The sequence below is a fragment of the Methylobacterium sp. D48H genome, assembly GCF_053345715.1.
Genome location: NZ_JBKFAP010000001.1, coordinates 719140 through 774868, shown reverse-complemented (window position 1 = coordinate 774868; position 55729 = coordinate 719140). Strand labels below are relative to the sequence as shown.

Annotated in this window: 53 protein-coding genes and 1 tRNA gene (2 of these 54 running past the window's edge); 31 read left to right on the top strand and 23 right to left on the bottom strand. The window is 70.6% G+C overall.

Features of this window, described 5'->3' with window-relative positions:
• The 7 genes from ACLBX8_RS03835 to coxB form a co-directional block, all read right to left on the bottom strand.
• A protein-coding gene (locus ACLBX8_RS03835) for a DUF983 domain-containing protein (RefSeq protein ID WP_026604660.1) crosses the window boundary here: on the bottom strand, window positions 1-3 show its start. Its footprint begins 372 nt before the window's first position; 3 of the gene's 375 nt are visible here — the first part of the coding sequence; its start codon is at window positions 1-3; its stop codon lies beyond the left edge, outside the window.
• A gap of 150 nt (window positions 4-153) precedes the next feature.
• Window positions 154-1017 carry a cytochrome c oxidase subunit 3 gene (locus ACLBX8_RS03830; protein WP_427507563.1) on the bottom strand — a complete coding sequence of 288 codons (864 nt, stop codon included), beginning with the start codon at window positions 1015-1017 and terminating at the stop codon, window positions 154-156.
• A gap of 147 nt (window positions 1018-1164) precedes the next feature.
• Window positions 1165-1776: a cytochrome c oxidase assembly protein gene (locus tag ACLBX8_RS03825; RefSeq protein WP_447714627.1), complete on the bottom strand. Its 612-nt coding sequence runs from the start codon at window positions 1774-1776 to the stop codon at window positions 1165-1167.
• Between the two features lie 10 nt (window positions 1777-1786).
• Window positions 1787-1951, bottom strand: a complete 165-nt coding sequence (locus ACLBX8_RS03820) for a hypothetical protein (RefSeq protein ID WP_056522038.1) — start codon at window positions 1949-1951, stop codon at window positions 1787-1789.
• A gap of 5 nt (window positions 1952-1956) precedes the next feature.
• Window positions 1957-2907, bottom strand: coding sequence for a heme o synthase (locus ACLBX8_RS03815; RefSeq protein WP_020091410.1), 951 nt, complete (start codon window positions 2905-2907; stop codon window positions 1957-1959).
• Between the two features lie 215 nt (window positions 2908-3122).
• A complete protein-coding gene (gene ctaD, locus ACLBX8_RS03810) occupies window positions 3123-4751 on the bottom strand; it encodes a cytochrome c oxidase subunit I (RefSeq protein WP_020091411.1) in 1629 nt (542 codons plus the stop codon).
• 50 nt (window positions 4752-4801) lie between these two features.
• On the bottom strand, window positions 4802-5641 hold the full coding sequence (gene coxB / locus ACLBX8_RS03805; RefSeq protein WP_056522032.1) for a cytochrome c oxidase subunit II: 840 nt from the start codon (window positions 5639-5641) through the stop codon (window positions 4802-4804).
• A 370-nt stretch (window positions 5642-6011) separates the two neighbouring features.
• Here coxB and fdhD point away from each other — a divergent pair, with 370 nt between their 5' ends.
• Window positions 6012-6785 carry a formate dehydrogenase accessory sulfurtransferase FdhD gene (gene fdhD / locus ACLBX8_RS03800; RefSeq protein ID WP_447698145.1) on the top strand — a complete coding sequence of 258 codons (774 nt, stop codon included), beginning with the start codon at window positions 6012-6014 and terminating at the stop codon, window positions 6783-6785.
• A gap of 23 nt (window positions 6786-6808) precedes the next feature.
• Here the strand turns inward: fdhD and ACLBX8_RS03795 are convergent, their stop codons facing one another.
• Entirely contained in the window at window positions 6809-7588 is a 780-nt protein-coding gene (locus ACLBX8_RS03795) for a hypothetical protein (protein WP_447697965.1), read from the bottom strand.
• A 630-nt stretch (window positions 7589-8218) separates the two neighbouring features.
• Between ACLBX8_RS03795 and gltB the strand changes: the two genes are divergently transcribed.
• Both gltB and ACLBX8_RS03785 read left to right on the top strand, forming a co-directional pair.
• Window positions 8219-12934, top strand: coding sequence for a glutamate synthase large subunit (gene gltB / locus ACLBX8_RS03790; RefSeq protein ID WP_447697964.1), 4716 nt, complete (start codon window positions 8219-8221; stop codon window positions 12932-12934).
• 102 nt (window positions 12935-13036) lie between these two features.
• Entirely contained in the window at window positions 13037-14470 is a 1434-nt protein-coding gene (locus ACLBX8_RS03785) for a glutamate synthase subunit beta (protein WP_020091416.1), read from the top strand.
• Window positions 14471-14505: 35 nt separating this feature from the next.
• Here the strand turns inward: ACLBX8_RS03785 and ACLBX8_RS03780 are convergent, their stop codons facing one another.
• The 3 genes from ACLBX8_RS03780 to galE form a co-directional block, all read right to left on the bottom strand.
• Window positions 14506-15936, bottom strand: coding sequence for an SGNH/GDSL hydrolase family protein (locus tag ACLBX8_RS03780; RefSeq protein ID WP_447697963.1), 1431 nt, complete (start codon window positions 15934-15936; stop codon window positions 14506-14508).
• 93 nt (window positions 15937-16029) lie between these two features.
• Window positions 16030-17217, bottom strand: coding sequence for a lytic murein transglycosylase (locus tag ACLBX8_RS03775; protein ID WP_447714626.1), 1188 nt, complete (start codon window positions 17215-17217; stop codon window positions 16030-16032).
• 4 nt (window positions 17218-17221) lie between these two features.
• Window positions 17222-18214, bottom strand: coding sequence for a UDP-glucose 4-epimerase GalE (galE, locus tag ACLBX8_RS03770; protein WP_447697961.1), 993 nt, complete (start codon window positions 18212-18214; stop codon window positions 17222-17224).
• A gap of 171 nt (window positions 18215-18385) precedes the next feature.
• Here galE and galU point away from each other — a divergent pair, with 171 nt between their 5' ends.
• A complete protein-coding gene (galU, locus tag ACLBX8_RS03765) occupies window positions 18386-19255 on the top strand; it encodes a UTP--glucose-1-phosphate uridylyltransferase GalU (RefSeq protein ID WP_447697960.1) in 870 nt (289 codons plus the stop codon).
• Window positions 19256-19596: 341 nt separating this feature from the next.
• Here the strand turns inward: galU and ACLBX8_RS03760 are convergent, their stop codons facing one another.
• Window positions 19597-20499: an N-formylglutamate amidohydrolase gene (locus tag ACLBX8_RS03760; RefSeq protein ID WP_447697959.1), complete on the bottom strand. Its 903-nt coding sequence runs from the start codon at window positions 20497-20499 to the stop codon at window positions 19597-19599.
• A 206-nt stretch (window positions 20500-20705) separates the two neighbouring features.
• Between ACLBX8_RS03760 and cpdR the strand changes: the two genes are divergently transcribed.
• From cpdR to ACLBX8_RS03740, 4 genes are all read left to right on the top strand, one after another.
• On the top strand, window positions 20706-21062 hold the full coding sequence (cpdR, locus tag ACLBX8_RS03755) for a cell cycle two-component system response regulator CpdR (RefSeq protein ID WP_003603128.1): 357 nt from the start codon (window positions 20706-20708) through the stop codon (window positions 21060-21062).
• A 116-nt stretch (window positions 21063-21178) separates the two neighbouring features.
• Window positions 21179-21448: a glutaredoxin 3 gene (gene grxC / locus ACLBX8_RS03750; RefSeq protein ID WP_056522015.1), complete on the top strand. Its 270-nt coding sequence runs from the start codon at window positions 21179-21181 to the stop codon at window positions 21446-21448.
• Window positions 21441-22298, top strand: coding sequence for a carbon-nitrogen hydrolase family protein (locus ACLBX8_RS03745; RefSeq protein WP_447697958.1), 858 nt, complete (start codon window positions 21441-21443; stop codon window positions 22296-22298). The genes grxC and ACLBX8_RS03745 overlap by 8 nt, the downstream gene beginning before the upstream one ends.
• 20 nt (window positions 22299-22318) lie before the next feature.
• The gene (locus tag ACLBX8_RS03740; protein ID WP_447697957.1) at window positions 22319-22771 is read left to right on the top strand and encodes a DUF1178 family protein; all 453 of its coding nucleotides are present in this window, start codon (window positions 22319-22321) and stop codon (window positions 22769-22771) included.
• Between the two features lie 23 nt (window positions 22772-22794).
• Here ACLBX8_RS03740 and ACLBX8_RS03735 read toward each other — a convergent pair whose 3' ends face one another.
• Window positions 22795-23283: a disulfide bond formation protein B gene (locus ACLBX8_RS03735; RefSeq protein WP_447697956.1), complete on the bottom strand. Its 489-nt coding sequence runs from the start codon at window positions 23281-23283 to the stop codon at window positions 22795-22797.
• 2 nt (window positions 23284-23285) lie between these two features.
• On the bottom strand, window positions 23286-23867 hold the full coding sequence (locus tag ACLBX8_RS03730; protein WP_447714625.1) for a YqaA family protein: 582 nt from the start codon (window positions 23865-23867) through the stop codon (window positions 23286-23288).
• A gap of 124 nt (window positions 23868-23991) precedes the next feature.
• Between ACLBX8_RS03730 and ACLBX8_RS03725 the strand changes: the two genes are divergently transcribed.
• From ACLBX8_RS03725 to ACLBX8_RS03705, 5 genes are all read left to right on the top strand, one after another.
• Window positions 23992-24076, top strand: a tRNA-Leu gene (locus tag ACLBX8_RS03725).
• A gap of 172 nt (window positions 24077-24248) precedes the next feature.
• A complete protein-coding gene (locus ACLBX8_RS03720; RefSeq protein ID WP_447697955.1) occupies window positions 24249-25190 on the top strand; it encodes an NAD(P)/FAD-dependent oxidoreductase in 942 nt (313 codons plus the stop codon).
• Window positions 25187-26107 (top strand): histone deacetylase family protein, encoded by a 921-nt coding sequence (locus ACLBX8_RS03715; protein WP_447697954.1) that lies wholly within the window; start codon window positions 25187-25189, stop codon window positions 26105-26107. The genes ACLBX8_RS03720 and ACLBX8_RS03715 overlap by 4 nt, the downstream gene beginning before the upstream one ends.
• A gap of 185 nt (window positions 26108-26292) precedes the next feature.
• Window positions 26293-26466 (top strand): hypothetical protein, encoded by a 174-nt coding sequence (locus tag ACLBX8_RS03710; protein ID WP_447697953.1) that lies wholly within the window; start codon window positions 26293-26295, stop codon window positions 26464-26466.
• A 143-nt stretch (window positions 26467-26609) separates the two neighbouring features.
• Window positions 26610-26852, top strand: a complete 243-nt coding sequence (locus tag ACLBX8_RS03705) for a hypothetical protein (RefSeq protein ID WP_020091430.1) — start codon at window positions 26610-26612, stop codon at window positions 26850-26852.
• Window positions 26853-27062: 210 nt separating this feature from the next.
• Here ACLBX8_RS03705 and ACLBX8_RS03700 read toward each other — a convergent pair whose 3' ends face one another.
• The gene (locus ACLBX8_RS03700; RefSeq protein WP_447697952.1) at window positions 27063-27698 is read right to left on the bottom strand and encodes a 2-dehydro-3-deoxy-6-phosphogalactonate aldolase; all 636 of its coding nucleotides are present in this window, start codon (window positions 27696-27698) and stop codon (window positions 27063-27065) included.
• Window positions 27695-28573, bottom strand: coding sequence for a 2-dehydro-3-deoxygalactonokinase (locus tag ACLBX8_RS03695; protein WP_447714624.1), 879 nt, complete (start codon window positions 28571-28573; stop codon window positions 27695-27697). The genes ACLBX8_RS03700 and ACLBX8_RS03695 overlap by 4 nt, the downstream gene beginning before the upstream one ends.
• 211 nt (window positions 28574-28784) lie before the next feature.
• On the opposite strand from ACLBX8_RS03695, the gene ACLBX8_RS03690 reads away from it, so the two are divergent.
• The 8 genes from ACLBX8_RS03690 (at window position 28785) to ACLBX8_RS03655 (ending at window position 36994) form a co-directional block, all read left to right on the top strand.
• Window positions 28785-29543, top strand: a complete 759-nt coding sequence (locus ACLBX8_RS03690) for an ABC transporter ATP-binding protein (protein WP_026604669.1) — start codon at window positions 28785-28787, stop codon at window positions 29541-29543.
• The gene (locus ACLBX8_RS03685; RefSeq protein ID WP_042674624.1) at window positions 29536-30276 is read left to right on the top strand and encodes an ABC transporter ATP-binding protein; all 741 of its coding nucleotides are present in this window, start codon (window positions 29536-29538) and stop codon (window positions 30274-30276) included. The genes ACLBX8_RS03690 and ACLBX8_RS03685 overlap by 8 nt, the downstream gene beginning before the upstream one ends.
• Window positions 30277-30370: 94 nt before the next feature.
• Window positions 30371-31588 carry an ABC transporter substrate-binding protein gene (locus tag ACLBX8_RS03680; RefSeq protein WP_020091435.1) on the top strand — a complete coding sequence of 406 codons (1218 nt, stop codon included), beginning with the start codon at window positions 30371-30373 and terminating at the stop codon, window positions 31586-31588.
• A gap of 28 nt (window positions 31589-31616) precedes the next feature.
• Window positions 31617-32504: a branched-chain amino acid ABC transporter permease gene (locus tag ACLBX8_RS03675; RefSeq protein WP_043380394.1), complete on the top strand. Its 888-nt coding sequence runs from the start codon at window positions 31617-31619 to the stop codon at window positions 32502-32504.
• Window positions 32505-32524: 20 nt separating this feature from the next.
• Complete coding sequence (locus tag ACLBX8_RS03670) at window positions 32525-33511, top strand: branched-chain amino acid ABC transporter permease (protein WP_020091437.1); 987 nt, start codon at window positions 32525-32527, stop codon at window positions 33509-33511.
• A 144-nt stretch (window positions 33512-33655) separates the two neighbouring features.
• Window positions 33656-34009: a hypothetical protein gene (locus tag ACLBX8_RS03665; RefSeq protein ID WP_020091438.1), complete on the top strand. Its 354-nt coding sequence runs from the start codon at window positions 33656-33658 to the stop codon at window positions 34007-34009.
• A 58-nt stretch (window positions 34010-34067) separates the two neighbouring features.
• Complete coding sequence (gene mutL, locus ACLBX8_RS03660; RefSeq protein WP_447697950.1) at window positions 34068-36014, top strand: DNA mismatch repair endonuclease MutL; 1947 nt, start codon at window positions 34068-34070, stop codon at window positions 36012-36014.
• Between the two features lie 212 nt (window positions 36015-36226).
• On the top strand, window positions 36227-36994 hold the full coding sequence (locus tag ACLBX8_RS03655) for an SDR family NAD(P)-dependent oxidoreductase (protein ID WP_447697949.1): 768 nt from the start codon (window positions 36227-36229) through the stop codon (window positions 36992-36994).
• Window positions 36995-37033: 39 nt separating this feature from the next.
• Here ACLBX8_RS03655 and ACLBX8_RS03650 read toward each other — a convergent pair whose 3' ends face one another.
• Complete coding sequence (locus tag ACLBX8_RS03650) at window positions 37034-38686, bottom strand: AMP-binding protein (RefSeq protein WP_447697948.1); 1653 nt, start codon at window positions 38684-38686, stop codon at window positions 37034-37036.
• Window positions 38687-38906: 220 nt separating this feature from the next.
• Between ACLBX8_RS03650 and ACLBX8_RS03645 the strand changes: the two genes are divergently transcribed.
• The 4 genes from ACLBX8_RS03645 (at window position 38907) to ACLBX8_RS03630 (ending at window position 41650) form a co-directional block, all read left to right on the top strand.
• Window positions 38907-39446 carry a phasin family protein gene (locus ACLBX8_RS03645; protein ID WP_447697947.1) on the top strand — a complete coding sequence of 180 codons (540 nt, stop codon included), beginning with the start codon at window positions 38907-38909 and terminating at the stop codon, window positions 39444-39446.
• The gene (locus ACLBX8_RS03640; RefSeq protein ID WP_056521972.1) at window positions 39443-40381 is read left to right on the top strand and encodes an alpha/beta fold hydrolase; all 939 of its coding nucleotides are present in this window, start codon (window positions 39443-39445) and stop codon (window positions 40379-40381) included. The genes ACLBX8_RS03645 and ACLBX8_RS03640 overlap by 4 nt, the downstream gene beginning before the upstream one ends.
• A 397-nt stretch (window positions 40382-40778) precedes the next feature.
• Window positions 40779-41219 (top strand): helix-turn-helix domain-containing protein, encoded by a 441-nt coding sequence (locus ACLBX8_RS03635; protein WP_056521969.1) that lies wholly within the window; start codon window positions 40779-40781, stop codon window positions 41217-41219.
• 56 nt (window positions 41220-41275) lie between these two features.
• A complete protein-coding gene (locus ACLBX8_RS03630) occupies window positions 41276-41650 on the top strand; it encodes a cupin domain-containing protein (RefSeq protein WP_447697946.1) in 375 nt (124 codons plus the stop codon).
• A gap of 7 nt (window positions 41651-41657) precedes the next feature.
• Here the strand turns inward: ACLBX8_RS03630 and rsmD are convergent, their stop codons facing one another.
• From rsmD to ACLBX8_RS03610, 4 genes are all read right to left on the bottom strand, one after another.
• On the bottom strand, window positions 41658-42215 hold the full coding sequence (gene rsmD, locus ACLBX8_RS03625) for a 16S rRNA (guanine(966)-N(2))-methyltransferase RsmD (protein WP_091978370.1): 558 nt from the start codon (window positions 42213-42215) through the stop codon (window positions 41658-41660).
• On the bottom strand, window positions 42212-44041 hold the full coding sequence (locus tag ACLBX8_RS03620; protein WP_447697945.1) for a pseudouridine synthase: 1830 nt from the start codon (window positions 44039-44041) through the stop codon (window positions 42212-42214). Before ACLBX8_RS03620 ends, rsmD begins: the two co-directional genes overlap by 4 nt.
• A 132-nt stretch (window positions 44042-44173) precedes the next feature.
• Window positions 44174-44350, bottom strand: coding sequence for a DUF1328 domain-containing protein (locus tag ACLBX8_RS03615; RefSeq protein WP_012317097.1), 177 nt, complete (start codon window positions 44348-44350; stop codon window positions 44174-44176).
• A 77-nt stretch (window positions 44351-44427) separates the two neighbouring features.
• A complete protein-coding gene (locus ACLBX8_RS03610) occupies window positions 44428-44619 on the bottom strand; it encodes a CsbD family protein (protein ID WP_020091448.1) in 192 nt (63 codons plus the stop codon).
• 146 nt (window positions 44620-44765) lie between these two features.
• Here ACLBX8_RS03610 and ACLBX8_RS03605 point away from each other — a divergent pair, with 146 nt between their 5' ends.
• Both ACLBX8_RS03605 and ACLBX8_RS03600 read left to right on the top strand, forming a co-directional pair.
• Entirely contained in the window at window positions 44766-45254 is a 489-nt protein-coding gene (locus ACLBX8_RS03605; protein ID WP_447697944.1) for a nucleoside deaminase, read from the top strand.
• A gap of 58 nt (window positions 45255-45312) precedes the next feature.
• Complete coding sequence (locus ACLBX8_RS03600; protein ID WP_447697943.1) at window positions 45313-46017, top strand: SDR family NAD(P)-dependent oxidoreductase; 705 nt, start codon at window positions 45313-45315, stop codon at window positions 46015-46017.
• Window positions 46018-46024: 7 nt separating this feature from the next.
• On the opposite strand, the gene ACLBX8_RS03595 is transcribed toward ACLBX8_RS03600, so the two are convergent.
• The gene (locus tag ACLBX8_RS03595; RefSeq protein WP_447714623.1) at window positions 46025-47803 is read right to left on the bottom strand and encodes an outer membrane beta-barrel protein; all 1779 of its coding nucleotides are present in this window, start codon (window positions 47801-47803) and stop codon (window positions 46025-46027) included.
• A gap of 326 nt (window positions 47804-48129) precedes the next feature.
• Here ACLBX8_RS03595 and ACLBX8_RS03590 point away from each other — a divergent pair, with 326 nt between their 5' ends.
• Window positions 48130-48630, top strand: a complete 501-nt coding sequence (locus ACLBX8_RS03590; RefSeq protein ID WP_091678299.1) for a MucR family transcriptional regulator — start codon at window positions 48130-48132, stop codon at window positions 48628-48630.
• A gap of 153 nt (window positions 48631-48783) precedes the next feature.
• Window positions 48784-49959 carry an MFS transporter gene (locus ACLBX8_RS03585; protein WP_020091453.1) on the top strand — a complete coding sequence of 392 codons (1176 nt, stop codon included), beginning with the start codon at window positions 48784-48786 and terminating at the stop codon, window positions 49957-49959.
• A 4-nt stretch (window positions 49960-49963) separates the two neighbouring features.
• Here ACLBX8_RS03585 and ACLBX8_RS03580 read toward each other — a convergent pair whose 3' ends face one another.
• The gene (locus ACLBX8_RS03580) at window positions 49964-54808 is read right to left on the bottom strand and encodes an NAD-glutamate dehydrogenase (RefSeq protein ID WP_447714622.1); all 4845 of its coding nucleotides are present in this window, start codon (window positions 54806-54808) and stop codon (window positions 49964-49966) included.
• Window positions 54809-54967: 159 nt separating this feature from the next.
• On the opposite strand from ACLBX8_RS03580, the gene ACLBX8_RS03575 reads away from it, so the two are divergent.
• Together ACLBX8_RS03575 and ACLBX8_RS03570 are read left to right on the top strand one after the other, a co-directional pair.
• On the top strand, window positions 54968-55384 hold the full coding sequence (locus ACLBX8_RS03575) for a MarR family winged helix-turn-helix transcriptional regulator (RefSeq protein WP_447697940.1): 417 nt from the start codon (window positions 54968-54970) through the stop codon (window positions 55382-55384).
• Between the two features lie 29 nt (window positions 55385-55413).
• Window positions 55414-55729, top strand: the 5' end (the start) of a protein-coding gene (locus tag ACLBX8_RS03570; protein WP_447697939.1) for an MFS transporter. The gene runs 971 nt beyond the window's last position; the window shows 316 of its 1287 coding nt (coding positions 1-316); the start codon lies at window positions 55414-55416; its stop codon lies beyond the right edge, outside the window.

Genomic DNA, 55729 nt, shown 5'->3' with positions numbered 1-55729 from the left:
CACGGGCACACTCCAGACCTGTTCCGTGCGGGACCCATCGACCCGCGCGCGGGCCGCTCTCGTCGATACGGGGTTCGCGCGGCGTCGGAAACGCAGAAGGGCGGCCTGAGCCGCCCTTCGCAGATCCGCCATGCGGCGACGGGATGGTTCCGCTCAGTGAGCGCCACCGCCGTGGAAGACCCCCGAACCCCACACGTAGATGGCGGCGAACAGGAACAGCCACACGACATCCACGAAGTGCCAGTACCAAGCGGCGAACTCGAAGCCGAGGTGCTGACGCGGGGTGAACTGGCCCGCGTAGACGCGGAACAGGCACACCGCCAGGAAGATGGTGCCGATGATGACGTGGGCGCCGTGGAAGCCCGTCGCCATGAAGAAGGTCGACGAGTAGATGCTGCCCGAGAAGCCGAACTCGGCGTGGCTGTACTCGTAGGCCTGGCAGGCGGTGAACAGAACGCCGAGGATGATCGTCAGCCACAGGCCGTACTTCAGGCCCTTGCGGTCGCCCTCGATCAGCGCGTGGTGCGCCCAGGTGACGGTGGTGCCCGAGGTCAGCAGGATCAGCGTGTTCAGGAGCGGCAGGTGCCAGGGATCGAACGCCTCGATGCCCTTCGGCGGCCAGACACCGCCGGTGAACTCCACGCGCGAGACCTGGATCGGGTCGGCGGTGTAGAGGGCGGCCTCGAAGTAGGCCCAGAACCACGCGACGAAGAACATCACCTCGGAGGCGATGAACATCATCATGCCGTAGCGGTGGTGAAGCTGGACCACGCGGGTATGGTCGCCGGAATTGGCCTCGTGCGCGACGTCCTTCCACCACGAGTACATGGTGTAGAGAACGCCGATCGTGCCGGCCCCGAAGATGTAGGGACCGGGGGCCAGGGTGCCGATCGTGAGGCTCTTCATCCAGAACACGGCGCCGAACGCCATGAGGAAGCCCGAGAAAGCCCCGATCAACGGCCACGGGCTCGGATTCAGGATGTGGTAGTCGTGATTCTTGGCGTGCGCCTCGGCCATCGTCCCGTCGCTCCTCACCCTCGCGCCCTGCGCCGTTCCCGGCCTTACGCTGTTCGTTGCCTGCCCTAGGCCGGGCGCGGCACGCACCACGCCCAAGCTTGCTGGCAGCTTTAGTCGCTGCGGCCCCGTGTTGTCACGGGTCCGCGATCAGAAATCGCCCTTCGTTCCCGAGGAAGACGATTTCGCCACCGCCGCCTTCACGGGTTCACCGTTCTTGGAGGCGAAGTAGGTGTAGGACAGCGTCATCTCCGAGAGATGCGCGGTGTTGGAGTCGTCGCGAACGGCCGGATCGACGTAGAACACCACCGGCACGTCCAGCGTCTCGCCCGGCTGGAGCGTCTGCTCGTTGAAGCAGAAGCACGCGATCTTGACGAAGTAGCCGCCCATCAGACCCGGCTGGACGTTGAAGGTCGCCACACCCGCGGAGGGCGCGCTGCCGGTGTTCTGCACGCGGAAGAAGACCGTCTTCGTTTCGCCGAGCTTCGCCTCGACGCTGCGCACTTCCGGGATGAACTTCCAGGGCAGCCCAGGCGCGACGTTCGTGTCGAAATGGACGATCATGCTGTCGTCGGTCCGCGCCGCGGAGGCCGAGAGCGCCGGTCCCTGCCGGGGCGTGCCGTCGTAGCCGGTCGCCTTGCAGAAGGCGTCGTAGAGCGGCACCGACGCGAAGGCGAGGCCGATCATGCCTACGGCGAGACCCGCGCAGGCGAGGGCGGTGCGCGTCGCGGCCCGGTTCGATCCTGATGGAGGAACGGTCATCGCAGGCGCCTCAGAGCGGCCGGGTCAGGATCTGAGGGCCGAGCTTGACGATCGTCAGCACGAAGAACAGCAGGACCCAGGCTCCCAGCGCCAGCGCGATCGCGATCGAGCGCTTGCGGCGGCGCGCCTCCTGCTCGGGCGTGAGCGGCGGGTACTGGATCTCGGGATCCGCCATGGCGCTCAACCCAGGACCGGGCGGAACAGGCCGAAGCTCTGCTCGGCCAGGAGCGCCGAGAACAGCGCGAACAGGTAGAGGATCGAGAAGCCGAACATGCCCATGGCGGCGCGCCGCTCGGCATCGCCCTCGCGGTTCCGCAGCACGCGGATGCTGAAGGCCACCATGCCCAGGCCGCCGACGAGGCCGACCACAGCGTAGACGAGGCCACCGAAGCCGAGAGCCACCGGGACGAGGCCGAGGGGGGCGAGCAGCAGCGAGTACCACACGATCTGGCGGCGGGTGGAGGCGGGGCCGGCGACGTTCGGCATCATCGGGATGCCGGCGCGGGCGTACTCGTCGGCCTTGATCAGGGCCAGCGCCCAGAAGTGCGGCGGGGTCCAGATGAAGATGATGGCGAACAGGATCAGCGACTCGACGCCGACCGACCCGGTCACCACCGCCTGCCCGATGACAGGCGGCAGGGCTCCGGCGGCGCCGCCGATGACGATGTTCTGCGCGGTCGCCCGCTTCAGCCACATCGAGTAAACCACGGCGTAGAACACGATGGTGAAGGCGAGGAGCGCGGCCGCCAGGAGATTGGCGGCGAGCCCGAGCACCACCACGGAGGCGACCGAGAGGAACAGTCCGAAGCCCAGTGCCTCCTGGGAGGTGATCCGGCCCGACGGGATCGGCCGGGTGGCGGTCCGACTCATGACCGCGTCGATGTCGGCGTCCCACCACATGTTGAGGCAGCCGGACGCACCGGCGCCGACCGCGATGGCGAGGAGCGAGATCGCGCCGATGGCCGGCTGCACGTGGCCCTGCGAGACCACCATTCCGACCAGTGCGGTGAAGATCACGAGGACCATCACCCGCGGCTTCAGCAGGGCGAAGTAGTCCGGAACGTCGCCGCCGGCGGTCGTGAGGGCCGGGGCCGGAACGTCCGGTCCGATCGTGTTCGTCAGGCTCGTCATCGCGTCTGCCGCTGCTGTGTCGGCGCCCGGCCGCGCGCGTCACGGCCGAGTCGTGTCTCGAATTCGACGTGTTCCAAGGATCGGCGTGAGCGGGGCCCGGGACTTCTCCCTCGGCCCGTGCGGATCGCCCTCATCGCTCGCCCTTGCCGGGAGGTCGGCCGACCGGCCTCCGGGGAAGGGCGAGGGCCGCGGACGCGGCCCTCGCGGGGTGTCTATCAGTGCGCGCCCGGCTCGTCGACGATGCGGGGCAGCGTCTCGAACTGGTGGAACGGGGGCGGGGAGGAGAGCGTCCACTCGAGGGTGGTGGCGCCTTCGCCCCACGGGTTGTCCGCGGCCCGCTCCTTCGAGCGGAAGGCGAGGATGACGCCGATCACGAACACGAACATGCCGAGCGCGAAGATGTGGCCGCCGTAGGTCGACACCTTGTGCCACTGGGCGAACGCGTCCGGGTAGTCGGCGTAGCGGCGCGGCATGCCGGCGAGGCCCAGGAAGTGCATCGGGAAGAACAGGACGTTCGCGCCGATGAAGGCCAGCCAGAAGTGCAGCTTGCCGGCCCACTCGGGGATGATGTGACCGGTCATCTTCGGGAACCAGTAGTAGACACCGGCGAAGATGATGAACACGGCCCCGAGGGACAGCACGTAGTGGAAGTGCGCGACCACGTAGTAGGTGTCGTGCAGGTACTTATCGACCGCCGAGTTGGCCAGCACGACGCCGGTGACGCCGCCGACCGTGAACAGGAAGATGAAGCCCACCGCCCAGTGCATGGCGGCGGTGAAGCGGATGGAGCCGCCCCACATGGTGGCGATCCACGAGAAGATCTTCACGCCGGTCGGGACCGCGATCACCATCGTGGCGAACACGAAGTAGGACTGCGTCTGCAGCGACAGGCCGACCGTGTACATGTGGTGCGCCCACACGACGAAGCCGACGACGCCGATCGCCACCATGGCGTAGGCCATCGCGAGGTAGCCGAAGACGGGCTTGCGCGAGAACGTGGCGATGATGTGCGACACGATGCCGAAGGCCGGCAGGATCATGATGTACACTTCGGGGTGACCGAAGAACCAGAATAGGTGCTGGTACAGGATCGGGTCACCGCCGCCGGCCGGGTCGAAGAAGGTCGTGCCGAAGTTGCGGTCGGTCAGCAGCATCGTGATGGCGCCCGCGAGCACCGGCAGCGAGAGCAGCAGCAGGAACGCGGTGACCAGCTCGGCCCAGGCGAAGAGCGGCATCTTGTGCAGCGTCATGCCCGGGGCGCGCATGTTCAGGATCGTGGTGATGAAGTTGATCGCGCCGAGGATGGAGCCCGCGCCCGACAGGTGCAGCGCGAAGATCGCGAAGTCGACGGCCGGGCCGGGATGGCCGGCGGTGGAGAGCGGCGGGTAGACGGTCCAGCCGGTGCCGGCGCCGGACGCGCCGGGCGCGCCCTCGACGAACAGCGAGCAGAGCAGGGAGCAGAAGCCCGCCACCGTCAGCCAGAACGAGATGTTGTTCATGCGCGGGAACGCCATGTCGGGCGCGCCGATCATGAGGGGCACGAACCAGTTGCCGAAGCCGCCGATCAGCGCCGGCATCACCATGAAGAACACCATGATGAGCCCGTGGCCCGTGACGAACACGTTGTAGGTCGCGGGGTTCGAGAAATACTGCAGGCCGGGCGCCTCCATCTCCATCCGGATGCCGAAGGAGAGGAACGCGCCGATGATTCCGGCGCAGAAGGCGAACAGCAGGTAGAGGGTGCCGATGTCCTTGTGGTTCGTCGACAGGAACCAGCGGGCGAAGAACGACGGCTTGTGGTCGTGGACCTCATGGGCCCCGGCATGGGCTGCGGCTGTAGCCATGGATTCGAATGCCTTGTGGATCTGATGGGGTCTGTTCGATCAGCCGGGGCTCAGCGGGCCTCGGCGAAGCTCGTGCCGTTGTCGATGCGGGCGTACTTGGTCTTCGCCTCCTTCAGCCAGTCGGCGTAGGCCTGCTCGCTGACCACGCGGACCACGATGGGCATGTAGGCGTGGCGCTGGCCGCACAGCTCGGAGCACTGGCCGTGGAAGGTGCCCTCCTTGTCGGCCTTGAACCACATCTGGTTCAGGCGGCCGGGGACGGCGTCGATCTTGAAGCCGAAGGCCGGCATCGCCCAGGAATGCAGCACGTCGGCGGCGGTGACCTGGATCTTCACGATCTTGTTGACCGGAACGACCATCTCGTTGTCGGTCTGCAGCAGGCGCGGCTGCTTGTCCTCGTCGATGTTGGCATCGAACGTGAAGCCGCCGCCGGCCTCGGTCTGCGGGTACTCGTAGGACCAGTACCAGGCGTGGCCGACGACCTTGACGATCATGTCGGCCTTCGGGTCCGAAAGCTGCGTGCGCAGCAGGCGGAAGGACGGGATCGCCACGGCGACCAGGATCAGCACCGGCACGATCGTCCAGGCGACCTCGATGGCGGTGTTGTGCGTGGTTCGGGACGGGGTCGGGTTCCGCTTCTCGCCGAAGCGGTAGACGCACCACAGGATGAGCCCGAGGACGAACACCGAGATGGCGAGGGACAGCCAGTGCAGGCCGATCTCGAAGTTCAGGATGTCGCGCGCGTTCTCGGTGACCGGGATCTGCCGGTCCATCTCCCACGGCACGGGCTGACCGAAGCCCGCGGCCTGCGCGCCGGATATCGGGAAGAGCAGGGCGCCGAGAGCGGCGAGGCTCCAGAGTGACCGGTTGATCGTCCGCACCGTCCGCATCTGCCTCTCGTGGCTCCCCTGAAACTGTCTGGCTGCCGCCGGACCTCCCCGTCTTGAACGCGTGCGGGATTGTACCGACGTGACGGAGTACCGGTTGTGTCACCCGGCATTATCCGACCGGCGCTTCAGACCACAAGGGCCGGCCACGTGCAACCGCACAAGCGTCGCATCGCGCGCTTTCCCGCCAGTTGACGGCGCCTCGTGGCGTCGGCGCACTAGGGGCCGGCGAAATCGTTCCCCGTCGCGTCGCGCCGGGGATGAAGCGTCGCGACGCGTTCGTGCCACGCCTGCGGAGTTCGAGATGTCCACCCAAACCGGCAGCCCCACCTCCGGTCCTCTCCCCTGCGCAGTGCCGGCGCCGATGCAGGTGATGACCTATATGGGCTCGGCGCCGAGGCCGGACACGCGGGCGCTGGCCGTCGAGGCGCCGGTCAACCTCGTCTACGGCAGCGTGCCGCACGCCGTGATGATGGCGACGCCCGCCGACCTCGAGGATTTCGCCTACGGCTTCAGCCTGACGGAGGGCATCGTCGACAGCGCGGAGGAGATCCGCGCGACCCGGGTGGAGACGGCGTCGGACGGTCTGCGCCTCCACGTCGATCTCGCGCCGGGCCGGCTCCGCGAGCATCTGGCGCGCAAGCGCGCCATCAGCGGCCGCACCGGCTGCGGGGTCTGCGGCATCGAGGACTTGGCGCAACTGCCGCGGGCCGGGGAGCGGGCGGACTCCGAGGTCCGGGTCGGGCTGCCCGCCATCGCCCGCGCCCTGTCGAATCTCGACAGCGCCCAGCGCCTCGGCGCGGAGACGCGCGCGGTCCACGCCGCGGCCTGGGCGCGCCTCGACGGCGGCCTCGCGGCGGTGCGCGAGGATGTCGGCCGCCACAACGCGCTGGACAAGCTGATCGGCACCCTGATGCGGACCGGGACGCCCGCGGACTCGGGCTTCCTGGTCATCACCAGCCGCTGCTCGTTCGAGATGGTCGAGAAGGCCGCGCGGCTCGGCGCGGCCGTGATCGTCGCCATCTCGGCGCCGACGTCGCTGGCCCTCGACCGAGCCCGGTCCTACGGCATGACGCTCTGCGCCATCGCGCGGGCCGACACCGTGACGGTTTTTACGGGAGCCGAGCGGCTGACGGACGGCGCGTGACGCGCCGGTCCCGTCCGCCCAATTTACTCGGCCTGGCCCGGGACGATGGTCGCGCCGCCGATCACCCGAACCGGCTTCTTGTCCGTTGGCGGATCCTTCCAATCCTTCGCGGCCGGCTTGGCCGTCTCGGCCACGGCGGCGTCGGCCGGCTTCGACGGCGCGGCGGGTCGCGCAGCGGGAACCGGGGCCGGGGCCTTCTCGATCGCCGCCGCCTTGGTCTCGGGCGCGGGACCGGCGTTCGGATCCGCCTTGGCCGTATCGGCCGGCGGGAGCTTGGGGGCCGGTGCCTCGGGAGACGTGCGGGGCGGCGGCTTCAGCTCCGGCGTCCGGGCGAGCGCCCCGCGCGCGACCCGCTTTGGCGGAGCGTTGGGCGGAGCGGTCCGGCCGACGCTGTCGGGATTCACGCCTTCGGGATTGGCCTCGGGCCGCAGGGCCTCGGTGCCCAGCCGGCGCTGGGGCCGCGCCACCGGACCGTCCTCGGACGGGACCGGCCGCATCGCGCGGCGGGGCACGACCTCGTCCTCGGTCCAGCCGAAGCCCGGTGCAGGTCGCTCCAGCCGAGCGACGGTCTCGGGCGCACCGATCGGCCGGCGGCCCACGATCCCGCCCGTCATGGGATCGACGAACAGCCGGACGGACGCGCCGGCGGGACCGACGGCGTCGACCACGTAGACCCGCCCGTCGAAGCGCGGGCGGCTCAGGCCGCTGAACCCGCGATCTGCGAGGCGCCAAGCGACGACGCGAGGCGGAAGGACCTCTTCCTCGAAGGCGAATTGCGCGCGCGCCCCGCCCGATGCGCCCAAGAGAGCGAGCGCCGACAGGCACGCGGCGCGAAGCGTCCGGCTCATCGGGCGTGGAAGGCGCGCAGCGGCTCTGCTCGTCATCGTCACTCTTGTGCGTTCTGGGTTTGGAGACCCGGCAGAGTGTCCGGTTCGTGTCCGGTTCCGGCATGGTCCGGGCCGGTAGACCCGGACCTCGACCATGCCGGCGAGGTCGTTGCCCCGCATGCCGCTTGTGCTCGGCACGACCCGTAGAACCCGCGATTCGGGCGAGATTGCGGAGGCGCGGAGCGGGTCGCGGCCCGTCATCCAGAGCGGCGACACCGTCGCGGCCTGCAGTCTCTTGCTGAAAACATTTCAATCTGGCAGTTTCGCGACTTAGGACAGCACAACTGTCCCATCGGCCGTGCATCCCGGCCGTCGCCGTCTCGCGCGCGGGCGAGAAGTTTCGGCAGACGGACACGGGCGCGCCAGCGCACCGCTCTCCGAGCGGTCCGGGTCCTCGATGAACGCAGGCCGACGGACGTGTCCTCCCGGACCGGCCGGATGGCCTGCGGCAAGAGGCCGGGCGCGTGGCGCCGACGGCTTGCGGGCATGAAACATGCTCGCGGGTTCTTGGCTGCGGACGGGTTCGAGGGAAGGACGAGACGAAGCATGTCACAACGCAGACCCGCCGAAGAGTTTGCTGCGTCCACGGCCCAGGCTGCCGCCCCCCGCGGCGGCGCGATGCCGCTCATCGTGCGCGACCCCGCCTTTCCGAAAGCCCAGGGTTCCTACGATCCGGCCCGCGAGCGCGACGCCTGCGGCGTCGGCTTCATCGCCGACATGCACGACCGCCGGACCCACGCGATCGTCGAGCAGGGCCTGAAGATCCTGGAGAACCTCGATCATCGCGGCGCGGTGGGCGCCGATCCCAAGATGGGCGACGGCTGCGGCATCCTCACGCAGATCCCGCACGGCTTCTTCGCCGAGGAGTGCTCGCGCCTCGGTTTCGAGCTGCCGCCGGCGGGCTCGTACGCCATCGGGCAGTTCTTCATGCCGAAGGCGGAGGAGCCGCGGGCGATCATCCAGGAGATCGTCGAATCGTCCCTGGCGGCCGAGGGCCTGCCGCTCCTCGGCTGGCGCGACGTGCCGGTGGACCCGGAGGATCTCGGCGACGCCGTGAAGGCGACCGAGCCGCACCACCGTCAGGTCTTCATCGGCCGGCCCGCCTCGGTCACCGACCAGGACGCGTTCGAGCGCCGGGTCTACGTCGCCCGCAAGGTGATCTCCAACAAGGTCTACGGCCTCGACGATCCGCGGGTGAAGGAGTTCTACCCGGTCTCCGTGTCGACCCGGACCATCGTCTACAAGGGCATGGTGCTGGTCACGCAGCTCGGCGGCTACTTCCTGGACCTGAAGGACGACCGCTTCGTCTCGGCGATCGCCCTCGTTCACCAGCGCTTCGCCACCAACACCTTCCCGACCTGGCGGCTCTCGCACCCCTACCGGATGGTCGCGCATAACGGCGAGATCAACACGCTGCGCGGCAACGTCAACTGGATGGCGGCCCGCCAGGCGAGCGTCGATTCCGACCTGTTCGGCAACGACATCTCGAAGCTTTGGCCGATCTCCTACGAGGGCCAATCCGACACGGCCTGCTTCGACAACGCCCTCGAGTTCCTCGTGCAGGGCGGCTACCCGCTGGCCCACGCGATGATGATGCTCATCCCGGAGGCCTGGGCCGGCAACCCGCTCATGAGCGAGGAGCGGCGCGCCTTCTACGAGTACCACGCCGCACTCATGGAGCCGTGGGACGGTCCCGCCGCCGTGGCCTTCACCGACGGCCGCCAGATCGGCGCCACCCTCGACCGCAACGGCCTGCGCCCGGCGCGCTACATCGTCACCGACGACGGCCTCGTGGTGCTCGCCTCCGAGATGGGCACCCTGCCGATCCCGGACGAGAAGATCGTCCAGTCCTGGCGCCTGCAGCCGGGCCGCATGCTGCTGATCGACCTGCAGAAGGGCCGAATCGTCTCCGACGAGGAGATCAAGGGCGAGCTCGCCGCCGCGCATCCCTACGCCGACTGGGTGAAGAACACCCAGATCGTCCTGGAGGACCTGCGACCGGTTCAGCCGCGCGAGTCCCGCGGCGACGTGAGCCTGCTCGATCGCCAGCAGGCCTTCGGCTACACGCAGGAGGATCTCAAGCTGCTGATGCAGCCCATGGCCGTCACCGGCCAGGAGGCGGTCGGCTCCATGGGCACGGACACGCCGCTCTCGGCCCTCTCCGAGAAGTCGAAGCTGCTCTACACCTACTTCAAGCAGAACTTCGCGCAGGTCACGAACCCGCCGATCGACCCGATCCGCGAGGAGGCCGTGATGAGCCTCGTCTCGTTCATCGGGCCGCGGCCGAACCTGCTCGACATGGAGGGCGCGTCCCGGCGCAAGCGCCTGGAGGTCCGCCAGCCGATCCTCACCAACGCCGATCTAGAGAAGATCCGCTCGATCGGCCATTTCGAGGATCGGTTCGACACCAAGACCCTCGACATGACCTACCCGGCCGAGACCGGCGCGGCGGCCATGGACGGGGCGCTCGACCGCCTCTGCGACCGCGCCGAGGCGGCGGTGCGCGGCGGCTACAACATCATCGTGCTCACCGACCGGGCGGTCGGGCCGGATCGGATCCCGATCCCGGCGCTGCTGGCCACGGCGTCCGTGCACAATTACCTGATCCGCAAGGGGCTCCGGACCTCGGTCGGCCTCGTGGTCGAGTCGGGCGAGCCGCGCGAGGTGCACCACTTCGCCTGTCTCGCCGGCTACGGCGCCGAGGCGGTGAACCCGTACCTCGCCTTCGAGACGCTGCTCGACATGAAGGACGAGTTCCCGCCGGACCTCACCGACGACGAGATCATCTACCGCTACATCAAGGCGATCGATAAGGGCCTGCTGAAGGTGATGTCCAAAATGGGCATCTCCACCTACCAGTCCTATTGCGGCGCGCAGATCTTCGACGCGGTCGGCCTGAACTCGACCTTCGTCGGCCGCGACTTCTTCGGCACGGCGACGACCATCGAGGGCGTCGGCATGGCGGAGATCGCCGAGGAGACCGCGCGCCGACACCGCGACGCCTTCGGCGACGCGCCGGTCTACCGGAACGCCCTGGATGTCGGCGGCGAGTACGCCTACCGCCTGCGCGGCGAGACCCACACCTGGACGCCCGACACGGTGGCGACGCTGCAGCACGCGGTGCGCCTCAACGTGCCGGAGCGCTACCGCGAATACGCCGAGCTGGTGAACCGCCAGGAGCACCAGCTGAAGACGCTCCGCGGCCTGTTCCGCATCAAGTCCGCCGCCGAGCTCGGTCGCGCGCCGGTCCCGCTGGACTCGGTCGAGCCGGCCTCCGAGATCGTCAAGCGCTTCGCCACGGGCGCCATGTCGTACGGCTCCATCTCCAAGGAGGCGCACGAGACCCTCGCCATCGCGCTGAACTCGTTCGGCGGGCGATCGAACTCGGGCGAGGGCGGCGAGGAGGTCGAGCGGTTCAAGCCGCTGCCGGACGGGCGCTCGCGCCGGTCCGCGATCAAGCAGGTCGCCTCCGGCCGCTTCGGCGTCACGACGGAGTACCTCGTCAATTCCGACATGATGCAGATCAAGGTCGCGCAGGGCGCCAAGCCCGGCGAGGGCGGCCAGCTGCCCGGCCACAAGGTCGACGCCAAGATCGCCAAGGTCCGCTACGCCACCCCGGGGGTGGGCCTGATCTCGCCGCCGCCGCACCACGACATCTACTCGATCGAGGATCTGGCCCAGCTGATCTTCGACCTGAAGAACGTGAACCCGTCGGCGGACGTGTCGGTGAAGCTCGTCTCCGAGGTTGGCGTCGGCACGGTCGCGGCCGGTGTCGCCAAGGCGCGGGCCGACCACATCACGATCTCGGGCTTCGACGGCGGCACCGGCGCGGCGCCGCTGACCTCGCTCAAGCACGCGGGCGGACCCTGGGAGACCGGGCTGGCCGAGACCCAGCAGACGCTGGTGCTGAACGGTCTGCGCGGCCGCGTCGCCCTTCAGGCCGACGGCGGCATCCGGACCGGGCGCGACGTGATGATCGCGGCGCTGCTCGGCGCCGACCAGATGGGCTTCTCGACGGCCCCGCTGATCGCGGCCGGCTGCATCATGATGCGCAAGTGCCACCTGAACACCTGCCCGGTGGGCGTCGCCACCCAGGATCCGGTGCTGCGCAAGCGCTTCAAGGGCACGCCGGAGCACGTGGTGAACTACTTCTTCTTCGTGGCCGAGGAGGTGCGGGAGATCCTCGCCTCGCTCGGCTTCACGAAGCTGGAGGAGGCGGTCGGCCGGTCCGACGTGCTCGACAAGGTCGAGGCCATCGCTCACTGGAAGGCGCGCGGGCTCGACTTCACCAAGCTGTTCCACCGGCCGAAGGTGGCCGAGGGCACGGCGATCCGCCACGTGGAGGTGCAGCACCACCCGATCGACACGGTGCTCGACCGGCGCCTCATCGAGAAGGCGCAGCACGCGATCGAGACCGGCGAGCCGGTGGTCATCGCCGACACCATCCGGAACTCGGACCGGGCGGCGGGCGCGATGCTCTCCGGCATGGTCGCCAAGGCGCACGGCCACGAGGGCCTGCCCGACGACACGATCGTGGTGAAGCTCGCCGGCACGGCGGGCCAGAGCTTCGGCGCCTGGGTGGCGGCCGGCGTGACCGTCGAGCTGACCGGCCACGGCAACGACTACGTCGGCAAGGGCCTGTCGGGCGGCAAGCTGATCATCCGGCCGAGCGACGCGCTGAAGTCGCCGCAGGACCGGACGATCATGGTCGGCAACACCGTGCTGTACGGGGCGATCGCGGGCGAGTGTTACATCCGCGGCTCCGCGGGCGAGCGCTTCGCCGTGCGGAATTCCGGCGCGATCACGGTGGTCGAGGGCATGGGCGACCATGGCTGCGAGTACATGACCGGTGGCGTGGTCGTGTCGATCGGCGAGACCGGGCGCAACTTCGCGGCCGGCATGTCGGGCGGCATCGCCTACGTGCTCGACGAGGACGGCTCGTTCTCGGCGCGCTGCAACCTGTCGATGGTCGACCTGGAGCCGGTCGAGGAGGAGGACGACCTAATGCGTCGCTTCCATCAGGACGGCGACCTGGAGACCAAGGGGCGGGTCGACATCCTGGCCGACATGTCCGGGCACGACGAGGAGCGGCTGACGCAGCTCATCACCAACCATCTCAAGTACACGGGCAGCCCCCGCGCCAAGGCGATCCTCGACGACTGGAGCGGCTACCGCACCAAGTTCGTGAAGGTGATGCCGGTGGAGTACCGCCGGGCGCTGCGCGAGATGGAGATGGCGCGGATGCCGGTGGCCGCCGAGTAGGCGGCTTCCTGAGACCGGGCGGGCTCCCGCCCGGTCACGCACCCACACGAGACGACGACGCGGGCAGCGCAGTCAGAGACTGGCCGGCCCAGGGGCTGACCAATGGGCAAGATCACAGGCTTCCTCGAGTTCGACCGGCAGGAGCAGAAGTACCAGCTCGCCGCCGACCGGGTCCGGCACTTCCGCGAGTTCACGCTCCCGCTCGACGAGCACGACCTGACGAAACAGGCCGCGCGTTGCATGGATTGCGGCATCCCGTTCTGCCACGGGCCGACGGGCTGCCCGGTCCACAACCAGATCCCGGACTGGAACGACCTCGTCTTCCAGTCGGATTGGGAGGAGGCGTCCCGCAACCTCCACTCCACGAATAACTTCCCGGAGTTTACCGGCCGCGTCTGCCCCGCGCCCTGCGAGGAGGCGTGCACGCTGAACCTCGAGAACCAGCCGGTCGCCATCAAGACGATCGAGCAGGCGATCGCCGACCGCGCCTGGAACATGGGCTGGGTGAAGCCCGAGCCGGCGCAGACCCGCACCGGCAAGCGCGTCGCGATCGTGGGCTCCGGACCGGCCGGTATGGCGGCGGCGCAGCAGCTCGCCCGCGTCGGGCACGACGTCCACGTGTTCGAGCGCGAGCCGAAGGCGGGTGGCCTTCTCCGCTACGGCATCCCGGACTTTAAGATGGAGAAGCGCCATATCGACCGGCGCGTGCGCCAGATGGAAGCCGAGGGCGTCGTCTTCCACTACAATCAGAACATCGGCGTCACGAAGTCGGTCGACGAGCTCAAGGCCGAGTTCGACGCCGTGATGTTCTGCGGCGGCGCCGAGGATCCCCGCAACCCGCAGCTCCCCGGCCAGGACCTCGAGGGCGTCCACTACGCGATGCCCTACCTCGTCCAGTCGAACCGGCGCGTGAGCGCCGAGCCGATGCGCGGCAACGGCGAGCAGCCGATCCTGGCCGCGGGCAAGAACGTGGTGGTCATCGGCGGCGGCGACACCGCCTCCGACTGCGTCGGCACCGCGTTCCGCCAGGGGGCCCTGTCGGTGACGCAGCTCGACATCCGCCCGCGCCCGCCGGAGCGGGAGGACAAGCTCACCGTGTGGCCCTACTGGCCGACCAAGATGCGGACCTCGTCCAGCCAGGCGGAAGGCGCGGAGCGCGAGTTCCAGGCCGCGACCCTGCGGCTCGAGGGGAACAAGAAGGGCCAGCTCACCGGCGTGGTCTGCGCCCGCGTCGATGCCAAGCGCCAGCCGATCGCCGGCACCGAGTTCGTGCTGCCGGCCGACCTCGTCTTCATGGCGATCGGCTTCGCGGGCTCGGTCCAGAAGGGTCTGCTGGAGCAGTCCGGGGTCGGCGTCGACAAGCGTGGCAATGTCGAGGCGAACGAGGACGACTACCGCACGTCGGACGCGAAGATCTGGGCCGCCGGCGATATGCGGCGCGGCCAGTCCCTGGTGGTCTGGGCGATCCGCGAGGGCCGTCAGGCGGCGCGCGCCATCGACGAGATGCTGATGGGCGCCAGCGTCCTGCCGCGCTGACGGCCTGCTGAGAGCGTGCGAAGGGCCCGCCCGGCTCAGCCGGGCGGCCAGCGGAAATCGTCGGCTCGGCCGGGCTGCGGCATCGGCGCGTTGCCGCGCAGCAGCGTCCGCTCCACGGTCCCGGAATTGTCCGGATCGCGCGGACGGCCATTCAGCAGCGCCCCGCCGGGCGACACTTCGCTCCGGCTCAACGGTACCACGGGGCCGGCCGCGGGCTTCACCGGGAGCGCCGGCACGCCGGGCGGCTCCGGCAGGCTCGGCAGCATCGCGGTGATCTGACGATCGATCGCCGCGGTATCGGTGGCCGTTGCTGTACCGTCGAGGCTCGGCCCGGGTGTCGCGGGCGGTGCCGTCGGCGCCACTGTCGCGGTCGGCGACGGCTCGGCCGTGCCCGGCACCGCGCCCATCAGCCGCTTCAGCTCGACATCGGCGAAGTGGGCCAGCTTCCGATCGCCCGCCTTGGTGAAATGGACACCGTCCGCGGTACGGAGCTTGGCGATCTGGCCTTCCGGATCCGGGCCCGACGCGGCGTACCGGTCTCGGTCGTCGACGAAGCCCGGCCAGATATCGACGTAGGTCCCGCCGGCCTTGGTAACGGTGTCCCGGACGATGTCGTTCAGGGAAGCGAGGTCCCGGCTCAGGGACTCGCTCTGGACCGGCGGCAGACCGACCCAGATCAGCGGGATCTTGCGGTCGGTGAAGACTTTCGCCAGCGCCTCCACCCGGGCGCGGTAGAGGGCGCGCCAGCGGTCCGTGAGGGGATCGGCCGTCTCGTCGCCCTCGCGGATCGGCTGCCGATCGTTGGCGCCCAACATCACCAGGGCGTAGCGCACCTTCGCGTTGCTCTGGAGGTAATCCTGCGCGACCTTCGGCCAGTCGACCACGTCCTTGCGCACCAGACCGCTGTCGCCCTTCGCGCGGTCGATCACGGCGACGTCGGCATTGTCCTCGAACACGTCGTCGAGGCCCTTGGCGAGATGGTCGGCGAGGGAATCGCCGAAGACGGCGATCTGGACGTTCGGCTCGGTCTTGGCGACCGCGGGCTTCGGCGGTGTGGGCGCCCGGGCCGGACGGACCCGCCGCTTCACCGCGGGGGGCGGACGCTGCGCCTCTCCGGTCGCGTAGGGATTGGTTCGCTGGCGCGGGGCCCGGTAGGTGCGCTCCGGCTGCGGCGCCACCGGCTGCGGCCTGTCCTCCCAGGGCCAGTAGAACTGGCGCGGCGCCTCCTGCTGCGGCGCGTAGCGGGGCTGGCGCCCGGACGTCCCGTCGTCGCGGTAATAGGCGTCCCGCGGCCGCCGGCGCGGCGGCGCCTGGTAATAGGTGCCGCCCTGCTGCTGCTGGTAGCTGTCGCCCCACTGCGCGCGGGCCGGACCGCCCCCGAAGGTCGACACCTCCGCGAGCCCCAACAGGACCGAGAGCCCGAGGATGAGGGGGCGTCCCGGAGGACGCCGACGAGCGAGGACCATGCGCATCCCGTACGCTTTACGCCGAACCGGGCCCGTTCGGACCGCGGCCACTATAGGTGGAAGCCGCGCGCGGGTCTAAACCTCTCGCCGGGCTCAGCGTCGCGGCGCTGCCTTCCCGGCCACGCGGGCGAGCAGGGCCGGCGTCGCGTACCCGTCGGCCGGCAATCCGACGCTGATCTGATAGCGCCGCACCGCCTCGCGCAGCTTCGGGCCCGCGCGTCCATCCGTCGGCCCGTCGTAGTAGCCGGAAGCCGCGAGGCCGGTCTGCAGGGCGCGGAGGCCCGGCCCGTCGAGGCGGGCTCCGGCGGGCCACGGCGCGGCCAGCGGCGGACCGCCGGCGAGGCGGTCGGCAAGGTGACCCACTGCCAGCGCGTAGGAATCCGAGGTGTTGTAGCCCCGGACCACCTCGAAATTGTCGGTGATCAGGAAGACCGGCGCGCCGAGGCCTCCGGGCAGGAACAGGCTGGCGCGCCCGGCCCCCGGCAGCGGCTGCCCGTCGGTGCGGCGAACGCCGCGCTCGGCGAAGCTCGCGAGATCGCCCGCGTAGCGGCTCAGGTCGAACTCCTTTGGCAGGCGCACCTCGTAGCCCCAGGAGAAGGTCGGATTCCAGCCGAGATCCTTGAGATAGGCGGCGATCGAGGCCAGCGAATCCGCCGCGCTGGTCCAGATGTCGCGCCGGCCGTCGCCGTCGAAGTCGACCGCGTGGGCCAGGTAGGTGGAGGGCAGGAATTGCACCTGACCCATCGCGCCAGCCCAGCTGCCGCTCATCCGGTCGGGCGCGATGTCGCCGCGCTGCAGGATCGTGAGGGCGGCGAGGAGCTCGTCGCGGAACAGGCTGCCGCGGTGCCGCGCCTCGGCGAGCGTCGCCAGCGCCCGGACGGTCGGGACGCTGCCCGCACTCGCTCCGAAATCCGACTCGACGCCCCAGAACGCCATCACCACCGGACCCGGAACGCCGTAGCGGGCCTCGATCGCCGTCAGGGTCGACGCGAGGGTAGCGGCGCGGTCGCGGCCGCGCGCGATGCGGCCGGCCGAGACCGCGCCGACGAGGTACTCCCAGACAGGCCGACTGAACTCGCTCTGGCGGCGGGTTCGCGCCAGGATTCCGGGATCAGGTCCTGTGATCCCGCGGAACGCCGCGTCGAAGGTCGCGGCGGAGACGCCCCGCGCCGCCGCGTCCAAACGCAGGGCCTCGACGAACGCCCGGAAGGCGTCCTCGGCGCGGGCCGGGCCGGTCGCGAGGCACGCCGCCGCGGCCAGGATCCATCGACGGGAATGCATCCGGTCAGATCCGATTGCGCTTCTCCAAGCGTTCTTCCCAGGCGAGGGCTTGGCCGACGATGGCGTCGAGGTCGTCGTGCCGGGGCTGCCAGCCCAGGCGATCGCGGATGCGCGCCGCCTCGGCGACGATTTGGGCCGGATCGCCGGCCCGGCGCGGGCACAGCCGCACCTCGAAGTCGCGGCCCGAGATCCGCTTCACGACCTCGACGACCTCGAGGACCGAGTAGCCGCGCCCGTAGCCGCAGTTCAGCGTCAGGCTCTCGCCACCGGAGCGCAGATGGTCGAGGGCGAGGCGATGCGCCTCCGCGAGGTCCGAGACCTGGATGTAGTCGCGCAGGCACGACCCGTCCGGGGTCGGGTAGTCGGTCCCGAAAACGTCGAGCCGGGCGCGCTGGCCGAGCACCGCCTGCGTGGCCACCTTGATCAGGTGCGTGGCGTTGGGCGTCGACTGGCCGGACCGTCCCTCCGGATCCGCGCCGGCGACGTTGAAGTAGCGCAGGACCACGTAGGAGAAGCCGTGCGCCGCGGCGGCGTCGGCGATCATCCACTCGCTCATCAGCTTTGAGCGGCCGTAGGGATTGATCGGCTTCAGCGGCAGGTCCTCGGGAACCGGCGAGGCCTCGGGCTCACCGTAGACGGCCGCGGTCGAGGAGAAGATGACATTCTTGACGCCGGCACGCACCGACGCCTCGATCAGCGCGCGGGTCTTCACCGTGTTGGCGAGGTAGTAGCCCAGGGGGTCGGCTACGGATTCGGGCACGACGATCTTGGCGGCGAAGTGGGCCAGGGCATCGATGCGGTGCTGCAGGATGGTCTGCGTCACGAGGGCCTGGTCGGCCACGTCGCCAACGACGAGCTTCACACCCTCTGGGACCGCCCAGTCGAAGCCGGTGGAGAGATCGTCGAGGACGACGACCTCCTCATGGCCGGCGTCGAGGAGCGCCAGCACCATGTGGCTGCCGATGTAGCCGGCACCCCCCGTCACCAGAACCGCCATCTCGCCCTCACTGCCGCCATCCCGGCAACTGCTTACGCCTTTGCAGACGGGAAATTTACGCCCCGCCGCCTCATACTAACGATGTACATGCTTGCGACGGCTCGCGTTAAGCTATCTCACTGACCGCACAGCTGACCACGTCGTTCCATCCAGTTCCGGGGTTACCGCTCGATGAAACCGATCCGCAAGGCCGTCCTCCCCGTCGCGGGCCTCGGCACGCGCTTCCTGCCCGCCACGAAGGCGGTCCCGAAGGAGATGCTCACGGTCGTCGACCGGCCGGTGGTGCAGCACGTCGTCGACGAGGCGCGCGCGGCCGGGATCGAGCACTTCATCTTCGTCACCGGCCGCGGCAAGGCGGTGATCGAGGACCATTTCGACATCGCGTTCGAGCTCGACCACACCCTTCAGGAGCGCGGGAAGACGGCCGCCTACGAGGAGCTGAAGAAGGACCTGCCGAGGGCCGGCCAGACCAGCTTCACCCGCCAGCAGGCGCCGCTCGGCCTCGGCCACGCGGTGTGGTGCGCCCGCGAGATCGTCGGCGACGAGCCGTTCGCGGTGCTGCTCCCCGACATGCTGAGCCGCGGCTGTATGCAGCAGATGCTGGCCGCCTACGATCGCCACGGCGGCAACATCATCGCCGTCGAGGAGGTGGCGCCCGAGGAGACGCACCAGTACGGCATCGTCAGCGTGGGCGAGACCTACGGCCAGTCCTTCCAGATCACCGGGATGGTCGAGAAGCCTAAGCAGGGCACGGCGCCGTCGAACTTCATCATCTCCGGGCGCTACATCCTCCAGCCCGAGATCTTCGGGATCCTCGAGCACGGCAAGAAGGGCGCGGGCGGCGAGATCCAGCTCACGGACGCCATGATCGACCTGATGGAGAAGCAGGCGTTCTACGGCATGCGCTACGAGGGCCGGACCTACGATACCGGCTCGAAGCTCGGCTTCCTCACGGCGAATCTCGCCTACGCCCTGGAGCGGAACGATCTCGCAGGACCCCTGCGGGCCGAGATCGAGAAGCTGCTCAAGAGCCAGGGATGACCGGCGCTGCGGGCGCGGATCCGATCACCGCGCCCCGCTAGGCGACACGTTCGACCGCATCGGTTCTCGCTCTCGTCCGAGCTACGCCTGCACGCGGCGACGCGCGCGGTGGCCAGCGAACGCGCTTCAGGTATGCGCGCAGAGCGGCCGCGGCGGGCGAATTGCGCTTGCTTCTTGTGCGGCGCACTTTAGTTTGTGCGTTGCGAGATCGCGATGGCGTCGCGGTCTCGCTGCCCTTCTTGGGCGTTTCCTCCCTAGACTTCGGGCCGCTCCTTCGGGAGTGGCCTTTTTTCTTTCCGGCATACCGCCGCTCTTCTTCGTGAACGGTCGGGGCAGCGCCCCTATTCCGCGGCCATCCGGCGGGGGACGAGATCGTCGAGGTCCTTGGCGACATCGGCGACGACGCTGCGCAGCGCCTCGACCAGTGCAGGGAAGCCCGCCGTCATCGCGAGGCTGGCCTCGTTCATGTAGAGCCCCCGATTCAGCTCGATCTGGAGCGCGTGGCGGTCGAGGTTCGGCTCGCCGTAATGCTCCGTGATGAAGCCGCCGGCGTAGGGCTTGTTGCGGACCACGCGGAAACCCCGGGCCCGGAACGCGGCCTCGAATCCGTCGATCAGGATGGGTGCGCACGCCGTGCCGTAGCGGTCGCCCAGCACCACATCGGCTTTCATGTCCGGATCGCGGCCGAGGCTCGAGGACGGCATCGAGTGGCAATCGACGAGCATGCAGTGGCCGTGGGTGCGCGCCGTGCGCTGGACCAGTCCGCGCAGCGCGCGATGATACGGCTTGTACAGGCTCTCGATCCGGGCGGTCGCCTCGGCGACCGGCAGGCGCCGGGCGTAGATCTCCTGGCCGTCGGCGACGACCCGGGGCACGGTCCCGAGACCGCCCGCGACGCGCATCGACCGGGTGTTGGCGAAGGGCGGCAGGCGCCCCTCGAACATGCGCGGGTCGAGCTCGTAGGGCTCCCGGTTCACGTCGAGGAAGGCGCGGGGGAAGTTGGCCCGCAGGAGCGGCGCGCCCAGTCCGACGACCGATCCGAACAGGCGGTCGACGTGGGCATCCTCGGAGCGGCGCAGGGTCAGCGCGTCGAGCCGCGAGGCCGCGATGAAGTCGGGGGGGTAGACGGCCCCGGAATGACCGGTATTGAAGACGAAAGGCAGGGTGTGCGCCGCGGGCTCGTCGACCGCGAAGGCCGGGGCAAATCCGAAGGCGTCTGGCTGTACCGGTTCGGTTGCAGTCATCGGCTGGTGGACACCCCGGCGGTTGAACGAGGACGGCAGGCGCTCACTGTGGTGTGCGATCGATCGCCTGTCCACTCCGCACCGGCGGCCGACGCAGTCGCCCGGGAGACACGCGGCGGCGGCTGCGCGCTCCATCCTAACACCTTGTTTACCATCGCCTCCCTTTATGGGATCAACTTCTCGACTCGAAGGCTCGGATCCGGCCGATGAAAATCCTGCTGGCGGAAGACGACAACGACATGCGCCGGTTTCTGGCCAAGGCGCTGCAGAACGCGGGCTACGATGTCCTGTCCTTCGACAACGGCCTCTCCGCCTATAACCGGCTGCGCGAGGAGCCGTTCGAGCTGCTGCTGACCGACATCGTGATGCCCGAGATGGACGGCATCGAGCTGGCCCGCCGCGCCACCGAGCTCGATCCCGACATCAAGGTGATGTTCATCACCGGCTTCGCGGCGGTCGCCCTCAACCCGGATTCGAAGGCCCCGAAGGACGCCAAGGTCCTGTCGAAGCCCTTCCACCTCCGCGACCTCGTCAACGAGGTCGAGAAGCTCCTGGCCGCCTGATCCTGTCGATGCTTCGTCGACGGCGCGCGCGCGTTGCCCTGTGACCACACGGGCATAGGCAAGGCGCGCCCCGCGCTCCTATATGTCCCGAGTTCACGCGCGGGACGACGATCGCGATGCAGCCGGTCACAATCTACACCACGGCCTGGTGTCCTTACTGCTCGGCGGCCAAGAGCCTGCTGAAGGAGAAGGGCGCCGCCTTCCAGGAGATCGACGTCGAGCGCGTGCAGGGCGCCCGGTCCACCATGGTCGAGCGTGCGGGCGGCCGCACCAGCGTTCCCCAGATCTTCGTCGGCGCCACGCATGTCGGCGGCTGCGACGACCTGTACGCCCTGGATCGCGCCGGCAAGCTCGACCCGCTGCTCAAGGACACGGCCGATGCCTGAGCCCCGCTTCACGGCTGCCTGCGTGCAGATGCGGTCGGGGCGCGACCCTGCCGCCAATCGCGACGCGGCCGTGGCGGGCGTGCGCGAGGCGTCGGCGCGGGGCGCGGCCTACGTGCAGACTCCCGAGATGACGTCCCTGGTGGAGCGGAGCCGCGAGCGTCTGTTCGCCCACGTCACCACCGAGGAGCAGGACCCGACCCTGGCGGCGCTCCGCGAGGCCGCGCGTCAGACCGGAACGGTCGTCCAGATCGGCTCGATCGCGGTCAGGGCCGGCGACAAGATCGCCAACCGCGCCTACCTGATCGGCGCCGACGGGGAGATCCTGGCCTCCTACGACAAGCTGCATCTCTTCGACGTCGACCTGCCGAGCGGCGAGCGCTGGCGGGAATCTGCGACCTATTCCGGTGGCGCCTGCGCGGTGCTCGCCGAGACGCCCTGGGCCACGCTCGGCCTGACGATCTGCTACGACATCCGCTTCCCCGCGCTGTACCGCGCCCTCGCCGAGGCGGGCGCCGACGTGCTGACGGCCCCCGCCTGCTTCACCCGGCAGACCGGCGAGGCCCACTGGCACGTCCTGCAGCGAGCTCGGGCCATCGAGACCGGCGCCTTCGTGATCTCGGCTGCGCAGGGCGGTCGGCACGAGGACGGGCGCGAGACTTACGGCCACTCGCTGATCGTCGATCCCTGGGGCCGGGTTCTGGCCGATGCCGGCGGGGACGAGCCGGGGATCATCCTGGCGGAGATCGACCTCGCGCAGGTCGCGGAGGCCCGGGCCCGCATCCCCTCGCTGCAGCACGGCCGGCCCTTCGCCGTCGAACGCGTCGGTCCGCGGTTCAGGGCCGCGCAGTAGTCACCACAGCAAGCAACAGAATGATCCGGTACAGTCTGGTCTGCGATGCCGGGCACGGCTTCGAGAGCTGGTTCCAATCCTCCGATTCCTACGACACGCAGGTCACGCGCGGCCTCGTGACGTGCCCGATCTGCGACAGCGCCAAGGTCAGCAAGGCCCTGATGGTGCCGAGCGTCGCCCGCACGGATCGGGAGCGCGCGGCGCCACCGATCCCGAAGGCGGAGGCGCCGGTGACCATGATCGCCGAGCCTGAGCGTCAGATGCGGGCGATGCTGCGCGCGCTCCGGGAGCACGTCGTGGCGAATGCCGAGCATGTCGGGGCGCGCTTCCCCGAGGAGGCGCGCAAGATCCACTACGGCGAGGCGGAGGGGCGTTCGATCTACGGTGAAGCGAGCCCCGCGGAGGCGCGGGCCCTGATCGACGAGGGCATCGAGGTGGCGGCGATTCCGGTCCTGCCCGACGACCGGAACTGATCGGCCTCGCCGGTCCGCGCGCTTCAGGGACGCAGCGCGGCGGTCCCCGCGAAGGAGGCCAGTACGGCCGAGATCGCGGCGCTCCAGCCGGCGAGCGACACGCCCAGCACTCGGAGCGCGGCCACCGAGCAGTCGACCACCTTCGTGGTCTGCAGCCTGTTGAGGAAGTCGCCGACCTGGCCCGGATTGGCGCCGGTGCCGCCGCCGCAATCGGCGGGTCCCGGCCAGAAGCCCCATTCCGCGCCGGCGTGGTAGACCCCGATCCCGGCCCCGTAGAGCAGGCCGAGGGCCGCGAGCCCGAGGGCGATCCGCGCCAAACGCTCCGGCAGGAACAGGGCCAGCAGACCCAGCGGCACGGCGGCGTAGTAGGGCAGCCGCTCGGTCAGGCAGAGCTTGCACGGCGCGTAGCCGTATCCGTACTGGAGGACGAGCGCGGCCCCGACGGTGAGGGCGGAGGCGATCGCGAGCCAGAGGCCAGCGGTCTTGAGGCGCAGGGCAGCCGCCGTGTTCATCGCTACAGGATCACCTTGAAGAGCAGGAAGCCGAGGACGATGACGGCGACGGAGATCGCCGCGACCGCGTTCAGGTGCCGGTCGAGCACGCCGCGAATCTGGACACCGTAGCGGCCGAGCAGTCCGGCGAGAATGAAGAAGCGGGCGCCGCGGGTCACGATCGACAGGATCGTGAACCAGAACAGGCTGTAATGCGCGAAACCCGACGTGATCGTCACGAGCTTGTAGGGGATCGGCGTGAGCCCCTTCAGCAGGATCACCCAGTGGCCGTAGCGCGCGTAGGAGTCCTGGAAGGTGGCGGCCGAGTTCTGCAAGCCGTAGAGGCGGATGAGCCACTCACCGACGGAGTCGAACAGCAGGGCTCCGATGGCGTAGCCGACCAGACCGCCGAGGACCGAGGCGACCGTCGTGATCGTGGCGTAGAACCAGACCCGGTCCGGCCGGGCGACCGCCATCGGGACGAGCATCACGTCCGGTGGAACCGGAAAGAAGGAGCTTTCGGCGAAGGCCACAGCACCGAGCGCGTAGGGCGCGGATGGCCGCTCACTGAGGGCCAGGATCCACGCGTAGAGCCGGCGGAGCATTCAAGGTCCCGGATTATGAGATCGGCCGCCCTTTGAGCATAGGCGCCCCGCCTTGGCCAGATCGCCGACCGACGCAAAACAACACTTGGCCGGAGCCGCCGACCTATGCGAAGAGCGCTGGCACGCGGGTATGGCGGAATTGGTAGACGCGGGCGACTCAAAATCGCCAGCCGCAAGGCGTGGGGGTTCGATTCCCTCTACCCGCACCACGGCGCCATCGATCGCCGCGGGACTTCGCCTGACAGCCTGACCGTATCCGCGCCGCGAACACCGGTCCCGTCCATGACGAGCGCGATTCCGTCGCTCTGACGCCGCGTGGCTCGGCCCCTATCTTCGCCCTCACGCGGCGGCGGGGCCGGTCGTTCAGAACGGGGCAAGGGCGTGAACGAGCACGGAATTGTCGCGGTCCTCGGAGCCGGCATGGCAGGCGCGGCCGCCGCGCGCCGGCTGGCCGAGGCGGGCCTCCGCGTCCGAATCTTCGACAAGGGGCGCGGGGTCGGGGGACGCATGGCGACCCGGCGGGTCGGTGAGATGCAGTTCGACCACGGCGCGCAATTCATGCGCGCGCGCGGGCCCGCCTTCGCGGCCGAGCTCGGCCGGTGGACGCGGCTGGGCATCGTTGCGCCCTGGGCCGGCTCCGACCGCCATGTCGGCGTGCCGGGCATGACGGAGCCCGTCCGCGCCCTGCTCTCGGACCTTCCGGTATCGAGCGCGACGACCGTCGTGCGGCTTCGACGGCAGGGAGCGCGCTGGCACCTCGAGGACGCGGCCGGCACCGTGCATGGCCCGTTCGACGCCGTCGCGATCACCGTCCCGGCCCCTCAGGTCACGACGCTGCTCGAGGCTTCGGGCGTCGCGTTGCCCGGTGTCCCGCGCGCCACCTATGCGCCGTGCTGGTCGCTCATGGTGGCGACGGAGACGCGACCGCGGGATGTCCTCGTCCAGCCTCGGACCGATCCGATCGGCCTGATCGCGCACGATTCCGCGAAGCCCGGGAGGCCTGCGGGCTCGCGGCTCACGGTGCACGCGACGCCCGCCTGGTCCCGCGGACATCTCGAGGCCCCGCGCGAGGCGGTCATCGCCGCGCTTCTCGGAGCGGCCGAGGACGTCCTCGGCGCCACGCTCCGGCCGTCCCACGCGGAGGCGCATCGCTGGCGCTACGCCCAGGTCGAGACCGCCCTGGAGCAACCCTGCCTGTACGATCCGGACCTGCGTCTCGGGGCAGGCGGGGATTGGTGCCTCGGCGCCCGGATCGAGGCGGCCTACGACAGCGGTCAGGCACTGGCCCGGTGCCTCCTGGCCGATCTGGGCCGGCCCGCGTGATCCCGCCGATTGCCTTCCATCCGGCCTACGAGGCGCCGCTCCCGTCAGGCCACCGGTTCCCGATGCGCAAGTACGGCCTGCTCGCCGAGACCTTGGTCGCCAAGGGTCTGGCGCCCCTGGGCTTCGTCACGCCGGAGCCCGCCAGTGCCGAGATACTGCTACGCGCCCACGATCCGGCCTACGTGGACGCGGTGCTCGCCTGCGATGTCGGCCGGGACATTGAGCGGGCGATCGGCTTGCCGGTCGACGCCGCCCTTGTCCGCCGCTCCCGCGCCTCGGTGGGCGGCACCCTCTTGGCCGGGCGCCTCGCCCTCGCGGAAGGCCTCGCGGGCAGCGCCGCCGGCGGCAGCCACCACGCGCGGCGCCGGCAGGGCGCCGGTTTCTGCGTGCTGAACGATGTCGCGGTGGCGGCCCGCACCCTCCAGGCCGAAGGTCTGGTCCGGCGCGTCCTCGTGGTCGACCTCGACGTGCATCAGGGCGACGGGACCGCGGACTGCCTCGCCCTCAGTCCCGACTTGTTCACGCTCTCGATCCATTGCGAGAACAACTACCCGGCCCAGAAGATCGCCGGCGACCTCGACATCGGTCTGCCCGACCGTCTCGATGATGCTGGTTATCTTGAGGTCCTGCGCGCCCGCCTGCCGACGCTCCTCGACGCGTTCGCGCCGGATCTCGTCTTCTATAACGCGGGCGTCGATCCCCATCGGGACGACCGTCTCGGCCGTCTCTGCCTCACCGATGACGGACTGCTCGCCCGCGATCGCTACGTCGTGGCGCAGACCCGCGCCCGTGGGATCGCGCTCGCCACGGTGATCGGCGGCGGGTACACACACGATGTCGAGGCCCTGGCGCGCCGTCACGCCCTGGTCTTCGAGGCGCTGGCCGCCGAGGCGGCCGCGGGATCGACGCTCGCGTGAGATGCTGCGCGGGAAATCTGCGCGAGTTCTCGGGGTGAGACCGGATTGCATCACGCGACGGTCGATATGCAGTCCTCGGGTTCACGGGAAAGGTTTTGGGAAGGGCTCCGGTCGAGGATGCGGGGCAGGCGGATTGATGAGGCGGATCCGCTGCTCGCACTCGATGACGCCGTTGGGGATCGACCATGCTCACGCGGGTCTGGGACGTGGTGAAGGCGACGCTGGCGGTGTCGGCCCTGATCGCCGCCGCCCTCGTCTCGGCGGACAAGCTCGATCGCCAGAGATCACAACCGGTCGCCGGCGCGGCTCTGGTCGAGCCTGCGACGACCGGTGCGATCGCACCGGCGATACGTCCGTGACGTCAGCGGCCCCTCACTCCGCGGCCGCGAACCTGCGTCAGATTGAAACAAGCACGACGGGATATCTTTTCCGGCCTCGGCGTTCTCGCCGGACGCCGAGGCTTGGCCGCTCGCTGCCTCGATCCGCTCAGGAGACATCCTTGATGAAGTCCGCCACTTTCGCCCTCCTCGCGGTTCTCGTCGGCACGGCGCCCGCGCTCGCGGAGACCGGCGCGGACCGGGCAGCCTGCACGCCGGACGTGATGCGCCTGTGCGCTGCCCAGATCCCGAACGCGGGGGCGATCACACTCTGCCTCCGCGAGAAGCGGGTGTCGCTGAGCGGCGCGTGCCGGACGGTGGTCGACCGATCCGACCGGCCGGCCCGCGAGATCGCGAACCGCCGATAGCGCGACACCCCGCCAGCCTGCGACCCGCGGCCGGGCCTCGCCGGTGACGTGGCCGACCGCGACGACGCGGCGGCGATCGCGCTGTGAACCGGTCGCACAGGCGCGGTCAGGCCGCCTGCAGAGGCGCGCATCGCGCGAAGGTCAGGGGGCGCGGCCGACACGCTCTGCCGTGTCTGCTCGGCCCGACCGGACGGCCCGCCGTCGGTGTCTTCAGGCGGAGCGCTCGAACGCCGCCACGTAGGCCGCGGCGTCGCGGGCAACGTCGGCCGCCGCCTTCCCGGGCCGGTAAAGATTGGACCCGAGGCCGAATCCATCGGCGCCCGCCTGCCGCCAGCCCGCGATGGTCTCGGGCAAGACTCCGCCGACGGCCAGAACCCGCGTGTCCGGCGGAAGGACCGCGCGATGCGCCCGGAGCGCCAGGGGCGTCGCGACATCCGCCGGGAACAGCTTCAGCGCGGTTGCTCCCGCCGCCAGGCACGCGAAAGCCTCCGTGGGCGTCTGATAGCCCGGAAGGGAGACAAGGCCCGCCGCGACGGTGGCGCCGATGACGGCCGGATCGCCGTTTGGCGATACCACGAGGGTTCCGCCAGCAGCGGCGACCTCACCGACCTGAGTCGGCGTCAGGACCGTGCCGGCCCCGACCAGCGCCCGCCCGGCGAGGCGCTCGGCGAGCGTCGCGATGCTCCGGAGCGGGTCCGGCGAGTTGAGGGGCACCTCGACGAGGGTGAACCCGGCTCCGACCAGCGCCTCCCCCACGGCGGGTGCCTCGTCCGGCGTGAGCCCCCGCAGGATGGCGACGAGGGGGCAGGCCGCGAAGGCCGCCTCGAACCGGTCGAGGATGGTCATGCCCGCAGACTCCAGATGGCGTGGATACCGGCCGTGGTTGAACCGTCCGGCACGATCACCGGATCCCCGCCCGCATCGGTGATGGCGGCGGCGTAGAGTGCCCCGAGGCGGCCGCCGCCGAGGAGATGGACCGGGCGCCTCCGGAGGTCGTCCCGAGTGCCGATATCGGCGCCGATCAGGATCCCGCTGGCATGGGCCGCCGCGTCCTCCGGGGCGAGCCGGTCGAGCAGGAGGCCGGAGCGGACCTCGAACAGGGTGGCGGCGAGATTGCGGGACGCGAGGCCGCGCCGGACACCCGCGCGGAAGGGGGCCCCATCCCCGACCGTGCCGTCGAGCGTCCCGGCCAGGATCCCGTGTGCCCGCAGGAGGGCGAAGAATTCTCCGGTCATCACGGTGGTGAAATCCGTGATGGACCCGTCGACGGTCTCGATCCACTTGTTGTGCGTGCCGGGCTGGCAGAACAGGGCGGTCGCCGGCGCCGCGCCCGCTCCGATCGCCCCGAAGACCTGGATCTCCTCGCCCCGCATCACGTCGGGGCGACCACCGCCCCGCAGGGCGACGCCGGGGACGATCCGGACACCGGGGGCGGGCTCGAGGCAGGCTTCGGCCAGGCCGGTGAGGGTGGCCGGCGCGGCCACGTAGGGCGCCGCCTGCCAGCCCCGGTTGGAGCCGATCATGCCGACGGCGATGATGAGGTCAGCGCCCAGTCGCGCGCGCAGGGCCGCGATCTCCGCCGGATAGGCGTCGGGCGTCAGGGCGAGGACGCCACGCTCGTCGTGCAGGCTGTCGAGAATGACGCCCGCTTCCGAGACGGCGAAGGCCCTCCGGTTCGTCGTGCCCCAGTCGACGGCGATGTAGGCCGGGCGATCGCCCATGCCGAAACCTCTCAGAAGAGCCACGCGAAAAATTGTCTGAGTTAAGTGCGGCGCGCGGCGCGGTCAAGTTCTGTCCGGCGGCCGTCGTGACACGGAGGGCGACTGATATCACTCCCGGGGGATTGTCGCGCCGCCACGAGCGTTTGCGATGGACTGCACGGCTGCGGATCGGCGATATGGCGGCAAGAAATCGAACCCGGGAGGGACACGCTTGGCACGGGATGTAATCCTGGCGACCGATGGCCTGACGATGGAATTCCGCGGATTCCGGGCCGTCAACGGCGTGGCGTTGCAGGTCGAGCGCGGCACCATCCACGCTCTCATCGGGCCGAACGGAGCCGGCAAGACCACTTGCTTCAACCTCCTGACGAAGTTCCTGATCCCGACCGCGGGGACGATCCGCTACAAGGACCGCGACATCACCGGCCTGAAGGCCGCGGACGTCGCCCGCCTCGGGCTCGTGCGCTCCTTCCAGATCTCGGCCGTGTTCCCGCACCTCACGGTGATGGAGAATGTCCGCATCGCCCTGCAGCGGCGGCGGCGCGGCGATTCCTTCGACTTCTGGCGGCCCGAGCGGGTCCTGCGCGCGCTGAACGGCGAGGCGCTCGCCCTCGTCGAGGCGGTAGGCCTCTCCGACTTCGCCGACGTGCTCGCGGTCGAGTTGTCCTACGGGCGCAAGCGCGCGCTCGAGATCGCCACGACTCTCGCCCTCGATCCGGAGATGCTGCTCCTCGACGAGCCGATGGCCGGTATGGGCCACGAGGACGTCGAGCGCACGGCGCAACTCATCCGCCGGGTCTCGAAGGACCGCACCATCCTGATGGTGGAGCACAACCTCTCGGTGGTCGCCTCCCTGTCGGACCGGATCACCGTGCTAGCTCGCGGGCAGGTGCTGGCCGAGGGCGACTACGCCACGGTCTCGAAGGATCCGCGCGTGGTCGAAGCGTATATCGGGGCGGGACATGCCTGAGGCGGCTCTGAAGACACCTCCGGCGGCCGCGACCGACGCGCTGCTGACCGTCCGCGGCCTCGAGGGCTGGTACGGCGAGAGCCACGTCCTCCACGGCATCGACATCGACGTGCGCGCGGGCGAGGTGATCACGCTGCTCGGCCGCAACGGCGCGGGCAAGACGACGACCCTCCGGGCGATCATCGGGATCCTCGGCAAGCGGTCGGGCTCGATCGTCTACGACGGCGTCGAGACGGTCCGGATGGCCTCGCGCAACATCGCCCGGCTCGGGATCGGCTACGTGCCGGAGGAGCGCGGCATCTTCGCGAGCCTGACGGTCCACGAGAACCTGATGCTGCCGCCGCGGGTGAAGCCCGGCGGCATGTCGGTGGCCGACATCCACACGCTGTTCCCGAACCTCAAGGAACGCGCCGGCAGCCAGGGCACCAAGCTCTCGGGCGGCGAGCAGCAGATGCTGGCGATCGGGCGCATCCTGCGCACAGGCGCCAAGCTGATCCTGCTCGACGAGCCCACGGAAGGTCTCGCGCCGGTCATCGTCCAGCAGATCGGCCGGACGATCCAGCAATTGAAGACTCAGGGCTACACCATCGTCCTGGTGGAGCAGAATTTCCGCTTCGCCCAGACTTTGGCGGACCGGCACTTCGTGATCGAGCAGGGGCGGGTGGTCGACATGATCCCCAATGCCGAGCTTGACGCCAATATCGACAAGCTGCACGCCTATCTCGGCGTCTGAATCTCGCACGCGAAAACCGTAGAAGCGCCAGAAAGCGGCGACTCGATACTCGGCCGGCGGAGATCCGCCGCGCCGCTGGAGGATGGAAACGAAAATGCTCGGACGCATCGCCCGGCCCGTGACCCTCGCCGCCCTCGCCGGCGCCCTGATGATGGGCACCGCAGCCGCGCAGACGAACGTGAAGATCGGCATCCTGGGCGACCGCTCGGGCGCCTACTCGGACATCAGTGGCGAGGGCTCGGTCGTGGCCGCGAAGCTCGCGGTCGAGGATTTCAAGCCCGAGCAGCATGGGCTGAAGGTCGAGATCGTCTCGGCCGACCACCAGAACAAGCCGGATGTCGGCGCGGCCATCGCCCGCCAATGGTACGACCGCGACGCCGTCGACATGATCACCGACGGGGTGACCTCCTCGGTGGCGCTGGCCATCAGCCAGGTCACCAAGGAGAAGAACAAGGTCTTCATCGATACAGGCGCCGGCACGGCCGACCTCACCGGCCCGCAATGCACGCCGAACACCATCCACTGGGTCTACGACACGGTGGCGCTCGCCAACGGCACCGGCGGCGCGATGGTCAAGCGCGGCGGCAACACGTGGTTCTTCCTCACGGCCGACTACGTGTTCGGCCAGACCCTGCAGCGCGACACCAGCACGGTCATCACCAAGAACGGCGGCAAGGTCGTCGGCTCGGTGAAGACGCCGTTCCCGACCTCGGACTTCTCGTCCTTCCTGCTGCAGGCGCAGGGCTCGGGCGCCAAGGTGATCGGGCTGGCCAATGCCGGCACCGACACGATCAACGCGATCAAGCAGGCGGGCGAATTCGGCATCACCGAGGGCGGCCAGGCGCTCGCCGGCCTCCTGGTCTTCTCCTCGGACGTGCACTCGCTGGGCACCAAGGTGGCACAGGGGCTGGTGCTCACCGAGCCGTTCTACTGGGACCTGAACGACCAGACCCGCGCCTTCTCGGACCGGTTCGCCAAGCAGATGAAGAACGGCTCGAAGCCGACCGCGAACCATGCGGGCGTCTACTCGGACGTGCTCCACTACCTGAAGGCTGTGGCCGAGACGAAGTCGACCGCCGACGGCGCCGCCACGGTCGCCAAGATGAAGGCGATGCCGACGGACGACCCGCTGTTCGGCAAGGGCGTGATCCGCGCGGACGGCCGCAAGATCCACGACATGTACCTGTTCGAGGTCAAGAAGCCCGCCGAATCGAAGGGCGAGTGGGACCTCTACAAGAAGCTCGAGACCATCCCGGGCGACCAGGTCTTCCGGCCGCTCAACGAGGGCAACTGCCCCCTGGTGAAGGGCTGACAGTGGGTTCGGGGCGCGGAGACCGGCCATGACCACGATCTTCGGTGTGCCGACGCAGGCCCTGTTCGGTCAGCTCCTGCTCGGCCTGATCAACGGCTCGTTCTACGCGATCCTGTCGCTCGGGCTCGCGATCATCTTCGGGCTCCTGAACATCATCAACTTCGCCCACGGCGCGCTCTACATGATGGGCGCGTTCGTGGCCTGGATGCTGCTCACCTATGTCGGTCTCGGCTACTGGTGGGCGCTGGGGCTCGCACCGCTCGTGGTGGGCGCCTTCGGCATCGTGCTGGAGCGGGTGCTCATCGCCCGGCTCTACAAGCTCGACCACCTCTACGGCCTGCTGCTGACCTTCGGTCTCGCGCTGATCATCCAGGGCCTGTTCCGCAACCAGTACGGCGTGTCGGGCCTGCCCTACGCGATCCCGGCCGAGCTGTCCGGCGGCCAGCGCCTGCCCTTCATGTTCCTGCCGAACTACCGCGCCTGGGTGGTGGTCGCCTCGCTGACCGTCTGCATCGCGACGTGGCTCGTGATCGAGAAGACCAAGCTCGGCGCCTATCTGCGCGCCGCAACCGAGAACCCGACCCTGGTCCAGGCGTTCGGGGTCAACGTGCCGCTGTTCCTGACGCTGACCTACGGGTTCGGCGTCGCGCTCGCGGGTTTCGCCGGGGTGCTCGCTGCGCCGATCTACTCGGTCAATCCCAACATGGGCGCCGACATCATCATCGTGGTCTTCGCTGTGGTGGTGATCGGCGGCATGGGCTCGATCATCGGCTCGGTGATCACGGGCTTCGCCCTGGGCCTCGTCGAGGGACTGACCAAGGTGTTCTATCCGGAGGCGTCCGCCACCGTGATCTTCGTGATCATGGTGCTGGTGCTGCTCGTCAAACCCGCCGGCCTGTTCGGGCGCACGGCCTGATCGCGATCTGAGGCACCCCCATGGCCGACACCGCCGCCCTCGACGCCGCCCCGATCGCCGCCGCCGTGCCGACGAGTCGGGACGACAAGGCGCTCCACCGCCTCATCTTCGTGGGCATCGCGGTGCTGCTCGTCGTGGCACCGCTCGTCCTGTACCCCGTCTACCTGATGAAGGTGCTGTGCTTCGCGCTGTTCGCGCTCGCCTTTAACCTCCTGCTCGGCTACGGCGGCCTGCTCTCCTTCGGCCACGCCGCCTATTTCGGCATGGCGAGCTACCTCTGCGCGTACACGGCCAAGAGCCTGGGCTTCACGCCCGAGCTGGCGATCCTCGCCGGCACGGTCACGGCCGCCCTGCTGGGTCTGGTCTTCGGCGCCCTGGCGATACGCCGGCAGGGCATCTACTTCTCGATGATCACCCTGGCGCTCGCCCAGATGGTGTTCTTCTTCTCCCTGCAGGCGAAGTTCACCGGCGGCGAGGACGGCATCCAGGCGGTGCCCCGCGGCAACCTGTTCGGCGCGATCAGCCTCGCCGACGACCGGGTCATGTACGCGGTGGTGGCCGTGGTCTTCATGGCCGGGATGCTGCTGATCTACCGGATCATCCACTCGCCCTTCGGGCAGGTGCTGAAGGCGATCCGCGACAACGAGCCGAGGGCGATCTCGCTCGGCTACCGCGCCAGCCAGTACAAGCTCGCGGTGTTCGTGCTCTCGGCGACGCTCGCCGGGCTCGCGGGCTCCACGAAGGCGATCGTGTTCCAGCTCGCCTCGCTCACCGACGTGCACTGGTCGATGTCCGGCGAGGTGGTGCTGATGACGCTCGTCGGCGGCATGGGGACGGTGTTCGGGCCGATCGTCGGCGCGCTGGTGATCGTCACGATGGAGACCTACCTGGCGCAGTTCGGTGCCTGGGTGACGATCATCCAGGGCTGCGTCTTCGTGCTCTGCGTGCTGCTGTTCCGTGAGGGCATCGTCGGCCTGATCGCCCGGCTGATCCGACGGCCGCTCTAGGACGCGGGATCCGGGGCGGGTGGCGGTTGCAGCGCGGCAACGCCCCCGTCGCGACATGCAATGGCGGATCGGGGCTGCGACTTGTGGTGAGCCTTCGTTAACCAAGACTGCCCACGCTGACGGCTCCACGCTGTCAGGGCCACCATGACCCAGGACCGAACGCTCAGCATCGACGACCCGGCCCTCGACTGCCCGGTCGCACCGGACGTGGTCGGCCGCCTGATCAAGGCCGACCCGGACGGGGCCGCGCTTCTGCTCGACGGGATCCCGGAGGCGACGCGCGCCCGGCTCGCCGTCTGGCTCTACGGCCGCAGTCACACCCACGCGATCGGCGTCCGCGTCGCGGCGACCTGCGAGGGCCCGACCCTCCGGCGGACCGCGGGCCTCGTCGGGAACGTCCTCTACGACCTGTCCCGCCGTCCCGTGGCGGCGGCGAGCCACGGACCGCGCGGGGGCGCCGGCCGCATCTCCCTGGGCGGGTCGAAGCGCCGCGCCTGACGGGTCGGCACGACCGGCCGATTGGATCGCCGCCGCGCAGGGACTATCCTGCGCGCCGATGTCCTCCCTGTCCGCGCCGTCCGTCCGCCGCCTCGACCCCGTCCTCGTCGATCGCATCGCCGCGGGCGAGGTGGTCGAGCGCCCGGCCTCGGCCGTGAAGGAGCTGGTCGAGAACGCGATCGATGCCGGGGCCCGGGCGATCGAGGTCACCGTCGAGGCCGGGGGGCGCCGACTGATCCGGGTCGTCGACGACGGCCGCGGCATGACGCCGGACGATCTCGACCTCGCGGTCGAGCGGCACGCCACCTCCAAGCTCCCGGGCGGCGACCTCACGGCAATCGACACCCTGGGATTCCGCGGCGAGGCCCTGCCGTCGATCGGCGCGGTGTCGCGGCTCGCCATCGTCACCCGCACGCCGGAGGCCGAGGCGGGGGCGAGCCTCACCGTCGACGCGGGGATGAAGGGGCAGGTCCGTCCGGCCCCGGCCCAGCGCGGCACCCGGATCGAGGTGACCGAGCTCTTCGCCGCCACGCCGGCGCGGCTCAAGTTCCTGAAGTCGGACCGGGCCGAGAACGCCGCGATCGCCGAGACGCTGCGCCGCCTCGCCGCGACGCAGCCCGGGATCCGCTTCACCCTGAGAGCCGATGCTGGGCAGCCCCTGGTCCTGCCGGCCGAGACCGGGGCCGAGGCGGAGCTGCGCCGGCTCGCGGCAGTGCTGGGGCAGGACTTCCTCGCCAACGCCCTGCCGGTCTCCCTGGCCCGGGAGGGCTTCGCGGTGGCCGGTCATGTCGGCCTGCCGACCTACCATCGCGGTGCGGCGACCCATATCCACCTCGCGGTCAACGGCCGCCCCGTGCGCGACCGGCTCCTGCTCGGGGCGATCCGCGGCGCCTACGCCGACACGCTGGCCTCCGACCGGCACCCGGTGCTCGGCCTCGCCGTCGCGTGCGACCCCGGCCTCGTCGACGTCAACGTTCACCCGGCCAAGACCGAGGTGCGCTTCCGCGAGCCGGGCCTCGTGCGGGCGCTGATCGTGAGCGCGATCCACGACGCCCTGCGCCGCGGCGGCGCCCGCTCGGCCACCACCGGCGCCGCGCGGACCCTCGACGCCCTGCGATCGGCCGGGGCGCCGCTCGCCACCCACAGCGGCGCCACCGCGCCGAGCCTGTTCCGGCCGACGCGGCCGGGCCCCTTCCCGAGCGGTGCACCCTCGGTGGCAGCGCCCCCCGGCTACCGTTCCTCGGCGGCGTGGAGGCCGGCGCCGCAGCCGGCGCGGGTCGAGCCGACCGGCTTCGGCGAGGCCGCTCAGGCCGTCTGGGCCGGGCCCGAGCCCGAAGCCGTGGCGGCCCCGCCCCAGGCCGACACCCGCGTTGCCGCCGACGCTGTGGAGGCGCTCGGTCATCCGCTGGGGGCCGCCCGCGCGCAGATCCACGAGACCTACATCCTCGCCCAGACCCGCGACGGCCTTGTGATCGTCGACCAGCACGCCGCCCACGAGCGCCTCGTCTACGAGCGGATGAAGGCCGAGCGGGAGGCCGGCGGCATCGCCCGGCAGGGCCTACTGATCCCGGACGTGGTCGAGATGAGCCCCGAGGAGGCCGACCGGCTCGTCGCGGCCGCTCCCGATCTCGACCGGCTGGGCCTGTCCATCGAGGCGTTCGGACCCGGGGCGGTGCTCGTGCGCGAGGTGCCGGCGGCGCTGATCGGAGCCTCGACGCGCAACCTCGTCACCGACATCCTCGACGCCCTGGAGGCCAGCGGCGACGAGGAGGGCGGCGTCCCGGCGACGGAGGGCGGCCCGCTCGGGCGACGTCTCGACGCGGTCCTGTCGCGCATGAGCTGCCACGGCTCGATCCGCGCCGGGCGTCGCCTGCGGCCGGAGGAGATGAACGCCCTGCTGCGCGAGATGGAGGCGACGCCCAATTCCGGACAGTGCAACCACGGTCGCCCGACCTCGATCGAACTGAAGCTCGCCGACATCGAGCGGCTGTTCGGCCGCCGATGAGGCGCCGCGCCGTCGATCCGGCTGGCGGCACGCGCGGGGCCGGTCCACAACGGCGTGTGACGCTGCGGCTCGAAGACCGGGGCGCCAGCCGTCCCGAACCGACAGTGCGCATGGGAGGCGCGGAGCCATGACCGATCTCGACAACTTCGGCGCGCGCCGCGCCGCCGCGCGGCCGACGTGCCCGGCACCCGCCGCCGCGTCGGTACGCTGAGATGGCGGGCCCGTTTGACCTCGCCGGCCGCCACGTCTTGGTGACCGGGGCCTCCAGCGGTCTCGGCCGCCATTTCGCCGGGACCCTGGCCCGCGCAGGCGCGCGCCTGTCGCTCGGCGCCCGCCGGGCCGACGCCCTCGCCGAGACCGTCAATCGCGTCGCGGCGGCGGGCGGTGAGGCCCACGCCGTCGTCATGGACGTCACCGACGCCGCGAGCGTTGAGCGGGCGCTCGACGCCGCCGAAGAGCGCTTCGGACCGGTGGCGGTGCTGGTGAACAATGCCGGCGTGACGGCGACGAAGCCGGCCCTCGACCTCGCGGAATCCGACTGGGACGCGGTGCTCGACACGAATCTCAAAGGCGTCTGGCAGCTCGCCCAGGCCACCGGCCGGCGCATGGTCCGGCACGGCGCGGGCGGCAGCATCGTCAACATCGCGTCGATCCTCGGGCTGCGGGTCACCGGCGGGCTCGCCCCCTACGCCACCTCGAAGGCGGCGGTCGTCCAGCTCACCAAGAGCCTCGCGCTCGAGTGGGCCCGCTACGGGATCCGGGTGAACGCCCTCGCGCCGGGCTACATCAAGACCGAGCTCAACGACGCCTTCTTCGAGTCCGATGCCGGCCGGGCGCTGATCAGGCGCATTCCGCAGCGCCGGCTGGGCGAGGCCGCCGAACTCGACGGGCCGCTCCTGCTCCTGGCCTCGGAGGCCGGCGCCTACATGACCGGCAGCGTCCTGGCGGTCGACGGCGGCCATCTCGTCTCCGGCCTGTAGCGGTCGCCCGAAACGGCTCCCGTCACGGACCGGCGCGGGTCAGAGGGTTCGCGCCTGCTCGCGCAGGACGAATTTCTGGATCTTGCCGGTCGAGGTCTTCGGCAGCGGCCCGAACACCACCGTCTTCGGCACCTTGAACCGCGCCATGTGCTCGCGACAGAACGCGATCAACTCCTGGTCGCTCGGCACCGCTGCGCCGGGCTTCACCTCCAGGAACGCGCAGGGGCTCTCGCCCCAGGTCGGATCTGGCCGCGCCACGACGGCCGCCAGCATCACGGCGGGATGGCGCATCAGCACCTCCTCCACCTCCAGGCTGGAGATGTTCTCGCCGCCCGAGATGATGATGTCCTTCGCCCGGTCCTTGATCTCCACCGACCCGTCGGGATGCCAGACCGCGAGGTCGCCGGTCCGGTACCAGCCGCCAGCGAGGGCCTCCTCGGTCGCGCCCGGGTTTCCGAGGTAGCCCTTCATCACCGTGTTTCCGCGCAGGCGGATCTCGCCGACCGTCGTGCCGTCCCGCGGCACCGGCGCGTCGCTCGCGACGTCGGCGACGCTCACCGCCTCGAGCGTGGCCAGCGGCACGCCCTGGCGGGCCATGCGGGCGTGTCGCTCGGTGTCGGGGAGAGCGGTCCAGTCCGGCTGCGCCAGACAGACCGTCGCGGGGCCGTAGCTCTCGGTGGCGCCGTAGAGGTGCGTCACCTGGAAGCCGAGCTCCTCCATGGTGCGGATGATCGTCGAGGACGGCGCCGCGCCGCCGACCGCGCAGCGCACGCGCTGGGGGAACGGCACACGGTCCTGCGCCGGCGCGTGCGCGATCATCGAGAGGACGATCGGGGCGCCGCACAGATGCGTCACCCCGTGCTCGGCGATCAGCCTGAAGATCGCCGCCGGCTCGACCTTGCGCAGGCAGACCTGCGTGGCGCAGGCGGCGACACTCGCCCATGGGTAGGACCAGCCGCTGCAGTGGAACATCGGCAGCGTCCAGAGATACACGCTCTCGCCGGTCAGGCCGAACGTGACGGCGTTGCCGAGCGCCTGGAGATAGCCGCCGCGATGGCTGTAGACGGCGCCTTTGGGATCGCCGGTCGTCCCCGACGTGTAGAGCAGGCAGAGCGACTGCCACTCGTCCTCCGGGCCGTGCCAGGCGTAGTCGGGATCGCCCTCGGCCAGCAGATCCTCGTAGGGCAGGGCCCCGTCGATCCCGGTCGCGCCGATCGCCACGACGAGGACCGGCTTGGCGAGTTCCGCGAGCGCCCGCGCGGCCAGCGCGGCGTACTCGGCCTCGACGAGGAGCGCCCGGGCGCCCCCGTGCCGCAGCGAGAACGCGATCGTCGCCGCGTCGAGGCGCGTATTCAGCGGGTTCAGCACCGCGCCGAGCATCGGCACGGCGAAGTGCGCCTCGATCATCTCCGGGACGTTCGGCGCCAGGATCGCCACGGTGTCGAGTGGCCCGACCCCCCGGGCCGCGAGGCCCGAAGCGAGGCGCCGGCAACGCGCGTAGAGGTCCGCGTAGGTGAGGCGGCGGTGGCCGTCGATCACGGCGATCCGCCCGCCAGCCGCGGCGGCGGCCCGCGCCAACAGGCTGACGGGGGTCAGCGGGACGTAGTTGGCCGGCCGGCGCGCGAGCCCGGCCTCGAACGGATGAGAGCCCTTCTCGCGGACCTCGGTCTGGGTCGGACGGGTGTCCGTCATCGTGCTGCCTTCTGATCGGGCGGCGGGCGTGGCGTGCGCTCCGCGCGACGAAGATTTCGCGGCCGTCGTGCCTGTCAATCGCGGCCGCCGTGACAATGTGGGCCGCGCGCGGATTCTGTTACAGGGCCCTGTTGACGCGAGATCGCCCCTGGCGGATGCCCGTATTCCAACCACGCGCCGTCGGGACCGCGTGCGACCGGCTCATCTGCGGGAGACGATTGTGGGGAACGACAACCTGCCGGCGATCTCCGGGGAGACCGGCCGCGCCGCGATGGAGGGCGGCGTCGCCCGGGCGCGCGAGGCGTACGAGCGCTTCGCCGAGGCGGGCGAGATGGCGCTGAACGCCTTCGAGGCCTCGATGGCGCAGAGCTTCGAGGGCTGGCGCGCGGTGATGGGCTCCAGCCGCGAGACCGCGCACCAGCTCACCGACAGCAACGTGGCCGGCGCCCGCCGGGTGCGCGAGCAGTGGGACGCCGCCGGCGCCCGCCTCTACAACGCCTTCGAGGACAACGCGGTCCACGCCATGGCGGCGATGCGCGAGATCGGCCACCGGATGCTCGTGGCCTCCGACCTCAATGTCCGCGCGAGCCTCGACTTCGCGGACCGCGTCGCCAAGGCGGCGGATGCCCGCGAGGTCGCGGCGCTGAACATCGCGTTCCTGCAGGAGCAGGCGCGCCGGCTGACCGACCAGATGGTCGACCTCCATCAGACGACCGGCCGTCTCGCCCGCGAGGCCGCCGCGCGCACGGAGACCCCGTGACGGCCGGCACCGCGGCGCCCGCTCCCGGACCTGAGGCGACGCCGCGGCTCGACGACCTGAGCCGCGCCGACGTGCCGTTCCGGACCGGCCATTTCCAGGCCTACGCGCCCCACGACTTCCACCGCATCGCCTACGTGGAATGGGGTGACCCGGACAGCCCGCACGTCGTCGTCTGCGTCCACGGTCTCAGCCGCCAGGGCCGCGATTTTGACGCCCTCGGCTATCGCCTCGCGAAGCTCGGGTACCGGGTGATCTGCCCGGACCTGCCCGGGCGCGGCCTCAGCGGATGGCTGAAGGACCCGGAACTTTACGGCCTGCCGCAATACGCCGCCGACATGGCCGCGCTCATCGCCCATCTCCGGGTCCCCGGGAAGATCGACTGGGTGGGCACGTCCCTCGGCGGCCTGACCGGCATGGTCCTGGCCGCGGCCGCCCGCACCCCGATCCGCCGGATGGTGATCAACGATATCGGCCCGTTCCTGCCCTGGGCGCCCATCCGCGAGATCGGGTCGCGCCTGCGGGACGCGCCCCGGCTGCACCATAACCTCGCCTCGGGCGAATCGCGCCTGCGCACGGTGCTGGGCGCGTTCGGGCCGCTCACCGACGAGCAGTGGCGCCACATCGCCAAGCACAGCTTCTTCCAGGAGCCCAACGGCGGCTGGCGGCCCCACTACGATCCCGGCATCGGAGACGCCTTCCGACCGGGCCGCGTCTACAGCGTGAGCATGTGGCGCGACTGGGACGCGATCACCTGTCCGGTCCTGCTGCTCCGCGGCGAGCACTCGGAACTGCTCCTCGCCTCGACGGCCGACGAGATGACGCGCCGGGGACCGCCGACGCGCCGCGTCGAGATTCCCGATTGCGGCCACGCGCCCGCGTTGCTCGACGACGACCAGTTGCGAATCGTCCTCGATTGGCTCGGCCCGGCGGCGTGATTCCGTCGCCGGCGCGCGCCACCGAGCTCTGAGTCGACCGTTTGCTGTCGTACGGATTTCCCTGGGATCGGCCCGGCGGGCCCAACGCGGCGCAGGCAACCCGATATCGCCCGGCAGTGTTCGAGAGTGAATTCTTAGCTGATCTCGCTCACTTATATTTGATCGGGCCCGGTATTTGAGTTGTTCTCGCGGCGGGCACTGGAGGGCCCAAATTGCGGTCTTCCGGACCTAAGATTTCGAGAGCGTAACCATTCGTTGCACGCGCGGCTGACCTGTGGCACTAACAGATGTCAGGTCTGGATCTTGGCCGCGCAATGTTGCACCTGTCGGTTGTGATTGGCGCCCTGGATCCGGGCGAGCAAGCCTGCAGACAGCAAGAACATCCGGACTACCAACTATGGCGAACCCAACCCCCAAGCCGAAGCAGACCACAGCCATCGATCACGGGGTCGGCAGCCGCATCGCGTTCCTTCGGGCGGCGAATGGACTGAGCCAGTCCGCGCTGGCCAGCGCGCTGGGCGTCAGCTTCCAGCAGGTCCAGAAGTACGAGACCGGCAAGAACCGTGTCGGTGCCGGCCGCCTGCAGGCGATCGCCGAGCGGCTCGGCGTTCCGGTCTCGAGCTTCTTCGAGCCCGAGCCCGAGGCGACGACGGATAGCGGTCCCGCGCTGCTGCGCGTCGCCGGCGCCGTCGAACTGCTCCGGGCCTACAATCAGATCGCCGACGATCAGATGCGCCGCGACGTGCTCTCCCTCGTCAAATCCGCGGCGCGGATCGGTCAGACCAAGACGTCGGACGGCGCGGCACCGCAGGCGGGCGGCGCTCCGCGCAATTCCTGACATCCGGGCATTGCCCGGTGCCGATCCGGCGCCGTGCGGTCCCTGCAGGCGGGATTATGGACTCTCTCCCGACGCGCGTGACCCACCTGCTCGCCGACCTGCCGCTCCGGGCGGACGATGAGATCGTGTCGGTCCTGGTCTCCGAGCCGGGCCTGCGGGTGGAGCGCATCGTCTCTACCGGTCAGGCGAGCCCGCCGGGATTCTACTACGACCAGCCGGATGCCGAGTGGGTCGCCGTCCTGACGGGCGCGGCCGACCTTCGGTTCGCCGACGAGGCGGAGGCCCGTCGCCTCGTCGCGGGCGACGCCGTGCTGATCGCGCCGCATCGTCGGCACCGGGTGGAGTGGACCGACTCACCCACCGTCTGGCTGGCGATCCATTTCGGGTCTCAGGTCGGCGCTACGGATCCGGCTTCCCGCGATCGGGACTAAGCACGATTCAGGCGGCGAATCGGGCGATCGCCACGGCCGTATCCCCGTAGACGCGCCGCTCCAGTTCCGCGAAGCCGGCCGGCCAGACGACCTGCGCGGCCTCGACCTCCTCGACGACGATGAGAGCCCCGGGCGCCAGCCAGGCGCCCTCGGCGGCGCTTTTCAGGGCGCGCGGCGCGAGATCACGGCCGTAGGGCGGATCGCAGAAGACCAGCGAGAAGGTGCCCGCCGTGGAGGCCGGGCCGAGACGGGTCGCGTCCCGCCGAAACAGGCGCGTCACGCCTTCGGCACCCAGGGCCTCGATGTTCTCGCGGATCACCGCGCGCGCCTCGGCGCCCTCGTCGACGAGGAGGGCGTAGGCGGCGCCCCGCGAGAGCGCCTCGAAGCCGAGGGCACCCGTACCGGCGAACAGGTCGAGGACCCGGGCGCCGGCGACGGCGTCGTCGTAGGCGTGGGCGAGCACGTTGAACAACGATTCCCGCAGGCGGTCCGATGTCGGCCGAATGGCGTCGGTGCGCGGCGTGGCGAGCCTGCGGCCTCGCCACGCGCCGCCGACGATCCTCACCGCGTCCCGCGCGGCGGCCGGCCGCCGCCGGGCTTGCCGCCCCCGCGCGGCGCACCGGGACGAGCACCGGGACGACCGCCCGTGTCCGACCCGCCCGCGGGTCCGTTGCGCCGACCCTGGCCAGCCCCCTTGCCGGCGAAACCGCCGGGCTTGCCACCGGGGCGGCTTCCGCCGGGACGCGCACCCCCGGTCTTCGGGCCACCGAACGCGGGCTTGCCCCCGGCGGCAGCGGGCTTCTGGCCGCGGAAGCCGCCTGGCTTCCGCGACGCGCCCTCCGCCGGCCCGGCGTCGAACGGTCGGTCGCGCCGGCCCCCGGGCTTGCCCCCGCGCTCGTCGAATCGCCGCTCGTCCCGCGGAGCCTCGCTCCGCGCGCTCTCGCGGCGCGGGCGCTCATCGCCGCGGCGCTCATCGCGCCGACCGGCGGGGCGCTCCTGCCTCTCCGGCATCCCTCGGTCGGCGAAGCGGCGCTTCGGCTTGGCGACGGGCTCGGGCTCCGCCGGCGTTGCGGACAGGCGCTCGACGACGACCCGGCGGTCGCCGGCCCGGATCGAGCCGACGCGCTCGCGGCCGCGTTCTGCCGCGGCCGCCTGCGCGGCCCGGGGATCCGCGCCGCGCCGGGGAATGCGCGTCCCCCGCGGCTTGGCCGCGTCCTCGTCGCGCCACGCGGAGTTGCGCGGTCCGGGACCGGTGCCTCCGGTCGAGACGCGGGGCGCCGGCGCGGGACGCGCGGCATTGCGCCTAGACGGCGCCGGTTGCGCCGATTGGGCGTCCCGATCCGCCGGGCGGGTGCCGCCGAACGGCGAGATCGGCTCGCGGACCGGACTGTCGAAATCGACGCCGGCCTGCTCGGCGAGGCTCTTGCCGAGCTGATCCTTGAGGACGCGGGTCCGCACCTCCTCGACCAGGCCGACCTCCAGGTCGCCGAGCTGGAACGGCCCGAAGGAGAGCCGGATCAGCCGGTTCACGGACAGTCCGAGATGCTCGAGGATGCGCTTCACCTCGCGATTCTTGCCCTCGCGCAGGCCCAGCGTCAGCCAGACGTTGTCGCCCTGCACGCGGTCGAGGGTCGCCTCGACGGGGCCGTACTCCATCCCGTCGATGGTGACGCCCTTGGACAGCCGGTCGAGTTGCGCCTGATCGGTGTCGCCGTGGGCGCGGACTCGGTAGCGGCGCAGCCAGCCCGTGTCGGGATGCGCGATCACCTTGGCGAGCCCGCCGTCATTGGTGAGCAGCAGCAGCCCCTCGGTGTTGATGTCGAGCCGTCCGACCGCCACGACCCGGGGCAGATCCTCCGGGAGCACGTCGAACACCGTCTGGCGGCCCTCCGGGTCCCGGGCGGTCGTCACTACGCCCCGCGGCTTGTGGAAGATCCACAGGCGGCTGCGCTCCCGCGACGGCATCGGCTCGCCGTCGATCAGGATCCGGTCGTTCTCGGTGACGTTGCGGGCCGGGGACGTCAGAGTCTCGCCGTTGACGCTGACGCGTCCGGCCAGGATCATCGTCTCGGCGTCGCGCCGCGAGGCGACGCCGGCCCGTGCCATCGCCTTCGCGATGCGCTCGCCGGGCGGCGTCTCGATCAGGGCTTCGGCGTCCGCGGACGCCTCGGGGCCTGGCTCCGGCTGCGGCTCTGGCAGAGGCTCCGCCTGCGGGGCGGGCTGCGGCTTGGCCTTCCGCGCCGTCTTCTTCGCGGCAGAACTGGCCGGCCGCTCGGTGTCGGCATCGGCACGGCCCGCATCGGTGGGCGGTGCCCAGCTCTCGGTGCGCGCTGACTCGGGGGCCGGACGGGCGGTCCCCTCCGGCTTATCGTCGTTCGGCAAGTCGCTCATGCCTGCCGCTTATCAGAGCCGGTTCCGACAGGCGAGACGGGTTGTGCACCGGTGCGAGTCGCCTCAACGCGAAGAGGCGGCCCGTCGGGACCGCCTCGAAGACTTGGATGGCGGGTCGAAGACCCGCATTCGTCAGAGTCTCGGCGAGCGCCCGCGCATCACGCCGAACACGGCGGAGATCAGGAACAGCGCGATCGCCACGAAGAAGACGATCTTGGCCGCCTCCATCGCCGTGCCGGCGATGCCGCCGAAACCGAGGAGCGCCGCCACGAGAGCGACGACGAGAAACGTGACAGCCCAGCCGATCATGGCATCCTCGCGTTATTCGGGTCGGTTCAGTTCGGGAACCCGCCCGAGGCGGGTTCCGTTCCGGTCGCGCTCGACGATCAGAGCTTGTCGGTGGCGGACTTCACCGCGCTCTTGGCGTCGCCGACGGTGCCCTGGGCCTTGCCCTTGAGTTCCTGGGCGGCACCTTCGGCCTTGAGCTTGTCGTTACCGGTCACGTCGCCGATGCCCTGCTTGGCCTTGCCGACGGCCTCGTTGGCGACGCCCTTGATCTTGTCGGTGGTGCTGCTCATGGCGTTGTCCTCTTGTTCGATCTGCGGCGGCGCCGCACTGGTTCCTGAAACGGTCACGGTCGGCGGAATGTTCCAGGCCTTAACATTGACTTGGGTCAGGCCAGCCCGCCGCCCCGGGGCCGTCGCGTCAGTGGGATGAGAACAGCTTGGCTGCCGATCCGATCCATCCGGCACGGGCGGAAACGTCCGGACCGCTGACCGCGCTCGATCACGCTTTCGCGGCCGCCCGCGCCGCGGCCGCTGCCGGGGAGGTCCCGGTCGGCGCCGCGGTTGTCCGGGACGGGGCCATCCTGGCGGTGGCACATAATCGGCCGCGCGCATTGCACGACCCGACGGCGCACGCCGAGATCCTGGCGATCCGCGCGGCCTGCGCGGCCCTCGGCACCGAGCGCCTCGTCGGCTGCGATCTCTACGTCACCCTGGAGCCGTGCCCGATGTGCGCGGGCGCGATATCCTTCGCGCGCATCCGGCGGCTCTACTACGGCGCGGCCGATCCGAAGGGGGGTGGGGTCGAGCACGGGCCGCGCGTCTTCGATCAGCCGACCTGCCACCACGTGCCGGAGGTCTACGGCGGGTTCCGCGAGCGCGAGGCGGCCGATCTGCTCCGGGCGTTCTTCGTGCAGCGCCGCGACTGACGCGGGGCGGGCGGACAGGTTCCCATCGGCCCTGGGCGGGTCAGCAGAGGAGGAGACGATGATCCCGACCTATTCCAGAGCCCTGATCGTCGGGGCGGGCTCCGGCCTCAGCGCGTCGCTCGCGCGCCTGCTCGCCGCCGACGGCATGACGATCGGCCTCGCCGCCCGGAACGTCGACAAGCTCGCCGCATTGGCGGCGGAAACCGGCGCGGCGGTCCATACCTGCGACGCCAGCCAGCCCGCTGAGGTCGAGGCGCTGTTCGCTCGCCTGGAGCCGGCGCTCGGCGGTCCGCCGAACGTCGTCGTCTACAACGCGAGCGGTCGTCTCCGCGGCCCGGTCGCCGATCTCGACCCGGACGCGGTTGCCCAGGCGCTGATGGTGTCCGCGTATGGCGGTTTCCTCGTGGCGCAGGCCGCGGCGCGCCGCATGCTGCCGCATCGCCACGGCGCGATCCTGCTCACCGGCGCCTCGGCGAGCGTGAAGGGCTTCGCGGGATCGGCCCCGTTCGCGATGGGGAAGTTCGCGCTGCGGGGACTGGGTCAGAGCCTCGCCCGGGAATTGCAGCCCCAGGGGATCCACGTCGCGCACATCGTGATCGACGGCGCCATCCGCAATCCGGCCCGCGGCGGCGAGCCGCCGGAGGCCCCCGACAGCCATCTCGATCCCGACGCCATCGCCAGGGCCTATCGCGACCTCCTGCGCCAGGATCGGAGCGCCTGGACCTCCGAACTGGAACTGCGTCCCTGGACGGAGCGGTTCTGAGGCCGCCTCAGGGATTCACGCGCAGGCCGAGCAGGAAGGTGTTCTCCCGGAAGCTGGACCCGGCGACCGTGCTGTCGAACTTCTGATAGATGTACGTGCCGCGCAGGGTCAGCCAGCGGGTGAAGTGGTAGTCGAGCCGCGCGGTCGCCGAGAACCCGTTCTCGCGGATGCTGCTGCTCTGGTAGTCGTTCCGGAGATACGATCCGCCGAGGACGATCGAGAGGTTGCGCAGCAGGTCGTGCTGCACCTCGAGCGTCGCGACCTCGGTGAGCACGCCGCTGGAGCCCGGGATCGTCGTCTCGGTGACGCCGGTCGCGGCGGTGAGACGGACGGTCGTGAGCGGACTCGCCGCCCAGACCAGGGCCGCGTTGAGCAACGGCGCGTTGATGTCGCGCAGGCTCGGATCGACGTAGGTCCGATGCTGGATGCCGGCGGAGATCTCGCCCGTCACCGAGCGCGCGAGGCCGATGCTCGTCCCGAAGGCGACCGCGATGCCGTCCGAGTCGCGCCGGACGCCCGTCGCGTCGAAGCGGCGGTCGTAGACGCGCGTGTCGCCGAGCAGGTCGATGAACGGGCTGAAATCCGGGTTGATCTCGTAGGCCGTGCGCAGCTGCAGGCTGTACTGGTTCAGGTTGCGGTCGGACTGATTGACGATCGTCCCGTCCGCCAAACGCGCATTGTCGAACTCGGAGCGGTCGACGGACCCGCGCAGGGTGACCGACAGGCGGTTGAACGTCTCCGTCGCCCCGAGCGAACCGCCGTAGACGGCCAGGAGCGGCCGTGTCGTGGCGGTGGCAGCCTGGAGGTTGGCGCTCGACGTGCGCTGCGTGTCCACCAAGAACCGCCCCTCCGCGTCGATGCGCAGGTCCCGGTTGGCGTCGATGCGCAGCCGGACCACGCCGTCTGCCGCGGGGCGGCTCGCGGCCTCGTTCTGCGGGGTCTCGAGGTACGAGCCCCGGAGCGAGCCCTGCAGCGAGCTGGAGGACCAGTTGCTCCGGAAGTCGACCGTGGCGTCGGTGCGCAGCGCGACCGAGCCCTTGGCGATCTGGCGGGTGGTCTGGTCCGGGTTCGAATCGTAGCCGACGCTCTGGGCGAAGGTGGGCAGGACCGTGAAGGTGCCGACCTGATAGCCGATCGGCGCGTAGGCCGGATCGGTGGGGATCGCGCGCGCTAGGTCGGTGCCGAGGATGAAGCCCGGGGTCAGGAGGCCGAGGGCCGGCGCGATCGACTGGAACGGGAGGATCGGCCGGATCGGCGTCACGATCTGCGGGTTCGGGACCCCGACGACCGCCTGCTGGACCACCGGCGTCAGCCGCAGCGCCGGCGGCGGGATCTGCGTAACGTCCTGAGTGACCCGCCGCGTCGCCGAGCCGATCCGCCGCGGCGGAGCGGCGCGCGTGCGCAGGAGAGTCGACGGCGCGAGATTGGCCGGTGCCGTCGAAGATCCGCCGGTGCGCCGTCCCCCTGTGGTGACGCGGGTGCTGAGCTGGGACACGCCGGGCTGACCCGAGATCTGCGTCTGCGGGGGGGGCGAGAGCGGCGACCGGAGGCTGTCACCGCCGGTCTGCTCGCCGCCCGCCGCGTCGCCGCCGAGCGCCCCGCGATTCTGGTCGCGGCTCAGGCCGTCCGGGATGGTGCGCTTGAGTGTGGGCAGGCCGTTCGGGCCCGTGTCCTGGCCGATGCCGGGATTGTCGGGCTGGCCGGTAACCGGGCTGGTCGCGTCGAACCGCTGGGCTGCCGCCGGTGCCGCGAGCGTGACGCCGAGCGCCGCGGCGGCGAGCCGCATCCTCCGCCGTTCCCACCGGTCAGCCGCCGTCCGCACCTGATGCCGGTCTCCGCCAAAGTCCCCGACACCAGAGCGCGGAGATTACAGGTCACACCACCCCGAAACAGTGCCGGTATGGTTAACGAACCCTAGCGGCGACGTGGTTAATGCCCCGTCAACGGCGGAAGGGCGGAAGGGCGGAAGGTTTGCGGCCCATCGATCCGATCTCACCTGTCGATCACGAATACGTTTGAGCTATTTCATGCACTATGCTACATAGGTTCAGACTTCGGTCGACTCCGAGAGGAATTGATCGGCCTGAATGATTGTAACTCCTGAGGTTTGCCGTGAGTGAGAACGCAGGCAGTGAGCTCAGCCCGGCGATCGGGCTCGCGGTCGATATCGTCGCCGCTTACGTGTCGAACAACTCCGTTCCGGTCTCCGAACTTCCCGGATTGATCGGCGGTATCCACGCGGCGCTGAACAGTTTGACAACTCAAGGTCGCGCCGCGAACTCGAGCGTCGAGAAGCTCAGTCCGTCGCAGATCCGCAAATCAGTCACGAATGATCACATCGTCAGCTTCGAGGACGGGAAGCCGTACAAGACGCTCCGGCGTCACCTGACGCTGCGCGGCCTGACGCCCGAAGCCTACCGGGAGAAGTGGGGCCTGCCCCGGGACTATCCGATGACCGCGGCGAGCTATTCGGCGCAGCGATCGGAGCTGGCACGCGCCCTCGGGCTCGGACAGCAGCGCCGGAAGACCCGCGGAGGGGCCGCGGCCACCATCGAGGCGCCCCCTGCGCCGACTGCGAAGTCGCGGAGGCGGAAGAAGGTACCGGCTGAGTGAGAGGTCCGAGAGGGGGCTAAGCCGCGTCGTATCCGCGACGCGGCCCTTGCGCGCCGCGCAACTGTGCGCCGCGCCTCCGACGCTATCCATCGGCGACCGCGCTGCGATGCTGCTCTGCACCATCGAGCTCAGCCCGCGCCGAAGGACGTCCCCGTGCCGCCCCTGCCGATCCTCGCCCTCGCCGTCGCCTCGTTCGGGATCGGCACGACCGAATTCGTCATCATGGGCCTGCTCCCGGAGGTGGCGCAGAGCTTCGGCGTCACCATTCCCCAGGCCGGCTATCTCGTCTCGGGCTACGCCATGGGCGTGGTCGTGGGCGCGCCGATCGTGGCCATCGCGACCGCGGGCCTGCCGCGCAAGACCGCGCTGCTGGCGCTGATGGCGGTGTTCCTGGCCGGCAATCTCGGTTGCGCGCTGGCGCCGAGTTACGCCCTGCTCATGGCCGCGCGAATCCTGACGGCCTTCGCGCACGGCGCGTTCTTCGGCATCGGCGCCGTTGTGGCGCGGGATCTCGTGCCGCGGGAGAAGCGCACGCAGGCGGTCTCGCTGATGTTCGCGGGCCTCACCCTCGCCAACGTGCTCGGCGTGCCGCTGGGCACCGCGCTCGGGCAGGAGGCGGGCTGGCGCTCGACCTTCTGGGCGGTGGTCGTGATCGGGCTCGCGGCCGGGCTCGCGATCCAGCTCTGCGTGCCGGACGGGCTTCCCGGGACCCGCGGCCGGCTCGTCAGCGAGTTTCGCGCGCTCGGGCGCTGGCCGGTGCTGCGGCCGATGCTGATCTCGACGCTGTCCTCGGTGAGCTTCTTCACGGTGTTCACCTACATCACGCCGTTCCTGACCGGCGTGACCGGCTTCACGCCGCAGGGCGTGACCGGCGTGCTGTTCGCCGCCGGCACGGGCCTGACCGTCGGCAATCTCCTTGGTGGGCATCTGGCCGACCGGGGCCCGATGGCCACCATCGTCGGCAGCTTCCTGGGCATCGTGGCGGCCCTGCTGGTGCTCGCCGCGGTCGCGCACCATCCGGCGCTCACGGTAGCGGTCGTGGTGCTCTGGTCGGGCCTGGTCTTCGCCCTGGTCTCGCCCCTCCAGATCTGGGTCGTGGAGGCGGCGAGCGACGCGCCGAACCTTGCCTCCACGCTGAACCAGGGCGCGTTCAACCTCGGCAACGCCACCGGCGCCTGGATCGGGGGCACGGCGCTGACCCTCGGGGCCGGCTACGGCCAGCTGCCGCTGATCGCCGCCGCGGTGTCGCTCGCCGGGCTCGGACTGGTGCTCACCGCGGTCGGCCGCGGACGCCGGAGCGTCATACCGGCATCCGCGCCCGGGGCCTGATCGATCAGTCGGCCCGGACGAGGTCGCCGAGCAGGCTCGCCGCCACCGTCGCCTTGGAGACCGTGAGGCCGGAGGCGCTGATCGCGTCTACGGCCTCGCGGATCCGGGCGAGCGAGGTGCCGCGCGCCCGGATCCAGGCCTCAACCGCGTCCGGCCCGGCGCCGAGATCCGCCACGACCTCGGCCGTCAGCTTGCGGTGCGCGGCAGCAATGCCGGCGCCCGCGCGCTCCAGGGCCACGCGGTCGAACGTGTCGGCCACCGGGACGGTCCGCGCCGCGGCGGCGAGGTCGTCCAGGCGGAAGGCGTGCTCCAGGGCGAAATGCGTGGCCGCGACCTCCTCGACCGGCCGGCCGCTGGCCTCCGCGACCCGGACGATGTCGGGGGCGGAGACCAGCGCGCTGAGCGAGGCGAGGCGCCGCGCCTGGGCCGGGGCCATGCCGTGCCCGGTCAGCTCCGCCGCGCGGGCGCCGATCGTCGCCAGCGCCTCGTCGCCGAGCACGTTGGGGAGGGCGGCCTCCACGGCGGCGATGCCGTCTCGGTAGCGGGCGACCACCGGGGCGAGGCCGCCGCCCAGGTCGAGGTTGCGGATGAACCAGACGATCCGGTTCGTCAGCAGATCCTGCACCTCGGCGTAGAGGTCGAGCTGGCCCTGGCCGGGAACCCGACCGGCGAGGCCGTCGATGGCGAGGTTCAGCTCCATCAGGCCGAAGGCGTCGCGGGTCACCGCGTAGGCCTTGGCGATGGTCGCGGCGTCCGCGCCGGTGCCGTCGACGAGGCGCGTCACCAGCGACGGGCCGCCCCGGTTGACGATGATGTTGGCGAGCGCCGTGGCGATGATCTCGCGGCGCAGGCGGTGTCCCTTGACGGCGTCGGGGAAGCGTTCGCGCAGGGCCTTCGGGAAGTAGCGCTGCAGCTCCCGGTCGAAGTACGGGTCGTTCGGCACGGCGCTCTCGAGGATCGCGTCGTGCAGCGACAGCTTCGCGTAGGCGAGCAGCACGGCGTATTCCGGGCGGGTCAGCCCCTCGTTCCGGCGCATGCGCTCGGCGAGCGTGCCGTCGTCCGGCAGGAACTCCACCGCCCGGTCGAGCCGGCCCTCCGCCTCCAGTGCCTGCATCGTCCGCATGGCGAAGCCGGTCTCCCCCAGCCCCCCGCGCTGGGCAAGGGACAGGGCGAGCGTCTGCAACTCGTTGTTGCGCAGCACGAGGCGCCCGACGTCATCGGTCATGTCAGCGAGCAGGGTGTTGCGCGCCTCGTAGCTGAGCCTGCCGTCCCGCTCCGGCGTCATCAGCGCGATCTTGATGTTCACCTCGACGTCCGAGGTGTTCACGCCGGCCGAGTTGTCGATCGCGTCGGTGTTGAGGCGGACGCCCGCGCGCGCCGCCTCGATGCGCCCGCGCTGCGTCAGGCCGAGATTGGCGCCCTCGCCGACGACCTTCGCGCGCAGCTCCGGCCCAGTGATGCGCAGGGCGTCGTTGGCGCGGTCGCCGGCATCCTCGTCGGTCTCGGTGGTGGCCCGGACATAGGTGCCGATGCCGCCGAACCAGAGCAGGTCGGCCGGCGCCTTCAGGATCGCCTGCATCAGCTCGGTGGGCGTCGCCTCGGACCGGTCGAAGCCCAGCGCGGACTGGATCGCTTCCGAGAGCGGCACGGTCTTCAGGCTGCGCGGGAACACGCCGCCGCCCTCCGAGATCAGGCTCTTGTCGTAATCCGCCCAGGAGGACCGCCCCAGATCGAACAGGCGCCGCCGCTCGGCGAAGCTCGCCGCGGCGTCCGGGTTCGGGTCGAGGAAGATGTCGCGGTGGTCGAAGGCCGCGATCAGGCGGATGCTCTCGGAGAGGAGCATGCCGTTGCCGAAGACGTCGCCCGACATGTCGCCGACGCCGACCGTGGTGATCGGGTCGGTCTGTACGTCCACGTCGATCTCGCGGAAATGCCGGCGCACCGCCTCCCAGGCGCCGCGGGCGGTGATGCCCATGCCCTTGTGGTCGTAGCCCTGGCTGCCGCCGGACGCGAAGGCGTCGCCGAGCCAGTGGCCCTTCTCCAGCGAGAGGGCGTTGGCGATGTCCGAGAAGGTGGCGGTGCCCTTGTCGGCGGCGACCACCAGGTAGGCGTCGTCGGGATCGTGCCGCACCGTGTCGGGCGGCGGCACGATGGCGTTGTCGACGATGTTGTCGGTCAGTTCGAGCAGCGTGCGGATGAAGATCCGGTAGCTCTCGGTCCCCTCTTGGATCCAGGCGGCGCGGTCGGAGGCCGGCGGCAGCCTCTTCGGGAAGAAGCCGCCCTTGGCGCCCACCGGCACGATCACGGCGTTCTTCACCTGTTGGGCCTTCACGAGGCCGAGGATCTCGGTGCGGAAATCCTCCGGCCGGTCGGACCAGCGCAGGCCGCCGCGGGCCACGTAGCCGAAGCGGAGGTGCACGCCTTCGACGCGGGGCGAGTAGACGAAGATCTCGAAGAACGGCCGCGGCAGCGGCATCGCCGTCACCTTGGCGCAGGCGAACTTGAAGCTGATCGTCTCTCGCGGCTGCCCGTCGGCGCCTGTCTGGTAGAAGTTCGTCCGCACCGCCGCCTCGACGAGGTTGACGAACCGGCGGAGGATCCGGTCGTCGTCGAGGCTCGTGACCTCGGCGAGCGCCGTCTCGATCTCGGCGCGTACCCCGGCCTCCTGGGCGGTCCGGTCACCGGTGAGCGCCGGGTCGAACCGGGCGCGGAACAGCGCCACGATCGCGCGCGCGATCCCGGCGTGGCGGCTCAGCGTGCCCGCGAGGTAGTCCTGCCCGTAGCGGATTCGCAGCTGGCGCAGGTAGCGGCCCAGGGCCCGGAGCAGGGCCGCCTCCCGCCAGGGGAGAGCCGCCTCAAGGACGAGCCGGTTGTACCCGTCGGACTCGGCGATGCCGTCCGCGATGGCCAGCATCGCGGCCTCCAGCGGGCGTTCCAGCGCCGCGAGGTCGATCGGGGCGCCGGTGGCGCGCTCGATCAGCATGTCGTGCAGCCAGACCCGCGCGGCCTCGTCCGTCCCGGACGGCGCGATCTGGTACGTGCGCTCGTTGATGACACGGAAGCCGAGATTCTCGAGCGCCGGGACCCGGTCGGACAGCGCGATCGCCGTGCCGCGCGAGAACGCCTTCAGGCGGACCTGCGCCGCGGGGTCGCTGGGCCGCCGATCGAGATGGACGGCCCGCGGCTGCGTCTCGCCGAGGCTGTCGAGGATCGTCACGTCGGCGACGGCGACCTCAGGCTGAAAATTGTCCCGATAGGCGGCCGAGAACGCGTCGCCGTAGCGGGCGGCGAGTTGCCGCGCGCGGTCGCCCCCCTGGGATTCGGCCAGCGCCGCCCGCAGCGCGTCGCCCCAGGTCCGGACCAGCGCGACGATCCCGGCCTCCAGGGAGGCGGGATCGTGCTCGGGGCTGCCCTGATCGGGCAGGCCGATGATGTAGTGGATCCGGGCGAGCGAGCCTTCCGGGTAGTCGGGGTAGGACGCGCTGAGCCGCCCGCCGTAGGTCTCGGCGAGGTAGCTGCCGATCCGTCCCCGGATCGCGGAATCGTAGCGGTCCTTCGGGACGTAGACGAGCAGCGACACGAAGCGGCCGAACCGGTCGGGCCGGGACAGCACGCGGACCCGCGGTCGGTCGGCCAGGGCGGCGATGGCCAGGGTGAACCGGTAGAGCCGCTCGCCGTCGATCTGGAAGAGTTCGTCCCGCGGGTAGCTCTCCAGCACGGCGAGGAGGCTGCGGCCCGCATGGCTCGTCGGATCGAGGCCGGCGCGCTGGACGACGGCCTCCACCTTCCGGCGCAGGACCGGAACCTCGCGGGCCGGGCTCGTGTAGGCGGAGGCGGTGAACAGGCCGACGATCCGCACCTCGCCCGACAGCTTGCCGAGGCCGGAGAACAGCTTGACGCCGATATAGTCCAGGTAGGCCGAGCGGTGGACCCGGGACTTCACGCTGGCCTTGGTGATGATCAGCGGCTGCGGCTCTTCCAGGAAGGCGAGGATCTCCGGCGTGTAGTCCACCGGCGTCCGGCCGCGGCGCAGGGGCGTCGCGCCGGGATCGCGGAGCACGCCGAGGCTCGACCCCTCGACCAGCGGGTGGGCGTCGCCGGCGATGCCGTGCTCCTGCATGCCGAGGATGAGGAACTGGCCGTCGGTCAGCCATTCGAGAAAGGCGCGCGCCTCCTCGGTCTCCGGTTCCGGCATCGGGGTCGGCCCGCGCCCGAGATCGGCGGCGAGGTCGGTGAGGCGCGCCAGCATGGCGTCGTGGTCGTCGCTCGCCAAGGCGACATCCCGGTAGACCGTCGCGAGGGCGTTCAGGAGCCGCTCGCCGGTCTCGGCCGCCACGGGGTCGAGGTGGATGTGGATGAAGCTCTCGCGCGCGAGACTGCCCTGCGCGTCCGCGGTCGTCTCCCCGACCACCCGGATGAGCCCGCCGGCACCGTCGCGCTCCACCCCGAGGATCGGGTGGGCCACGAGCTGCGGGGCGAGGCACTGCTCGGTCAGTTCGGCCAGGGTCGAGTCCAGCAGGAACGGACGGTTGTCGTTGATCACCTCCAGGACCGTCGTCTCGCGCGCACGGCCGTCGCGCACCAGCTGGCTGTCGCTCAGGCGCAGCCGCGCCGGGTCGCCCGGCCTCCGCGGCTCGGACAGGAAGGCACGGGCGCGGGCGGCGAGATCCGCCAGGACGGAGGCGTCGTAGGGGGCGAGATCCTCCGGAGTCACGCGGCCGAACAGGTCGCGGACGAAGCCGCCCGGTCCGCCCTGCTCGGTGACGATGTCGGCGGCCGCCTCAATCAGCCCGGTGCGGGCCGTCTTCTGCTCCGAGGAGGACAACGCCGTCGCGGTCTCGAGTGTCATCGCGCTTCTCCCGAACCGGGTCACTCGCCCAAGCGATAGCAGCGTGACCGGCCGTGTCGATGACAGCGCCCGCCCGTTTCCGGGCCAACGGGTGTCGATCGCTGCAAACCGTCAGCTTCGCCTTGCCGAACGCCCGATGCGTGCATATACACCCATACCATGAGCGCTTCGTCACCCGAGCCGTGCACCTGCTCCGCCCTGCGTCGCGCCACGCGGGCGCTGACGGCGATCTACGACGCCGCCTTGAAGCCGACCGGGCTCCGCGTGACGCAGTTCGCGATCCTGCGGCTGCTGGACCGGCTCGGACCGGTCCCGGTCTCCCGCCTCGCCGCCGAGGCGGCGCTGGAGCGCACCACGATGGGCCGCAACCTCGACCCGCTCAAGCGCCGCGGCTTCGTCTCGGTCACGCCCGGCGCGGCGGATCCGCGCGAGCGCCGCGTGTCCCTGACCGCGTCGGGTCGCGAGGCCCTCGCGGCCGCGACGCCCTACTGGCGCGAGGCGCAGAGCCGTATCAACGCCCGGGTCGATCCCGCGACCGTCTCCGCCCTGGCGGAGTCCCTGATCTCCGCCGCCTGACCGATCCGCCCCGCTTCCGGAGCCCGTCCATGACCGCCCTGACAGAGACGCGCCCCGGGTCGCGCCTGCACTACGCCTGGATCGTCGTCGCGGTGACCTTCCTGGTCCTGCTCGTCGGGGCCGGTGTCCGCGCCACGCCGAGCGTGCTGATCGTCCCCTGGGAGCGGGAATTCGGCTGGACCGCGGCCACGATCGGCGTCGGCATCGCGCTCAACATCTTCCTGTACGGGATGATCGGCCCCTTCGCGGTGGCGATCATCGAGCGGTTCGGCCTGCGGCGCTCGGTCTGCGGCGCACTCCTGATCCTGGCGATCGGCACCGCCGCCACGAGCCTGATGACCGCAC

Coding starts and splice junctions, on each gene's coding strand:
- ACLBX8_RS03700 (WP_447697952.1), bottom strand. CDS start 27,698: ATGACCATCCTCGACCGGTTCGAGGCGGCCTTCGCGGCCTGCCCCCTC.
- ACLBX8_RS03595 (WP_447714623.1), bottom strand. CDS start 47,803: ATGCGGCTCGCCGCCGCGGCGCTCGGCGTCACGCTCGCGGCACCGGCG.
- grxC (WP_056522015.1), top strand. CDS start 21,179: ATGCAGCCGGTCACAATCTACACCACGGCCTGGTGTCCTTACTGCTCG.
- ACLBX8_RS03735 (WP_447697956.1), bottom strand. CDS start 23,283: ATGAACACGGCGGCTGCCCTGCGCCTCAAGACCGCTGGCCTCTGGCTC.
- coxB (WP_056522032.1), bottom strand. CDS start 5,641: ATGCGGACGGTGCGGACGATCAACCGGTCACTCTGGAGCCTCGCCGCT.
- ctaD (WP_020091411.1), bottom strand. CDS start 4,751: ATGGCTACAGCCGCAGCCCATGCCGGGGCCCATGAGGTCCACGACCAC.
- ACLBX8_RS03820 (WP_056522038.1), bottom strand. CDS start 1,951: ATGGCGGATCCCGAGATCCAGTACCCGCCGCTCACGCCCGAGCAGGAG.
- ACLBX8_RS03775 (WP_447714626.1), bottom strand. CDS start 17,217: ATGCATTCCCGTCGATGGATCCTGGCCGCGGCGGCGTGCCTCGCGACC.
- ACLBX8_RS03760 (WP_447697959.1), bottom strand. CDS start 20,499: ATGACTGCAACCGAACCGGTACAGCCAGACGCCTTCGGATTTGCCCCG.
- ACLBX8_RS03635 (WP_056521969.1), top strand. CDS start 40,779: ATGGCGAACCCAACCCCCAAGCCGAAGCAGACCACAGCCATCGATCAC.
- ACLBX8_RS03830 (WP_427507563.1), bottom strand. CDS start 1,017: ATGGCCGAGGCGCACGCCAAGAATCACGACTACCACATCCTGAATCCG.
- ACLBX8_RS03780 (WP_447697963.1), bottom strand. CDS start 15,936: ATGGTCCTCGCTCGTCGGCGTCCTCCGGGACGCCCCCTCATCCTCGGG.
- ACLBX8_RS03600 (WP_447697943.1), top strand. CDS start 45,313: ATGATCCCGACCTATTCCAGAGCCCTGATCGTCGGGGCGGGCTCCGGC.
- ACLBX8_RS03740 (WP_447697957.1), top strand. CDS start 22,319: ATGATCCGGTACAGTCTGGTCTGCGATGCCGGGCACGGCTTCGAGAGC.
- gltB (WP_447697964.1), top strand. CDS start 8,219: ATGTCACAACGCAGACCCGCCGAAGAGTTTGCTGCGTCCACGGCCCAG.
- mutL (WP_447697950.1), top strand. CDS start 34,068: ATGTCCTCCCTGTCCGCGCCGTCCGTCCGCCGCCTCGACCCCGTCCTC.
- ACLBX8_RS03580 (WP_447714622.1), bottom strand. CDS start 54,808: ATGACACTCGAGACCGCGACGGCGTTGTCCTCCTCGGAGCAGAAGACG.
- ACLBX8_RS03665 (WP_020091438.1), top strand. CDS start 33,656: ATGACCCAGGACCGAACGCTCAGCATCGACGACCCGGCCCTCGACTGC.
- ACLBX8_RS03675 (WP_043380394.1), top strand. CDS start 31,617: ATGACCACGATCTTCGGTGTGCCGACGCAGGCCCTGTTCGGTCAGCTC.
- galU (WP_447697960.1), top strand. CDS start 18,386: ATGAAACCGATCCGCAAGGCCGTCCTCCCCGTCGCGGGCCTCGGCACG.
- ACLBX8_RS03815 (WP_020091410.1), bottom strand. CDS start 2,907: ATGACGAGCCTGACGAACACGATCGGACCGGACGTTCCGGCCCCGGCC.
- ACLBX8_RS03620 (WP_447697945.1), bottom strand. CDS start 44,041: ATGAGCGACTTGCCGAACGACGATAAGCCGGAGGGGACCGCCCGTCCG.
- ACLBX8_RS03680 (WP_020091435.1), top strand. CDS start 30,371: ATGCTCGGACGCATCGCCCGGCCCGTGACCCTCGCCGCCCTCGCCGGC.
- ACLBX8_RS03710 (WP_447697953.1), top strand. CDS start 26,293: ATGCTCACGCGGGTCTGGGACGTGGTGAAGGCGACGCTGGCGGTGTCG.
- fdhD (WP_447698145.1), top strand. CDS start 6,012: ATGACCTATATGGGCTCGGCGCCGAGGCCGGACACGCGGGCGCTGGCC.
- ACLBX8_RS03615 (WP_012317097.1), bottom strand. CDS start 44,350: ATGATCGGCTGGGCTGTCACGTTTCTCGTCGTCGCTCTCGTGGCGGCG.
- ACLBX8_RS03630 (WP_447697946.1), top strand. CDS start 41,276: ATGGACTCTCTCCCGACGCGCGTGACCCACCTGCTCGCCGACCTGCCG.
- ACLBX8_RS03685 (WP_042674624.1), top strand. CDS start 29,536: ATGCCTGAGGCGGCTCTGAAGACACCTCCGGCGGCCGCGACCGACGCG.
- ACLBX8_RS03670 (WP_020091437.1), top strand. CDS start 32,525: ATGGCCGACACCGCCGCCCTCGACGCCGCCCCGATCGCCGCCGCCGTG.
- ACLBX8_RS03650 (WP_447697948.1), bottom strand. CDS start 38,686: ATGACGGACACCCGTCCGACCCAGACCGAGGTCCGCGAGAAGGGCTCT.
- ACLBX8_RS03655 (WP_447697949.1), top strand. CDS start 36,227: ATGGCGGGCCCGTTTGACCTCGCCGGCCGCCACGTCTTGGTGACCGGG.
- ACLBX8_RS03745 (WP_447697958.1), top strand. CDS start 21,441: ATGCCTGAGCCCCGCTTCACGGCTGCCTGCGTGCAGATGCGGTCGGGG.
- ACLBX8_RS03575 (WP_447697940.1), top strand. CDS start 54,968: ATGAGCGCTTCGTCACCCGAGCCGTGCACCTGCTCCGCCCTGCGTCGC.
- ACLBX8_RS03610 (WP_020091448.1), bottom strand. CDS start 44,619: ATGAGCAGCACCACCGACAAGATCAAGGGCGTCGCCAACGAGGCCGTC.
- ACLBX8_RS03695 (WP_447714624.1), bottom strand. CDS start 28,573: ATGGGCGATCGCCCGGCCTACATCGCCGTCGACTGGGGCACGACGAAC.
- galE (WP_447697961.1), bottom strand. CDS start 18,214: ATGGCGGTTCTGGTGACGGGGGGTGCCGGCTACATCGGCAGCCACATG.
- ACLBX8_RS03785 (WP_020091416.1), top strand. CDS start 13,037: ATGGGCAAGATCACAGGCTTCCTCGAGTTCGACCGGCAGGAGCAGAAG.
- cpdR (WP_003603128.1), top strand. CDS start 20,706: ATGAAAATCCTGCTGGCGGAAGACGACAACGACATGCGCCGGTTTCTG.
- ACLBX8_RS03825 (WP_447714627.1), bottom strand. CDS start 1,776: ATGACCGTTCCTCCATCAGGATCGAACCGGGCCGCGACGCGCACCGCC.
- ACLBX8_RS03705 (WP_020091430.1), top strand. CDS start 26,610: ATGAAGTCCGCCACTTTCGCCCTCCTCGCGGTTCTCGTCGGCACGGCG.
- ACLBX8_RS03730 (WP_447714625.1), bottom strand. CDS start 23,867: ATGCTCCGCCGGCTCTACGCGTGGATCCTGGCCCTCAGTGAGCGGCCA.